At 60.1% G+C, this 57,671-nt stretch carries 45 protein-coding genes (1 of these 45 running past the window's edge); 21 read left to right on the forward strand and 24 right to left on the reverse strand.

Going from position 1 to position 57,671, the window contains the following annotated elements; all coding sequences use genetic code 11:
• The 5 genes from AC24GY_RS27345 to AC24GY_RS27365 form a co-directional block, all read right to left on the reverse strand.
• The coding region (locus AC24GY_RS27345) for a helix-turn-helix domain-containing protein (protein WP_487689509.1) at positions 1–439 on the reverse strand (439 nt) is incomplete at its 3' end.
• Between the two features lie 271 nt (positions 440–710).
• The gene (locus AC24GY_RS27350; RefSeq protein ID WP_487689512.1) at positions 711–3,560 is read right to left on the reverse strand and encodes a tetratricopeptide repeat protein; all 2,850 of its coding nucleotides are present in this window, start codon (positions 3,558–3,560) and stop codon (positions 711–713) included.
• A 121-nt stretch (positions 3,561–3,681) separates the two neighbouring features.
• Positions 3,682–4,710, reverse strand: coding sequence for a polyamine ABC transporter substrate-binding protein (locus AC24GY_RS27355; RefSeq protein ID WP_487689515.1), 1,029 nt, complete (start codon positions 4,708–4,710; stop codon positions 3,682–3,684).
• Between the two features lie 19 nt (positions 4,711–4,729).
• Positions 4,730–5,344, reverse strand: coding sequence for a DUF6580 family putative transport protein (locus AC24GY_RS27360; RefSeq protein ID WP_422320872.1), 615 nt, complete (start codon positions 5,342–5,344; stop codon positions 4,730–4,732).
• A gap of 616 nt (positions 5,345–5,960) precedes the next feature.
• The gene (locus AC24GY_RS27365) at positions 5,961–6,206 is read right to left on the reverse strand and encodes a glutaredoxin family protein (RefSeq protein ID WP_487689517.1); all 246 of its coding nucleotides are present in this window, start codon (positions 6,204–6,206) and stop codon (positions 5,961–5,963) included.
• 449 nt (positions 6,207–6,655) lie between these two features.
• Between AC24GY_RS27365 and AC24GY_RS27370 the strand changes: the two genes are divergently transcribed.
• From AC24GY_RS27370 to AC24GY_RS27380, 3 genes are all read left to right on the forward strand, one after another.
• Entirely contained in the window at positions 6,656–7,285 is a 630-nt protein-coding gene (locus tag AC24GY_RS27370) for an RNA recognition motif domain-containing protein (protein ID WP_487689520.1), read from the forward strand.
• A gap of 411 nt (positions 7,286–7,696) precedes the next feature.
• A complete protein-coding gene (locus tag AC24GY_RS27375; protein WP_487689523.1) occupies positions 7,697–8,554 on the forward strand; it encodes an LOG family protein in 858 nt (285 codons plus the stop codon).
• Between the two features lie 29 nt (positions 8,555–8,583).
• Positions 8,584–9,474, forward strand: a complete 891-nt coding sequence (locus tag AC24GY_RS27380) for an alpha/beta fold hydrolase (RefSeq protein ID WP_487689526.1) — start codon at positions 8,584–8,586, stop codon at positions 9,472–9,474.
• Between the two features lie 272 nt (positions 9,475–9,746).
• Here AC24GY_RS27380 and AC24GY_RS27385 read toward each other — a convergent pair whose 3' ends face one another.
• Together AC24GY_RS27385 and moeB are read right to left on the reverse strand one after the other, a co-directional pair.
• Positions 9,747–9,935: a hypothetical protein gene (locus tag AC24GY_RS27385; protein WP_487689529.1), complete on the reverse strand. Its 189-nt coding sequence runs from the start codon at positions 9,933–9,935 to the stop codon at positions 9,747–9,749.
• On the reverse strand, positions 9,935–11,074 hold the full coding sequence (moeB, locus tag AC24GY_RS27390) for a molybdopterin-synthase adenylyltransferase MoeB (protein WP_487689531.1): 1,140 nt from the start codon (positions 11,072–11,074) through the stop codon (positions 9,935–9,937). Before moeB ends, AC24GY_RS27385 begins: the two co-directional genes overlap by 1 nt.
• On the opposite strand from moeB, the gene AC24GY_RS27395 reads away from it, so the two are divergent.
• Together AC24GY_RS27395 and AC24GY_RS27400 are read left to right on the forward strand one after the other, a co-directional pair.
• Positions 11,073–11,435 carry a hypothetical protein gene (locus tag AC24GY_RS27395; RefSeq protein WP_487689534.1) on the forward strand — a complete coding sequence of 121 codons (363 nt, stop codon included), beginning with the start codon at positions 11,073–11,075 and terminating at the stop codon, positions 11,433–11,435. The genes moeB and AC24GY_RS27395 overlap by 2 nt on opposite strands.
• 72 nt (positions 11,436–11,507) lie before the next feature.
• Positions 11,508–12,308 (forward strand): TatD family hydrolase, encoded by an 801-nt coding sequence (locus AC24GY_RS27400; protein WP_487689537.1) that lies wholly within the window; start codon positions 11,508–11,510, stop codon positions 12,306–12,308.
• On the opposite strand, the gene AC24GY_RS27405 is transcribed toward AC24GY_RS27400, so the two are convergent.
• Positions 12,298–13,104 (reverse strand): FkbM family methyltransferase, encoded by an 807-nt coding sequence (locus AC24GY_RS27405; RefSeq protein ID WP_487689540.1) that lies wholly within the window; start codon positions 13,102–13,104, stop codon positions 12,298–12,300. The genes AC24GY_RS27400 and AC24GY_RS27405 overlap by 11 nt on opposite strands.
• Before the next feature lie 127 nt (positions 13,105–13,231).
• On the opposite strand from AC24GY_RS27405, the gene AC24GY_RS27410 reads away from it, so the two are divergent.
• The 5 genes from AC24GY_RS27410 to AC24GY_RS27430 all read left to right on the forward strand — a co-directional run bounded on the left by AC24GY_RS27410 (position 13,232) and on the right by AC24GY_RS27430 (position 17,887).
• Positions 13,232–14,050: an LpxI family protein gene (locus AC24GY_RS27410; RefSeq protein WP_487689543.1), complete on the forward strand. Its 819-nt coding sequence runs from the start codon at positions 13,232–13,234 to the stop codon at positions 14,048–14,050.
• A gap of 141 nt (positions 14,051–14,191) precedes the next feature.
• Positions 14,192–14,887, forward strand: coding sequence for a type II secretion system protein (locus AC24GY_RS27415; RefSeq protein WP_487689545.1), 696 nt, complete (start codon positions 14,192–14,194; stop codon positions 14,885–14,887).
• Positions 14,888–15,145: 258 nt separating this feature from the next.
• The gene (locus AC24GY_RS27420; RefSeq protein WP_487689548.1) at positions 15,146–15,958 is read left to right on the forward strand and encodes a type II secretion system protein; all 813 of its coding nucleotides are present in this window, start codon (positions 15,146–15,148) and stop codon (positions 15,956–15,958) included.
• A gap of 242 nt (positions 15,959–16,200) precedes the next feature.
• Complete coding sequence (locus AC24GY_RS27425; protein WP_487689551.1) at positions 16,201–17,064, forward strand: type II secretion system protein; 864 nt, start codon at positions 16,201–16,203, stop codon at positions 17,062–17,064.
• A 187-nt stretch (positions 17,065–17,251) separates the two neighbouring features.
• Complete coding sequence (locus tag AC24GY_RS27430; protein ID WP_487689554.1) at positions 17,252–17,887, forward strand: N-acetylmuramoyl-L-alanine amidase family protein; 636 nt, start codon at positions 17,252–17,254, stop codon at positions 17,885–17,887.
• A gap of 296 nt (positions 17,888–18,183) precedes the next feature.
• Here the strand turns inward: AC24GY_RS27430 and AC24GY_RS27435 are convergent, their stop codons facing one another.
• The 5 genes from AC24GY_RS27435 to AC24GY_RS27455 all read right to left on the reverse strand — a co-directional run bounded on the left by AC24GY_RS27435 (position 18,184) and on the right by AC24GY_RS27455 (position 26,033).
• Positions 18,184–20,211, reverse strand: a complete 2,028-nt coding sequence (locus AC24GY_RS27435) for a cytochrome c biogenesis protein (RefSeq protein WP_487689557.1) — start codon at positions 20,209–20,211, stop codon at positions 18,184–18,186.
• 28 nt (positions 20,212–20,239) lie between these two features.
• Positions 20,240–21,550, reverse strand: a complete 1,311-nt coding sequence (locus AC24GY_RS27440; protein WP_487689559.1) for a cytochrome c biogenesis ResB family protein — start codon at positions 21,548–21,550, stop codon at positions 20,240–20,242.
• Between the two features lie 73 nt (positions 21,551–21,623).
• On the reverse strand, positions 21,624–22,232 hold the full coding sequence (locus AC24GY_RS27445) for a hypothetical protein (protein ID WP_487689562.1): 609 nt from the start codon (positions 22,230–22,232) through the stop codon (positions 21,624–21,626).
• Between the two features lie 497 nt (positions 22,233–22,729).
• Positions 22,730–24,814 (reverse strand): leucine-rich repeat domain-containing protein, encoded by a 2,085-nt coding sequence (locus AC24GY_RS27450; RefSeq protein WP_487689565.1) that lies wholly within the window; start codon positions 24,812–24,814, stop codon positions 22,730–22,732.
• Between the two features lie 55 nt (positions 24,815–24,869).
• Complete coding sequence (locus tag AC24GY_RS27455) at positions 24,870–26,033, reverse strand: c-type cytochrome domain-containing protein (RefSeq protein ID WP_487689567.1); 1,164 nt, start codon at positions 26,031–26,033, stop codon at positions 24,870–24,872.
• 156 nt (positions 26,034–26,189) lie between these two features.
• On the opposite strand from AC24GY_RS27455, the gene AC24GY_RS27460 reads away from it, so the two are divergent.
• Complete coding sequence (locus AC24GY_RS27460) at positions 26,190–27,596, forward strand: cryptochrome/photolyase family protein (protein ID WP_487689570.1); 1,407 nt, start codon at positions 26,190–26,192, stop codon at positions 27,594–27,596.
• Between the two features lie 131 nt (positions 27,597–27,727).
• Entirely contained in the window at positions 27,728–28,798 is a 1,071-nt protein-coding gene (locus AC24GY_RS27465) for a virulence RhuM family protein (RefSeq protein ID WP_487689573.1), read from the forward strand.
• Between the two features lie 126 nt (positions 28,799–28,924).
• On the opposite strand, the gene AC24GY_RS27470 is transcribed toward AC24GY_RS27465, so the two are convergent.
• From AC24GY_RS27470 to purQ, 4 genes are all read right to left on the reverse strand, one after another.
• Positions 28,925–29,323: a DUF6979 family protein gene (locus AC24GY_RS27470; protein ID WP_487689577.1), complete on the reverse strand. Its 399-nt coding sequence runs from the start codon at positions 29,321–29,323 to the stop codon at positions 28,925–28,927.
• 10 nt (positions 29,324–29,333) lie between these two features.
• Positions 29,334–30,659 carry an ABC transporter permease gene (locus tag AC24GY_RS27475; RefSeq protein ID WP_487689580.1) on the reverse strand — a complete coding sequence of 442 codons (1,326 nt, stop codon included), beginning with the start codon at positions 30,657–30,659 and terminating at the stop codon, positions 29,334–29,336.
• Positions 30,660–30,724: 65 nt separating this feature from the next.
• A complete protein-coding gene (locus AC24GY_RS27480; protein ID WP_487689583.1) occupies positions 30,725–34,021 on the reverse strand; it encodes a spermidine synthase in 3,297 nt (1,098 codons plus the stop codon).
• Between the two features lie 125 nt (positions 34,022–34,146).
• Positions 34,147–34,857: a phosphoribosylformylglycinamidine synthase I gene (purQ, locus tag AC24GY_RS27485; protein ID WP_397385460.1), complete on the reverse strand. Its 711-nt coding sequence runs from the start codon at positions 34,855–34,857 to the stop codon at positions 34,147–34,149.
• 175 nt (positions 34,858–35,032) lie between these two features.
• Between purQ and AC24GY_RS27490 the strand changes: the two genes are divergently transcribed.
• On the forward strand, positions 35,033–35,476 hold the full coding sequence (locus AC24GY_RS27490) for a zinc-ribbon domain-containing protein (protein WP_487689587.1): 444 nt from the start codon (positions 35,033–35,035) through the stop codon (positions 35,474–35,476).
• A gap of 186 nt (positions 35,477–35,662) precedes the next feature.
• On the opposite strand, the gene AC24GY_RS27495 is transcribed toward AC24GY_RS27490, so the two are convergent.
• Together AC24GY_RS27495 and AC24GY_RS27500 are read right to left on the reverse strand one after the other, a co-directional pair.
• Positions 35,663–36,115, reverse strand: a complete 453-nt coding sequence (locus AC24GY_RS27495; protein WP_487689637.1) for a DUF1330 domain-containing protein — start codon at positions 36,113–36,115, stop codon at positions 35,663–35,665.
• A complete protein-coding gene (locus AC24GY_RS27500) occupies positions 36,115–36,741 on the reverse strand; it encodes a DUF2239 family protein (protein WP_487689590.1) in 627 nt (208 codons plus the stop codon). Before AC24GY_RS27500 ends, AC24GY_RS27495 begins: the two co-directional genes overlap by 1 nt.
• A 199-nt stretch (positions 36,742–36,940) precedes the next feature.
• Here AC24GY_RS27500 and AC24GY_RS27505 point away from each other — a divergent pair, with 199 nt between their 5' ends.
• Both AC24GY_RS27505 and dprA read left to right on the forward strand, forming a co-directional pair.
• A complete protein-coding gene (locus AC24GY_RS27505) occupies positions 36,941–37,453 on the forward strand; it encodes a hypothetical protein (RefSeq protein ID WP_422320261.1) in 513 nt (170 codons plus the stop codon).
• 13 nt (positions 37,454–37,466) lie between these two features.
• Complete coding sequence (gene dprA, locus AC24GY_RS27510; protein WP_422320262.1) at positions 37,467–38,567, forward strand: DNA-processing protein DprA; 1,101 nt, start codon at positions 37,467–37,469, stop codon at positions 38,565–38,567.
• A gap of 515 nt (positions 38,568–39,082) precedes the next feature.
• On the opposite strand, the gene AC24GY_RS27515 is transcribed toward dprA, so the two are convergent.
• The gene (locus AC24GY_RS27515) at positions 39,083–40,123 is read right to left on the reverse strand and encodes a class I SAM-dependent methyltransferase (RefSeq protein ID WP_487689594.1); all 1,041 of its coding nucleotides are present in this window, start codon (positions 40,121–40,123) and stop codon (positions 39,083–39,085) included.
• A gap of 106 nt (positions 40,124–40,229) precedes the next feature.
• Here AC24GY_RS27515 and AC24GY_RS27520 point away from each other — a divergent pair, with 106 nt between their 5' ends.
• The 5 genes from AC24GY_RS27520 (at position 40,230) to AC24GY_RS27540 (ending at position 46,232) form a co-directional block, all read left to right on the forward strand.
• Positions 40,230–42,647 (forward strand): spermidine synthase, encoded by a 2,418-nt coding sequence (locus AC24GY_RS27520; RefSeq protein WP_487689597.1) that lies wholly within the window; start codon positions 40,230–40,232, stop codon positions 42,645–42,647.
• A gap of 63 nt (positions 42,648–42,710) precedes the next feature.
• A complete protein-coding gene (locus tag AC24GY_RS27525) occupies positions 42,711–43,208 on the forward strand; it encodes a hypothetical protein (RefSeq protein WP_422320241.1) in 498 nt (165 codons plus the stop codon).
• 63 nt (positions 43,209–43,271) lie between these two features.
• Positions 43,272–44,867 carry a flippase activity-associated protein Agl23 gene (locus tag AC24GY_RS27530; RefSeq protein WP_487689599.1) on the forward strand — a complete coding sequence of 532 codons (1,596 nt, stop codon included), beginning with the start codon at positions 43,272–43,274 and terminating at the stop codon, positions 44,865–44,867.
• Positions 44,864–45,730, forward strand: coding sequence for an FAD:protein FMN transferase (locus AC24GY_RS27535; protein ID WP_487689602.1), 867 nt, complete (start codon positions 44,864–44,866; stop codon positions 45,728–45,730). The genes AC24GY_RS27530 and AC24GY_RS27535 overlap by 4 nt, the downstream gene beginning before the upstream one ends.
• Before the next feature lie 49 nt (positions 45,731–45,779).
• Positions 45,780–46,232, forward strand: coding sequence for a hypothetical protein (locus AC24GY_RS27540; protein WP_487689604.1), 453 nt, complete (start codon positions 45,780–45,782; stop codon positions 46,230–46,232).
• An 18-nt stretch (positions 46,233–46,250) separates the two neighbouring features.
• On the opposite strand, the gene AC24GY_RS27545 is transcribed toward AC24GY_RS27540, so the two are convergent.
• The 4 genes from AC24GY_RS27545 to AC24GY_RS27560 form a co-directional block, all read right to left on the reverse strand.
• Complete coding sequence (locus AC24GY_RS27545; protein WP_487689607.1) at positions 46,251–48,788, reverse strand: peptidase MA family metallohydrolase; 2,538 nt, start codon at positions 48,786–48,788, stop codon at positions 46,251–46,253.
• Between the two features lie 176 nt (positions 48,789–48,964).
• The gene (locus AC24GY_RS27550) at positions 48,965–51,406 is read right to left on the reverse strand and encodes a TIR domain-containing protein (protein ID WP_487689610.1); all 2,442 of its coding nucleotides are present in this window, start codon (positions 51,404–51,406) and stop codon (positions 48,965–48,967) included.
• A gap of 108 nt (positions 51,407–51,514) precedes the next feature.
• A complete protein-coding gene (locus AC24GY_RS27555; protein ID WP_487689612.1) occupies positions 51,515–52,810 on the reverse strand; it encodes a DUF1501 domain-containing protein in 1,296 nt (431 codons plus the stop codon).
• 20 nt (positions 52,811–52,830) lie between these two features.
• Positions 52,831–54,996: a DUF1549 domain-containing protein gene (locus AC24GY_RS27560; protein WP_487689615.1), complete on the reverse strand. Its 2,166-nt coding sequence runs from the start codon at positions 54,994–54,996 to the stop codon at positions 52,831–52,833.
• Positions 54,997–55,201: 205 nt separating this feature from the next.
• Between AC24GY_RS27560 and AC24GY_RS27565 the strand changes: the two genes are divergently transcribed.
• Positions 55,202–57,671: the 5' portion of a zinc-dependent metalloprotease gene (locus AC24GY_RS27565; protein ID WP_487689617.1), read on the forward strand. It continues 266 nt past the right edge of the window; only the first 2,470 of its 2,736 coding nucleotides appear in the window; it begins with the start codon at positions 55,202–55,204; its stop codon lies off the right edge, out of view.

Genomic DNA, 57,671 nt, shown 5'->3' on the forward strand with positions numbered 1-57,671 from the left:
TCATGTTCATGCCAAGCACACTAGGGCGGCTTGTCCTCAAGCCGCCATCGCGCGTCTCCTCGCCTTCATCCTGGAAATCCGCACCCGCATGCGCGGCAGCGCCAACCGTGCGGCCCTCGTGAACCGCAGGCTGCAGGTTCTCTTGGAGGTTCTGCTTTTTCTTGGTGCCTCTGCGCTTCGTCGCGGCGGGCTGGGGACAGCCCGCCCCGCCCTGCAGCCCTGTGCCGTCCACGTGAAAGCGCGCCCGCAGCGTGGCCTCCACCTCCGCCAGATCGTAGCGGACGGACTTGCCGATCCTGTAATGCCCCAGCACGCCGGAGCGGGTGAGGTTATCGATGATGCGAACGCAAAGGCCGTAATGAGCAGCCACCTGTTTTCGCGTGATCTTCCCCGCCGGAAGGCTGGAAGCCGATGAGTGTGTCGGTGATGAGTGATTCATGCCGACATTTTTAATTGGGCCAGGATTTCAGAAGTCAAAGCAATTGTTTCATTAAATTGCATGGCGGGTGATTTCATGGCTCACCGGGCTATATAAAAGCATGGTGTGGTATGCTGCGCAGCGTAGGAGAAACCGTTCTTTTTCACCGCAGAGACGGGGACGCCGCAGGGAAAGTTTCTGATACCGCCGAATGCATGAAAATGGCTGGTGACGCAGGCTTTGAAGGCGTGTGCGCCAATTCGATCACTCGAAAAACATGAGAGATAAAATACTACACCTCGCTAACCGCAGACTTCACTCGCTCTGCAATTTCCTCAACCGGCAGCTTCAATCCATTCAGAATGCGAATATAGTTGGCACCAAATGTTTTGGAACTCGGATGCCCCAGCCCCAAGCCGCGCACAGAGATTCTTAAGGCCCGGCGCAGCAGTGGCTCCGCCTCCGTCAGCCTGTCCGTGTCCTGAAGCAACTGCCCGAGATTATTTAGATCACGGGCAGTGGAGGGATGCTCCGCACCATGGCTGGTCTCGTCGATGTCTAAGGCCCGGCGCATCAGTAGTTCGGCCTCAGTCATCCGGTTCGTGTCATGGAGCAATAACGCAAGGTTATTGAGATCGATGGCGACCTTGGGATGCTTCATTCCATAGCTGTCCTCATCGATCTGCAGAGCCCGGCGCCAAAGTGGCTCGGCCTGCGTCAACTGCTTCGTGTCATAGAGCAAAGCCGCAAGATTGTTAAGGTCACGGGCGACCTCCGGATGCTCTGGACCATAGCTTGCTTCGTCCATTTCCAAAACTCGTCGCATCAGCGACTCAGCCTCCACCAGCCGGTTCGTAGCTTTTAACAACCCAGCGAGGTTGTTGAGAGAAACAGCGTAGTTAGACATCGGCTCCCCGCCTTTGTTCTCCAAGAGCATTACTACTCTTTCCATCAGCGGCTCGGCCTCTGCCACTCGGTTCGTATCCTGAAGAAGCCTCGCGAGATTGTTAAGCATAGCGGCCAGCTTGGCATTATCACGGCCAAAGCTAGCCTCATATATCTGCAAGGCTCGGCGCATCAGCGGCTCGGCATCCATCAACCGGTTCGTGGCCTGGAGTAACTGAGCGAGGTTGTTGAGGCGAATCGCGACATCGGGATGCTCCGGCCCAAAGGTAGCCTCATCAATCCGCAAGGCCCGGCGCATCAGTGGCTCCGACTGTGCATAGAGAGATTTGGTTTGAAGTAGAAGAGAAAGGCAGTTCAGCAGCCAAGTTAGTCTATATGAACCAAGTTCATCAGGTGCATGAAGGCAGAGAATCTGAGCATGAGGTTGGAGAGGAGTCCATTTCTTCCACGTTCGGACATCCTGCGGATTGCCAGGGTCGCCTATATCCATCAGCTGAATGCCCATGGCCAGAGCAGTAGTGCGTTCTTGAGCACTGGCCGTGAGGCGGGTGACCTCCTGAACCAAGCGGTGCACCTTAAAGCGAGGAGGATCATCTGTGTAGCGGGTGAGCAGGTTGAATTTGTCTGCCTGAGCGATGGCCTTCAGTGCGGCACGGTGGAGTGTTTTGACATCATCATCCGAATCCGGTTGGTCATCGAGCAGAGATTCAGGTATAGGCTCGGGCGCAAAATGGGAGAAGACAAGCAGCCAGAAGCGCGCATCATCATCAAGCTGGTCAAAGCTGGTCTTCCAGGTGATGAGGACGGGGCGCGGCACACTCTTATCCGGCCTCTCGTAAGGGATGATCAAGTCATTGGACCAGTTCAGCAACTCAGCGGCTTTATCTTTGTAGATGGTTAGGTACTCGGCAAACGTGCAGCACTGCTCATTGATATAACCGGCGGCCTGATGCAGCGCGAGAGGCAAGCCATCCATGAGTTCGGCCAGCGTGAGGACTTTCGCGGCATCATCAGCAGCTTTGCGTCGATGTTTGTCCGTGAGTTGTAGTAGCAGGTCGGCGGCATCGTCAGGACTCAGCACGGAGAGATCCAGAGAATCTACCTGCTGCGACCAATTGCGCAGGCGGGAGGTGATAAGGACATGACCTTTCCTTAATTGCTCAAAGTGCTCTCTGAGCGCCAGCGCGGCGGCTTCATCATCGACGTTATCAACGATGAGCAGCCAGCTGGAGTGCGAGGCAAGCCAGCGTAAAGCGATGCCTGCACGCGCTGCTTCGTCCGGCGGGAGATTGTCACTGAGTTGGAGTCCGCGCACATCGCATAGAGCCGCGAGGCTTGTTTGAAGTTTCTGCGGTGTGTCGCCGCTAACAAACAGCAGTGCTTTGTATTCGTCACGATGCCGGTCTGCATACTCCACCGCCACGTGGGTCTTGCCCAGGCCACCGAGTCCTTCTGTGACCGTGGCCGCAGGCCGCTGCGTGATGGCAGTGGTGTGAGTCTGCTTTAGAAGCGAAGTGCGCAGATCCTTCAGGAATTGCTCACGGCCCACAAATGTCTGGCCGATGTAGCCGCCGGGGAGATTGGAGGGAGGCGGTTCTTCACTCGCGCTTTGATGGCCGAGTTCTTTTTCCAAAACGGCCGCAGCAGCCGATAAGCAGCTTTGATCCGGCAGCTCGGGCATTTGCTTCAACAAGTCCGCAAGGTCCCAGCATTCGATAGCGGGTCCTGCCGCTGGCTGCACAAAGCTCCTCGGTATGGCAGGCTTCTCTGGCAGGAGGAAGAACAGAATGAGCTGGTCAAACTCTTTGCCGAGCTGATGACGGACGGCTTTCTCAGCCGTCTCGGTGATCTTGCTCGCGGCATCCTGATTGGTGATCTGCATCGCGATGCGGCGCGAACGATCACCCAGATCTGCTGCGGGAAAGTTCGGCTGATCGGCATTGAGATTGACCAAATCCCAGCCAAAGAGCGCATTGAAGAAACGTGCCATGACCGATTCCAGCCAATGATTGGCGTCGTTTTGGCTTGCCCGGGTGCGCGTCTTTAATTGAGCGGCGAGCACATTCAGCTGATCACTGATCTTTTGTGCCAGATGCTGATGTGGAAACGGCATGGGGATGTTTTTAGGAAAAGAAGCGGACACAGCCGTGCTCACTCCATCCAAGCAAACCGCGAAGCTTTGGCGAGAAGTATTCTTCGGAGCGCGGACTTCAGTCCGCAGCAGGTCGCCGTGCATGGAGGGTGGTGGTTAGGCGGCGTGTGGCAAGCACGGTGATGCTGGGCTTGGAGAGGCCGCGTGGGGATGCGGAGTGCAGGGTGCTGGCGGAGTGCTGCGGACTGAAGTCCGCGCCCCTCATCTACCGCGCCGCTTTCACCTGGTCCCACACTTTGGTGTACTTCGCGAGGTCGGGGCCGAGGTCTTCGATGACTTCGCATCTGGCCTGGAGTTCGGCGGGGATGGTGACGGCGGGGTTCTTGAGGAACTCGGGGCTGACTTTGGCCATGGCGGGTTTGTTGGGGCAGTAGTAGCCCATCCATTCCATGTTTTCGGCGGCGATGGCGGGGTCGAGGACGAAGTTGATGAAGGCGTGGGCGAGGGCGGGCTGCTTCGCGGTTTTGGGGATGACCATTTCATCGCAGCCGAGGGTGACGCCTTCGCGGGGGATGAGGATCTCGACCTTGGGGTTTTCCATCTGCACCTGGAAGAGGTCGCCGCTGTAGCCATGGACGAGGAGGAACTCGGCGGAGTCGATGCCGCTCTTGTAGCCTTCGTTGTCAAAGCGGGCGATGTTCTTCTTCCAGCGGATGAGGACCTCCCGCGCAGCGGCGAGCTGGGCTTCATCGCGCGTATTGATGCTGTGGCCGAGGGACTTCAGGGCGGCGCCGATGCTCTCGCGCATGTCGTCCAGCAGCGTCATGCGTCCGGCCAGGGCGGCGCGGTCAAACAGGGCCCAGGTGGCTTCGGCGGGCGCGCCTTTGATTTTGTCCGCACGCACGGCGATGCAGGCATAGGCCAGGGTGTAGGGCACGCTGTGCGCCATGGTCTGGTCCTTCACCTTCGCCAGCACGGCGGGGTCGATGTTTGGCAGGTTGGGGATGAGCTTGTGATCCAGATCCGCCAGCATGCCCTGCGCGTGCATCACCTGGATCATGTAGGCGGTGGGAAATACCAGATCATACCCAGCAGCGCCCGCCTTGAACTTGGCGAACATGCTTTCGTTCGAGTCGAAGGTGTCGATGACGACCTTGCAGCCGTGCTGCTTCTCAAACTTCTGCACCACCTCCGGGCTGATGTAGTCCGCCCAGGTGTAGAGGTGCAGCGTCTCCGCCGCCTGCGCGGAGAGCGCGATGCAAACCCAAGTGAAGAGCCATGCGATGCGCTTCATGGCCGTGGGAGGGCGGGGCTCAGGCGGCCAGAGGCTGGCGCAGCGGGATGCGCTGCTGCTGGCGGAAGGCGGCCTCGGTGTTGAACGCGGCGAGGAGCAGGAGGCTGAAGCCGAGATCGCTCACGAGGGAATTGCGCAGGAAGAACCAGGTGGGCAGATGTCCGGGCTCGCCGGTGGTCACGGCCTGCAGCCAGCCTGCGAGATCGCGTGAGTAGGCGGAGACGGGATTGCTGAGCCAGGAAACGGTGTTGGTGAAGAAGTAGAAGACCAGCGAGCAGCCCACCACGCCCAGCAGGCTGCCGAGCATGCCCATCTGCCCGCGCCAGAGGCTGGCCAGCAGCGCGGCGGCGGCAAAGCAGCCATACACGACCAGCGCCTCCCAGTGCAGCACCTGGGCACCCGTGGCGGTGAAATCGATGGCCACAAGCAGCAGCGGGATGAGGATGAAGGGCACCCGTTTGGAAAAGACGAGCGTGCCGGTGAAGGCCAGCGCCATCCACGGCGTGAAGTTTTCCAGCACTTCAAGAGTGACGTAGCCTTTGAGCTTGGCCCAGCGAAACGCAGCGGCGGCGACGATCAAGGCGAGCGGCAGCAGGAACGCACGGGAGGCGGGGCGGGAATCAGGGGAAGACATGGCGGCAAGATGCAGGTTCTGGCGCTTCTGGCAAGGAGCGGGTGAATGTGGAAGGCCGAAAACCGAATGACTCAAGCATGCCGAAGGCCTGAGCCTGTCAAGACTCGCGCAACGAAGCGGCATCACTCGTAGTGTGCACATTCCGGAGGTTTGGAACTTCGACAATCAAAAATCGATTGCTCGACAATCGTCAATCCTCCGGCCTCAGGGGGGCATGGCCGTGCGCGATTGAGGATTGATGAACAAGGATTGTTGATTTTTGAAGTGCCTATCCCACCTCCCCCGCTATACCACGCCCTTCTTCTTCAAAAACGGCACCAGTTCATCCACGCCGAAGTCCGCCAGCACCTCGCCGTTCTGGCAAGGAGCGGGTGAATGTGGAATGAGTAAATCCGAATGACTCAAGAATGACGCAGCCCAAGGGCCGGCTGATACTCGCGCAACGAAGCGGCATCACTCGTCGTGTGCGCCTGCCGGAGGTTTGGAACTTCGACAATCTAAAATCGATTGCTCGACAATCGTCAATCCTCCGGCCTCAGGGCGTCCAGGCCGTGCGCGATTGAAGATTTATGAGCAGGGATTGCTGATTTTTGAAGTGTATATCCCACCTCCCCCGCTAAACCGCTCCCTTTTTACGGAGAAACGGCACCAGCTCATCCACGCCGAAGTCGGCCAGCACCTCGCCGTCCCAGTCCATGGTGGGGGCTTTGCTCTGGCCGCTGAGGTCGATCATGGCCTGCAAGGCTTCGCGATTGCCGGAAACGACGACGGCTTCGTAGTCAATGCGCTTGGCATCAAGGTATTCCGTGACTTCTTCGCACCAGGGGCAGCCCGTTTTGAGATAAACGATGGGTTTGATCATGGGGCCATGATGGGGTGAAAGCCCGGCAGGGGCAAGCAATGCGTACGTGATTCTCGGTTGACCACCTCCGTGCCCTGATTACAGTCCGCCCGCTGTTTTCAGAGCCTTCATTGAGTGCTCCGAAGCCCGTCCCTTTGAACGTCAACTCCCCATGCGCTATCTTCGACCCCCGACAGCGCAGCAGGAAGCGTTCCAGCGGATGGAACGCCCGAAAGGAATCTCCAGCGTGCTGCAAGAGTGCGCGGAAATGACTTTAGGGCAGGCAGGGCCAGTGCGGCCCAGCTTTGAAAACCGCAGCAGCCCGTGGTGGTGCTGTGGCAGGCCGCGTGTGCGGTCCGCCGCGTGCCGCGGACCCGTGAAAGAGGCAAGCCGCCCGTTCCCGCCCGCCGCCCCTATCAGCACCCCGGCCCTGCATGAACACGCAACCCACCCCTACGTAAACTCAACTCATGTCCGATTATCCAAACCGCAATGGCGGAGGCAGCTCCTCCGGCAATGGCAACGGCCCTCGTCGCAACCGCAATCGCAACCGCCCACGTGGTCCCCGGCCTGAAGGCCCCCGCCCCACCCGTGAAGGTGGCCGCGAAAGCCGCAATGCCCCTCCTTCCTTCTTCCAGAAGATCCTGGGCTTCTTCGGCCTCGGCAAGTCCAAGCCCAAGAGCCGCCCCCAGGCGGATCGCAGCAGCACCGACCCGCGCTCCACGAATGACAATCCCCGCCCGCAGCGCGAGCCCCGCGTGCGCCGTGAGGCCCCTCCTGCCGTGAACCCGGCGGACATCACCACGGACCGCCTCTACGTCGGCAATCTGTCTTATGACGCCACCGAGAGCGATCTCTTTGAACTCTTCAACGGCGTCGGCGCTGTGAAGAACGCCGAAGTCGTGGTGAACAGCCGCACCCAGCGCTCCAAGGGCTTTGCCTTTGTGACCATGGGCAGCGTGGAAGAAGCACGCCGCGCCGTGGCGGAACTCAGCGGCAAGGACTTCATGGGCCGCCCGCTGCAGCTCAGTGGTGCCAAGCCAAACAACCGCGGCGAAGACTCCGACGCTCCTTCCCGCGAAGAAGCGCAGGCCGCCTGATAAGAGAGGCCGCATCCCTCGTTTTCATTGCGCCCGCAGGTTCTCACACGGAGCCTGCGGGCTTTTTCTTGGCAGCCGAGTGTGAGGGAGTTTCCTGAAACTCATTTCCCGTTTGGACAACCTGGGGAAGTTCGGTTTGCCGCAAAGGGGCAAAGGGGCAAAGGGGCAAAGGGGCAAAGGGGCAAAGGGGCAGAGGGGCAGAGGTGGCAGAGATTCAATCTCTCCTCTGCTCCCTCTGCCTCTCCGCCCCTCTGCGGCAGAATCGAAGGTGCCCATGGCTTTCCACCCCATGCCAGAGAGCAGCACCACAGGCGTTTCGCTTACTGGAAATCAGTTTAGGAATTCTTTAAATAATCCACATCGTGGTGAACAAAAGCACCGCATTTGCATTCCAAGTTTATCAAACCAACCATGCCAGCTCCAACCCTTCTCGACCGGGAACCCGAACCCGGAACGGTGGCGACCAGCGCTCCTGCGCCAGCGCCCGTCACGCAAGTCACCCCCGCCCAGATCCACGCCGATGAGCAGTTCTGCAGCCAGCTGGAGGACCGCGCGCTCCTCAGCGGCCCAAACCGCCGTCTGCGGGATCTGCAGCTGCTCTACAGCGTGGCGAAGGACTTCATCATTGGCTTCCGCTCGCTGCATTTCGTGGGCCCGTGCATCACCGTCTTCGGTTCCGCACGTTTTGATGAAAAGCACCGCTACTACCAGCTGGCGCGGGACATGGGCGCGGCCATCGCGAAGATGGGCTTCACCGTTCTGACCGGCGGCGGGCCCGGGATCATGGAAGCCGCCAATCGTGGCGCAAAAGATGCTGGAGGACGCAGCGTCGGCTGCAACATCCGCCTGCCTTTTGAACAAAGCCACAATCCTTACCTCGACCGCTGGGTGACCATGGAGCATTTCTTCGTGCGCAAGACGCTGCTCATCAAGTACAGCTACGGCTTCATCATCATGCCCGGCGGATTTGGCACCATGGACGAGATGTTTGAGGCGCTCACGCTCATCCAAACGCGGAAGCTCAAGAGCTTCCCCATCGTGATCATGGGCAGCGATTTCTGGCCGGAGATGCGCCAGTTCATGGACCACATGCTGAAAGGCGCCACCATCAGCGCGGAAGATCTCGACCTCATCAAATGGACCGACTCCGTGGATGAAGCCGTGGCCCATTTGCAGGACAAGGCCGTCACGCAGTTCGGCCTGCGCCGCTACCGTGTGCCGCGCAGCAGTCCGCTGCTGGGTGAAAAGGCGCTTGAAGGCGCGAATTGAAACAGCACACTCCGCCCCCGCTCTCCCGCATGTCAGACCATACCTTCACCCTCTCCAACGGCCTCAAGCTGGGCTATTGCGAGTACGGTGATCCACGCGGCGAGGTGGCCTTCTACTTCCACGGCTGGCCCTCCTCGCGCGTGCAGGGCTCGCTCTTCCATGAGCATGCCAAAAAGCACGGCATGCGGCTCATCTGCCCGGACCGCCCCGGCATCGGCCTGTCGGATTTCCAGCAGCGCCGCGCTTTGCTCGACTGGCCGGACACGCTGGAACAACTGGCCGCGCATGTGGGTGCGGACAACTACCACGTCCTCGGCTGGTCCGGCGGCGGCCCGTACGTCCTCGTCACCGCGCTGAAGCTGAACCGCCGCCTGCTCTCCGCCTCCATCATCTGCGGTGCGCCCCCGCTGAAGTTTCTGGGAGACCGGCAGATGTTCTGGCTCTACCGCTTCATGATCCAGCTGCGGCATTATTTTCCCACCATCCTCGGGCTCGTCCTGCGCGTGGGCGGCCTGGCTGCCAGGGGCAGTCCCCACAAGGCCCCGCTGCGCTGGCTCATGAAACTGCTGGGTCAGGAAGACCGCCGCGTGCTGCTGCTGCCCGGCATCTACGATGTGGTGCGGGATGCCACGCTCGGCGCGCTGGATCGCGGCCCGCGCAGCGTCATCGCCGATGCGGACATCTACCTCAGCGAATGGGGCTTCGAAGTCAGCCAGATCAATTTCCCCATCCGCTTCTGGCATGGCAAGCAGGACCGCAACATCGCCTGGACCTACACCCAGCAGATCGCCCAGCTCATCCCGCAGGCCGAGACGCACTGGTCTGAAATCGATGGCCACTACTCCCTGCCCATCACCCATGCGGAGCAGATCATCGTGGCGGCATTGCAGAAGGAAGTGCCGGTGGTGAGCAGGGTGTAGCACCAATGCGTTCGTATCGCAGCCGTTCCATATGGACTGCGGTCGCGGAGTGAGGAACGAACGCAGCTACCGCTTTCGCCGGACTCGGTGACGCACGCATGAAAGAAGATGTCCGACTGCGGCAGCCGGTGATCCTTCGCAGGCCGGTCAGCACATGCGCACCACGAGACGCTCGAAAGCGGCAGCTACGCGTGCCGCACTCCAAATTCGCGCTGGACGGTCAGACTCCCCATTGGAACTTCGGCCGCCAAGATCCCTTCGCGCCTTCGCTCCTACCTCGGCAGCAGAATCGGAATCCCGTTATCAATCACAAAGATCCGCGTGCCATCCAGCGTCGCCAGCGCGGCCTCCACCCTGCTGGCGGCGCATTCCTCCGGCGTCGCGCGGCGCAGGGGCTGGTGCGTGTCCGGGCAGCGCAGCAGGGGCAGAAAATCATTGAGCCATTGGGTTTCGTTTTGCATCAGTATTCAGCCATGGAGGGGTCAATTTCACGCGCCCAGGCGATGATGCCGCCGGAGATGTTCCAGACGTTTTCAAAGCCCTGATCGCGCAGGAGGCTGACGGCGCGCGCGCTGCGGCCGCCGCTCTTGCAGTGAACGAGGATGCGCCTGTCGCGCGGCAGCTCGGCGGTGCGGGTGCCGAGTTCGCCCAGGGGAATGAGCACCGCGCCTGAAATGCGTGAGATGCTTTGCTCGTGCGGCTCGCGCACATCCAGCAGGAAATGATTGTCTCCGGCTTCGCGGAGTTCTTTGAGTTCGTGAACGGTCATGGTGGGAACATCTGGAGGGGCGGAGGCGGTGATGCCGCAGAAGCCCTGGTAGTCGATGGGTTCGGTGATGGTCGGATTCTCGCCGCACACGGGGCAGCCCGGGTCCCGGCGCAGGGTCAGCGTGCGGAAGCGCATGCTCAGGGTGTCCACATGCATCAGTTTTCCAAGGAGCGGCTGGCCGATGCCGGTGATGAGCTTGATGGCCTCCAGCGCCTGCAGGGTGCCGATGAGCCCCGGCAGCACGCCGAGCACGCCGCCTTCCGCACAGGAGGGCACCATGCCCGGAGGCGGGGGCTGCGGGCACATGCAGCGGTAGCAGGGCGCACCGAGATGCGGGGCAAACACGCCCACCTGCCCGTCAAAGCGCAGGATGCTGCCATACACATTCGGCTTTCGCAGCCACACGGCCACATCGTTGCTGAGGTAGCGCGTGGGGAAATTGTCCGTGCCATCGATGATGACATCGTAGTCCGCCGCGATCTTCATGGCATTCGCCGCAGTGAAAAGCTCCGGGTAAACCTGGATGTCCACATGCGGATTGATGTCGGCCAGCCGGTCGCGCGCGGCGTCCAGCTTCTTGCGCCCCAGGTCCTTCTGCCCGAAGAGAATCTGCCGCTGCAGGTTGGTGATCTCCACCACATCCGGGTCCACCAGGCCGAGTCCGCCGATGCCTGCCGCCGCCAGATACATGGTGATGGGCGAGCCCAGGCCCCCTGCCCCGATGCAGAGCACGCGTGCCGCCTTCAGCTTGCGCTGGCCCTCGATCCCGAATTCGGGGATCGCCAAATGCCGCGCGTAGCGGCTCAGTTCGTCAGGGGTGAGGTCGGGCATGAGTCTCCCACCATGGCATGCAGAATCGACAGCGCAACGATCCAGCGGTTGCGATGGGGCATGGGGCGACTACATTCTCAACATGCCTGATTGGACACCCCCAACCCAAGTCAATCTGGTCGATCTGGGCTTCATGGACTCGCGTTCGAAGCTCATCGACCTCGCCGCCTTTCTCGACCGCGTGCAGCGTGCCGGGCAGGAAGGCGACTTCCGCGTGCAGGCCCTGAAAAACGCCATCGCCCTGCTCTCCCAGGACCAGCCCCAGCGCGCGCGCGATGTGCTGCTGAGTTTCAGCGATCCGAGTGTGGAACCCGTGGAGAAAGCGGCAATGCAGGGCGCGATTGGCGCGTATAAGAAGTGAGGGTTGTCGTTGCTGGCAGTCGTTTGTGATTGCCGCCCAACAACCGGAAACCATCGCCAACCACCGCCCCCCATGAATTACATCGAGCCCCACGGCCACATGGTCAGCCGCACCACGGATGACTATGAGCGCATGGCCATCGCCGGCTGCCAGGCGATCTGCGAGCCCGCGTTCTGGGCCGGCTACGACCGCGCCAGCGCCGAAGGCTTCTACGACTACTTCCGCCAGATCACCGAGTATGAGCCGAAGCGTGCCGCGAAGTTTGGCATCCAGCATTACTCCTGGCTGTGCATCAATCCGAAGGAAGCCGAGGACATCAAACTGGCGGACGACGTCATCGCGCTGATCCCGCAGTTCATCGACAAACCCGGCGTGCTCGGCATTGGCGAGATCGGCCTGAACAAGAACAGCCGCAACGAGCTCAAAATCTTCGAGCAGCACGTGCAGGTGGCGCAGGACTACGATGCGCTGGTGCTCATCCACACGCCCCACCTTGAAGACAAGCTCAAGGGCACGCGCCTGATCGTCGAGGCGCTGAAAAACTTCCCCAAGATCAAGCCCGAGCGCGTGATCATCGACCACGTCGAAGAGCACACCATCGACCACGTTTTGGATCACGGCTTCTGGGCCGGCATCACGCTGTATCCTGAAAGCAAATGCACCCCGAACCGCGCCATCGACATGCTGGAGCAGCGCCACGCCGAACAAATCTGGATGAACAGCGCCTGCGACTGGGGCATCAGCGATCCCCTCGCCGTGCCCAAGACCATGCAGGCGATGCGCCAGCGCGGGTGGACGACTGAGATGATTCAGAGAGTGGCGTGGGACAACCCGCGCAAGTTCATGGGGCAGTGTGAGAAGTTTAAGCTGTGACGCGCCAGACGTAGAGGTTTTCGCCAATCCATTGCTCCAACGGCAGCGTGGCGACGGAGGAGAATAAGGCGCGGCTGCAGCCGGGCTTGTAGCGGTCGTGCAGTTCGATGACGATGGCGTCGATGTTTTCAATCCACGCGGCGCTGGACTCAAAGACCTCCTTCTCCGCGCCCTCCACATCCATCTTGAGCAGGTCCACCCGGCCCTGAGGGAAATGCTTGAGCAGTGATGTCATGGAAAGGGCGACCACCTGGCACTGGCCGCAGGCTGACTGCGATGATTCCTCCACGCGCATGGCCCAGGAGCCGATGCCCGGATCCGTGAGGGTGATCTTCCCATCGTGACTCCACACGGCGGCCTGGATGATCTCCACGCCCGGCAGCGCCCCGAGGTGGCGCTGCATCATGGCGAAATTGGCCGGGTCAGGTTCGACGGCGACGATTTGGGCCTCTGGAAACTGGGTGCGAAAGTAGAGTGAGGCCAGTCCGGTATTGGCCCCGAGATCCAGGATGGTGCCGGGGCGGGCATCGAATGGCAGGCGATACTCGTGGTCGATGAAGATTTTTTTGTAGACCTCGATGTCCGTGCCGCCCGCACGGAGGATCACAGGAGCCTTCAATGCAGGAACCTGGACCGAGATTTCAAACTGCTGCCGCAGCACACTGATACGCAGCCAGACCATGAGACCCCGCACAAAGCCCAGCACCTGCACGTGGAGAAACAGCTCCCGGATTCGAGCCTTGAGCAAGGACAAGCCGACGGGCTGATTGGGTGGATTGACCGGAGATGGCGTCATACGAGCACGGGCAAAAGAGAGAGAAAGGACGCAAAGGACAAGACCAAACTGCGAGCGGGAGTCCTTTCCGTCCTTCTTTCGCGATTGCGCTCCCTGGAGCCCCCGCCATAGCGTAGGCGCTGTCCGTATGACCGCCCCGAACCTCGACACCATCGCCCTCATTGCTGGAAACGGCATTTATCCGGAAACCTTCGTGGCTGCGGCGCGGAAGGCCGGGGTGAAGAAGCTGGTGGCGGCGGCGTTTACGAATGAGACGAAGCCGGAGCTGGCAGGCATGGTGGATGCCATTGAGTGGTTCCGCGTGGGGCAGCTGGGCAAGATGATCTCCTTCTTCAAAAAGCAGGGCGTGACGCAGACGGTGATGGTGGGGCAGATCGCGCCGAAGAACCTGTTCGATCTGCGCCCGGACTTCCGCACGCTGATCATGATGGCGAAGCTGAAGCAGCGAAACGCGGAGACGCTGTTTGGCGGCATCGCCAATGAACTGGCGAAGGACGGCATCACGCTGCTACCTGCGACGACTTTTCTCGAAGACCTCATGCCCGGCCCCGGTCATGTGGCGGGACCGCAGATCAAGAAGCGGCGGCAGGAGGATGCGGAGTACGGCTTCAAGATCGCCAAGGAAAGCAGCCGGCTGGACATCGGCCAGACGGTGGTGGTGAAGAACGGCACGGTGCTGGCGGTGGAGGCCTTTGAAGGCACGAACGAGGCCGTCAAGCGCGGCGGTGCCCTGGGCCGTGGCGGCGCCACGATGGTGAAGGTCTCGAAGCCCAATCAGGACATGCGCTTTGATGTGCCCGTGGTGGGACCGGAGACGATCCGCACCGCGGCGGCTGCCGGAGTGGACTTGATCGCCGTGGAGGCGGGCATGACCCTGCTCCTCGGACGGGAGGAAGTTTTCAAGCTCTGCCAGGAGCTCAAAGTGACTCTTCTGGCCCTGGCGTGAGTTTTACCTACGTCTAACGCCATGCGATGAACGGCACAATTCTTGTCTCGTATTTCAACTGCGTTTAAGTCTAAGTGGGGTGAATAGCGGAATATTCCGTTTTTCAAATCACATCATCCCACCCATCAACTTACACATCCCATGAAAACGAAACGCAACCACGCCTTCACTCTGATCGAGCTGTTGGTGGTGATCACGATCACCGCCATTCTCGCGAGCCTGGCCTTGCCCGCCTTCACCACCATGGCCCAGACTCAGGAGAATCAGATGAAAGGGGTCAACAACTGCAAGCAGATCATCATCGCGCTGAAGCTGTTCGCCAAAGACAACGGCAGCCAGTATCCGGACTCCGTGGCCAACCCGCTGACGGGAAGCATGGCACAGAACGCCAATGACGCCTTCCGCTTCATGATCCAGGAACAGATCGTGACCGATGAGCGCATCTTTGGCTGCCCCGTCGGCTACAATCCGGACAACAACATCTGCAAAGCCCCCAGCTATGGCAATGCCCTGATGCCCGGTGAAAACCACTGGGCGCTGACGTCCGGCCAGACGGACACCACGGTGGGCAGCATGCCCCTCGTGTTTGAAAACCCCGCCACGAACAGCTGGCCTCCGGTTTGGAATGCCGACGTCGCAGGCCAGATCCAACCCGGCCGCACCTGGCCGGGTGGCCAGATCATCATCGGTCGCAACGACGGCAGCGTCGCTGTCGAAACTCTGGCTGGCGACCAAGGCAAGGTCGGCCCCAAAATCTTGGCCGATGGCAACGACCTCTTCACCCAAGCTTCTCAAGGCATCCCCCAGCGCGTCCTGCAGGTGGTTTATAAAAAGTAGGCGACCCATCAATTAAACTGCAGACAATCGACGCCGTCGGATGCCCCGCATCCGGCGGCTTTTTTGTGCTTTTGTCCCGGGCCAGTTCATCTACAGCGGCTCAGGCCTGGATTTCCCTACGCCTGCCGCCACGTCAGGGACGGCTAAATTCTTGTCTCGTATTTCAGCCCTCGTTTGGGTCTAATTGGGGTGGATAGCGGAATATTCCGTTATTCACATAACATAATAAAACAAACGATAGGTAAACATACGCATACAATGAAAACGAAACGAAACCACGCCTTCACTCTGATCGAGTTGTTGGTGGTGATCACAATCATCGCGATTCTCGCGGGATTGGCGGTGCCCACCTACAACCTCATCCAGAGGATGGCTAATCAGACACGAGGCGTCAACAACGCCAGACAGATCATCCTCGCGATGAAACTGTTCTCAAAGGACCACAACAGCCAGTATCCCGACTCAGTGGCCAATCCGCTGACCGGGAGCCTCGCACAGAACGCCAATGACGCGTTCCGGTACATGATCCAGGAAAAGATCGTGTCGGATGAGCGCATCTTCGGCTGCCCCGCCGGTTTCACTCCGGATGGCAACATCGGTCAACGCCCCAACTGCGGCAATGCCTTGATGCCCGGTGAAAACCACTGGGCCATGACGGCCGGACAGACGGACACTGCGGAGGGCAACATGCCCCTCGTGTATGAAAACACCGCCTCCCTCAGCTGGCCTCCGCTTTGGAATGCGGATGCCGCAGGTCAGATCGCACCCGGTCGCGCCTGGTCGGGTGGCAAGATCATCATTGGCCGCAATGATGGCAGCGTCGCGGTGGAAGCTCTGGCGGGTCAAAAAGGCATGGTGGGCCCCCAGATCATGACTGGTGGCATGAACCTGTTTACCCAGGCTTCCGAAGGCATGCCGCAGCGCATATTGCCGGTGGTTTTTGGCAACGCTGTCATTAACGACCCCATAGGGCCCCTCAGAGAGATCCCACCTCCCACCGTGAATGGCGCACCTCCGCCTCTTGCTGGTGTGCAAGGAGCCCCCGCCAGCCTGCCTCCTACGGGACTGTGATCGGTCATAAAATCTAGAGACATACCACGCCGCCGGATGCACGCCATCCGGCGGCTTTTTTGTGCCTGGGCATGCAGGCAATCCCCTGCCCTTGTGTAGCACTTGGGATGACTTTGCCCCCGTGCCTCGAAAGGTGACATTTTTTTCTCGCATTTCAGCCCCCACTTGGGTCTAATCCTTGGGTGCCGAATTAATTCCGGTGTCCTAATAACATCATACCCAACCCAAAACATACCCACATAATGAAAACGAAACGAAACCAAGCCTTCACTCTGATCGAGCTGTTGGTGGTGATCACGATCATCGCGATTCTCGCGAGTTTGGCCGTGCCCGCCTTCACGATGGTCCAGACCCAAGGCAATCAGATGAAAGGCGTCAACAACTGCAAGCAGGTCATCCTTGCTCTGAAGCAGTTTTCCAAAGACAACAACAGCCAGTATCCTGACTCCGTGGCCAACCCGCTGACAGGCAGCATGGCCCAAAGCGCCAATGACGCCTACCGTTACATGATCCAGGAACAGATCGTGACGGATGAGCGCATCTTCGGCTGCCCTGCCGGCTACAACCCGGACAACAACATCGGCCAGGCCCCCAACTACGGCAATGCGCTGATGCCAGGTGAAAACCACTGGGCCATGACCGGCAACCAGACGGACACCACCGTGGGCAACATGCCCATCGTCTTTGAAAACCCAGTCTCCATCAGCTGGCCGCCCCTTTGGAATGCCGACGTGGCAGGTCAGGTCGTTCCAGGCCGCACCTGGCCTGGTGGCAAGATCATCATCGGTCGCAACGACGGCAGCGTGGCCGTTGAAGCTCTGGCAGGCAAGAGAGGTTCCGTCGGCCCTAAAATCATGGCTGGCGGCCTCAACCTCTTCACCCAGGCCTCACAGGGCATCCCGCAGCGCATTCTGCAGGTGGTCTATGGCAACAACAGCATGAACACCAATTCCGGCATTGGCGGACAGGGACAGCTGCCCGGCGGCCTTCCTCCTGGCGGCCTTGGCGCTCCCGCTCCCCTCCCTGGTGGAATGCCCGGCGGTGCTCCTCCGGCTCCGCTTGGTGCTCCTGGCGCCCCTGGTGGCCTGCCACCTTCCGGACTGTAATCAGTCATCAGCCTCAATAAGATCTACACCGCCGGATGTGCTCCATCCGGCGGTTTTTTTCTGCCTTGTTCCGAAGGTTTGCAGGCAAACCACTTGACCCTTTCCCTGCATCTTCGATTACTATACCCAAGATGAGCTTGCAGGCTTGTTCATGCGAAACCTGCCTCGCTCTCACCTCCCGAATCACATGCCGACTTTCCCCACCCCTCGCCATGCTTTGAACCGCCTGCTCACAGGCCCTTGCTGGGTTGCGCTGACGGTTTTGATGCTGCTGAGCAAGGCTCACGCTTTTGACACCGTCATCCTTGATCCCGGCCATGGTGCTCATGACCGCGGTGCGGCCATCGGCTATGTTTATGAAAAGCACCTGGCGCTGGACACCGCGCGCCGCGTGGAGCAGCTCCTCAAAAAAGAAGGCCTGAAGGTCATCATGTCCCGCAGCCGTGACGTCTTCATCCCCCTGCAGGACCGCTCCGCTCTCGGCAACAGCCGGGGCAAATCCATCTTCGTCAGCATCCATTACAACTACAACCGCGGTGGCAGCGGCGCCGGTGCGGAGACCTACTACCACTTCTCCTCCAGCTACATGCTCGCGGCCTACATCCAGGCCTACCTTGTGCAGCGCAGCAGCATGCTTAATCGCGGCGTGAAGAACGCCAACTTCCACGTTATCCGTGCCACCAATAAGAACCCGGCCGTGCTCGTCGAATGCGGCTTCGTCAGCAACTCCACCGAACGCGCCCGCATGCTGACCGGTGAGTTTCGCGCCAGGATCGCCGAAGGCATCGCCCAGGGCATCATCGCGTTCAGGAAGTCCAAGTAAGGGACGCTCCTTCGAAAGTGACGGTTGGCGTTGTTGGCAGTCGTTTGCAATAGTTGCCAAGCCTGCGCTGAACCATCACCCACTTCCCACGGCGTAAGCCTGCAACGGCGACTCTGCTTTTGCTAAGCTTAGTAAGCTCTTCGTCGTGAGCCCGCCGTCCAGATTGCGAAAGCGGCGGCGCGCCCAGGCTTGCCGCACGCACTCCAAGACGCTGTCGCACCCGCTTGAACGCTGGTGTTTTACGACTCTCAGAACGAAAAGCCGCCACGCTAGGTGGCGACCTCACAGTGCCACTCTCAGTGCGCCGGGGACTTTGCCAGCTTCACGTCTTCAACGTTCTCCACCTTGGTCGTCTTGACCCGGCGCTCGCTGAGCGACAGATACACGCCGTAGCCCATCAGCAGCAGCTGGCTGAGCCAGTAGCCGTAGATCTTTGGCCAGATGCCGTCCGTGAAGCCGTAGGCATGCAGGCCGACGCCGAGTTGGTTCACGCCGAACCACGAGAAGATCACGATGCAGCCGAGGATGAGATTGCAGCAGTGCAGGCCGATCTCGCGGATGTAACCGCCGAGGCGCGCATGCAGAATGACGAGGCACATCAGCACGATCATGAGCGCGCCGTTCTCCTTCGGATCCCAGCCCCAGAAGCGGCCCCAGCTGTAGTTCGCCCAGATGCCGCCGAGGACGGTGCCCACCAGCGAGAGGAACAAGCCGGTGGCGATGAAACCGTAGGCGACGCGGGTCAGCAGGCGCGAGTCCCCTTCCCCGGTTTTAAACACGCCAAAGAGGCGCTGGATGAAATAGATCATCGAAATCAAGGCGGCGACCATGCAGGCGGCGTAGCCGAGATTGATCATCGGCACATGGGTTGAGAGCCAGAAGTTCGTGATCAGCACGGCCTGAAGCTGCTGCAGGGTGTCGGTGGCTTCGGAGGCCTCAAACTGGATGGAGAGGAACATGCAGGCCGTGCCGCCGATGGCCGTCACGAGCAGTCCCAGCCCGCGTTTCGTGATCCACTCCGCAATCAAGCCGAGCAAGGCGCAGGAGGCACCGATGAAGAGAATCGTTTCATACAAGGTGGTGATCGGCGGGCGCTGCATGATGATGCAGCGGATCACCACACCCGTCACCGCCAGGGCTGTGGCAGCACCCAGCAGCAGCCATGCACAGAGCCGGGCCCCTTTTTCAAAGCGTGACCCCGGTGAAACCCAGGTGAATGCCACGGCGATGAATCCCACGAGGAAAATCCACTGCGAATAGAAGAAGTAGTCTGCCCGCATGGCGTGACGTTCCAAGGCAATGGACTGCCCTTCCCCGCGTACTTTGGCGGCATCTTGAATTTTGGTCAGCAGCGCCTTGGAGGCGGCCTTGAACTTCGCCGCATCTGGCAGGGCCAGGTAAACCTCTTCATACTGCGCCAGCCAGGCAAGCTGATCCGTCGGCACGTCTTTGTCGCTGTTGATCGCGCCGAAGATCATCTCGCCGGGACCGTTCCAGACATTGTTGGCTCCAGGGGCTGGCGGGAAGATGCGGAGCTGCTGCTCAGCATTGCCGCTCATCATGGCACCCAGAGCACCCTGTGCAAAAGCCCTGAACCATGGGAGCTGCATCGGCGGTCCGTTGTTGGTCCGAATGGCTGCAATCAGGGTGTTGATACTCTTCGAGAGGCGAACTGGCAGGGTCACTCCGGCAGGCAGTCCTTCCGGCTTTTCACCCAGGGGCTCACGGATGAAGTCGAAATGCCCCATGATCATTTCATAGTCGAGGAAGTTGGCAGCGAGCTGCACAATCATGCGCTGTTCGGGCGTCTGCTTCCGGGAGGGAATCACGCGATACTCGCCCATCTTTTTCATCATGACCTGCCGTGCGGGCTCGATCTCAGCGTAGGTGTACTGGTCGCGCTTGGCCTTGGCCGTGAGGCCGAGCTCGGTGATGGCGGAAGAGTTGTCCACCTTGAACAGCGGCACCGTCCTGCCGATGTCCGGGCGGAACCAGCTCATCAGCATCCATTCCACGGAGCTGAGCTTCACCGGCTTGTCGCCTTCTTTGGTGATCGGTTTCTGCGTCGCGGGATCCACGAGCGGCTTGCCATCCATCTCACCGCTGTCCGTCAGCCAGATGCTGCGGCGGGCCCGAAAGCGCAGCAGGCGATAGCTGGCGACGTTTTCGAGGGGCTTGATGCGGCCAGATTCCTGCACCGGGATGGATGCGAAGGTTTCCACGACCTCCTTGTCGCGGAACAGATCGAGCGGCGGAAGTTCAGCAGCGGCGGCAAAGCCGCTGAGCGAGAACAGCGCGAGGAGGGCGGAACGAAGAGTTTTCATGCAGAGAAATACGTGGGCCGGAGGGCGGTTAGAGCAGCTTCCACATCGCGAGGGCGAAGGCGGCATTGAAGGCGGCGATGAGACTGAGGGAGAAAGCCCAGGGGTTCACCTTGATGAAACGAGCCAGCATCATGAGGAAGTGCAGCAGCAGGCCTTCTGCCACGATGATGCAGGAGATGAGCGGCCAGTGATCCGCAGGATTTTCGACGATCATGAAGCCGGAGCTTTTCACGCCGGTGCCTTCCTGCTCGCCCGAGCTGAAGGTGCTCTGGAACACGGCATAGCCTTCGCTGCGCACGGGCTCGTTCATGGTGATGTAACGCTTCTCCTCATGGTCGCCGCTGATTTTGGTGACCTTGCTGCTGAAGCGCCGCGCACGCTCGGTGCCGGGGTGTTTTTCCTCCTCGGTCTGGTCCAGACGCACGGCGAAGGGCAGCTTGTAGGTGCGGTGCACCAGTGAGATGAGGTACTTGTCCGCACCGACGGTGACGGTCCAGGGCGCGGCGGCAAACTCCCACAGGATGCCCGTCTGTTTTTCGTCGCCCTTTTTGATCTTCGCGATGGCAACGCAGGCGCTGCCAAGCTGCTCGTCCGCCATCGCGGCACCGGTTTCATCCAACTGAGGCAGCTCCTGAATGAAGTAGCCGTCCACGGCATCCGCACGGCTGCCCTCGGCATCGCGCTTGGGCTGGGCGTTCTTCCTCCAGCTGGTGATCATGAGATCAAACGGCAGGCTCTCGCTGGTGAAGGTGCGCCCCTTGCCATCGGTCAGATCACGATACTTCGATTCGTCGATCACCAGCACGCTGCGTTTGGCCTTGGGATCCGTCTGCACTTTTTCGATCTCGATCACCCGGTCATGGAAGCTGAGGAACTCGTCCGCCGTCTGGCCTTCACGCAGGTTCATGTTGCCCTCCTTGGCGAAGTGATGCGTCACCGCACCAGCGGCGATCATGAACAGGATGGCGAAGTGGGAAATGATGACGCCGATGGTCTTGGGCGACTTGCGAATGCGCATGATGCCGCCGCAGAGCAGATTCACGAAGAGGATCGCCATGAGTGTGTAACCGCCGGGCACGATGTAGAGCGGCAGGGACACATTGCCGATGTCCCAGTAGGCATTGAAGGCGAGTGCGCGCCAGCAGGCACCGATGTCGATGCGGTCAATGAACGCGGACTCAAAGTAGCGCGCCTGACTGGCGACGAGGCCGTGCTCCGCCTGCTCCAGCGTGCCGAGAAAGGTGAGCACCAGCAGCATGACCAGCACCGAGGTGGCAAGGCCGAAGCTGGAAAGAAACGCGAAGACTTTCGCGGGAAGAGATTTGGATGAGTCGGACACGACGGAGGTGCGGGGGCTGGGGAATGACGAAATCAAAAACAAGGAACGACGAGCGCAGGCGCTTCAGCCGTCACTATTCTTGCTTGGGCAGGTTCGGTTTGATCGACAGGCAGAAGGCATCAAAGGCGGCGGTGTTTTGCTCCACGAGCGCCTTGGGTCCGGTGAGCTTGACGAAGATGGTGGCCTGATCGGCGGAATGAATGAGGCCGAGCATGCGGTAGCCGGTTTTGGCCGCCTCAGCACCGAAGCCTTTGAAGTCGCCATCGAAGGCCACAAACGTTGCGTCACGGTTGAAGAAGGGTTTCTTCGGCAGCTTGGCGATCTCATCCGCCGTGTAGGGCGTCTGCCCCATCTGCGTGCGCCAGCGGTTCACATTGGCCTCCAGACCACCTGCGGGTCCGGGCATGAGGGAGATGTAGCATTCACCTTCCTGATTCGGGCCAAATCTCAGGTCAAGCAGACGCATGCCCATGGGGTCTGGCGTGGCGGATTCCTTCCAGCCTTCAGGCAGGGTCCAGGTGAGCAGTTCGCGGAAATTGGGCCGCTGCTGGGGCTGCTCTTTCGCATCATCATAGAAGCGTGTGGAGCTGGGGATGTCCGAATGCGGCTTCGGGGCATGGCTGGAAATGTCACGCGTTTCGGTGATGGCTTCACGCTCCTGCAAACGATCGCAGGAAGTCATGAAAAGACTGCACGCGAGCAGCGCGCAGGATGGGTGGAGGGATGTCATCGTCAGGGAACGCATGAGGGGGCGGAATGATTAGCAGCATCCTTCGTGATTGCCACGAAGATGCGCAGGAACGCGGAGATAAACAGCCAGGGATGAATGATGCTTGATGGAAGGTGTTGCTCGCAGATTTGTGAGCCTTAGTTCATACGAACCGTGAGTGAGTCTGGGAACCTGCTGCCGCGCGCCAAGTGTCGTGGAGTGCGGTCGCGCAGATGCACGGCGCAAGCCTGCATCGACGACACCGCTTTCGCGGAGTGAATCACGATCTTCGTCTTGAGCGTACCGTCCGGCATGCGAAAGCGGCGTCGCGCCGAGGCTTGCCGCACGCACTCCAAGACGCTTCGCGCACGCGCAGGCCCGGGCGTTATCGAGACGCTGCAGGAACAGCGCAGAGCCGAGGGCGCACGCGGAGTGCTGCGGAATCAATTCCGCGCTCCATGAAACGCAGCTCACGCGCCCTTGTGGTCGGTGTGGCAGGCTTTGCAGTTCACTGCGGCCTTGTAGGCGGCGGCTCCGGCAACGTCTTTTGCCTGCACCTTTTTCACCGCACCGATGAGTGCCTGACATTTGGTGACCCATGCGGCCTTGTCACCTTTCGGCGGTGTGGCGGCGCACATGTCTTGATAGGCTTTGAGCAGTGTGGCCAGCTCCGCATCGGTGGCGGTCGTGCCCACCTTTTTGCAGAGGGCGGCATCGCCTTTGTGGAACTGCTTCATGACTGTCTTGATGACGTCACTGCCTGCCGCAGGTGTGGCAGGAGCAGCGGCGGGTTTCGCAGGAGTGGCTGGAGGCGTGGCAGGTGCGGCAGCGGGCTTTGCGGGTGCAGCGGCGGGTTTCGCCGGGGCGGCGGCGGGTTTCGCGGGTGGTGCGGGCGGCGCTGGAGGAGGAGCGGTGAGTTTGGCGATCTCTGCCGCCGAGAGGCCGACGTTCACCTTGAGGCCCGGCACCTGGCCTTCGAGCGCCTTGGCTCCGGCCTGCGTCACTCCCGTTTCCCACACAAACAACTTCTTCAACCCCTTGGCGGAAGCCAGCTTGGCGATGCCGCCATCCGTGGTCTTGGTGCCGTAGATGTTCAGGTATTCGAGGTTGGGCAGCGCACCGAGTTTGGCGATCCCCGCATCGGTGATCTTGGTGTTCTCAAGGTGCAGGCGCTCGAGGTTGGTCATCTTCGCCAGTGTTTCCATGGCGGCATCGGTGACCTGGCTTCGGGAGAGATCGACCCAGAGAATCTGCGTGGCGATGGGGGCCAGCAGCGCGAGTTCCTTGTCGCCAAATTTGTCAGCGGCATTGATCACGCCAAGACGAAGCTGCTCGGTGTCCTGCGCCAGCGGCATGAGCGAGGCGTTGAGGGCCTGCATCTTGGCAGAAATCTCCGCCACCTGCTTCTTCTCCGCATCGGTGAGCGGCTTGGCCTTGGGCTTGGTCACCTTGGCCACGGTCTCGGTTTTTGGCAGGCCTTTGGCAAGCAGCACGGCCAGCGCGCCTTCGACATCCGCCGGAGCTTTCAAAGAAGCCACGGTGGCGGTTTCGGAGGCACCGGTTTCAATCCACCACTTGAGCACGGCGATCTCTTCCTTCGTGAGCTGCGGCTCATCGCTCGGCGGCATGTGGTCGTCGTCATCCTTCGGCAGATTGGCGCGGACCAGCAGGAGGCTGTCCTTGGTGTTCTTGGCGATCACGGTCGTCGCGCCATCGCTGCCGCCTTTCAAAATGGCGGCGTAGTCGTGAAGCTGAAGCTTGCCCTTCTTCTTTTCCACACCGTGGCAGGCGGTGCACTTCGCGCTCATGATGGAAGCGACGACGTCCTTATAAAGCACGGCCTTCGCGGCGATGGCGGGGTCCAGCTTGCCACCCGCAGCAGGTGCGGCGGCAGGCGCAGCGGCGGGTTTGGCGGCGGCAGGTGCCGGTGTGGCAGCGGGCTTGGCAGGTGCAGCGGCCGGTGCGGCAGCCGCGACCACGGCGGTGGGCTTGGCATCATCCTCGGCGGTCCAGCCAGTGTTGATGTGGGCCTTGGGCAGCTTCGCTTTCAAAGCGGCCACGCCGGCCTTGGTCACACCGCTCTGCCAGAGGTAGATGGCCTTGAGCTTGCCGAGTCCGGCGAGTTTGGCGAGGCCTGCATCCGTGACCTTGGTGTTGTAGAGGTTGATGTATTCGAGCTCCGCGAGGCCCTTGAGCTGATCGATCCCGGCATCGCTGATGGCTGTGCCTTCGAGGTGCAGCTCCTTGAGGTTCTTCATGCCGGCCAGGGCCTTGAGACCGCCGTCCGTCACCTTGCTGCGCGCGATGTCGAGCGATGCGATTTTGTCGGCGATTGGCACCAGCGGTTCGAGCCCGGCATCCCCGAACTCCTTGGCCACATTGAGCGCGGTGAAACGGAAGGTCTTCGCGTCAGCGGCGACGGGCATCAATGAAGCACCGGTGGCGTTCACTTTCTGCATCGCAGCGGCGACAGCGGGATCTGCGGCGGCTTTGTCATCGGCGGCATGCGCGGTGAAGGCCAGAGCCAGGGCGAAGAGGAGGGAGGTTGGTTTCATGAATGAGACAGATTTTCGGCAGAAATGGTACAGGCAACAAAAGGCGTGAATTGGACTAGCCTTTCAGAATTCCATCAACAGTGGCCTGAAGCTCGGCAGGGAATTTCGCCTCTTTGACCGTCTGGGTGCCGCTGGCCCCCTGCTCCACCCACCATTTCAGGAGCACGATCTCCTCCGGAGTGAGCTGGTCCTTGCCTTCAGGCGGCATGTGTTCGTCATCGCTGTCAGGCAGCAGGATGCGCACGATGCTGAGGCTGTCCTTCAGATTGCCAGCCACGAAATTCTTGCCGTTCTCGCCGCCTTTGATGGCCATCTCGTAGGTGTCCATGCGCAGGTCGCCCTTCGACTTCTCCTCGCTGTGGCACTTGTTGCACTTCGCGGTGAGGACCGGGAGAATGACGTGCTGGAAGACGAGCTTTTCATCGCCGCCAGGAGGGGGCGTTGGAGGCGTGGGGGCAGGCGACGGAGGCGTGGTGCCTTTGTCCATCACCACGGGTTTGTCCTCGGGCTTCACTTCTGCAGGGGGCGCGGGAGTGACGGGTGGCGTGGAATCGACCGGAGGCGTGGCTTTTCCCGCCTTGGTTTTTTCCACAAAACCCAGCAGGAACTTCTCGGTGGCCACCATGGGGACTTTGAACCAATCGGGCGCATTCTCGATGAGGAATTTGTTCCCGTGGCTGATATTGCCACCGAAGTGCGCGCCGAGGCCCATGATGCCAAAGCTGACGAAGTAAACCGCACGGTAGGCGTTCAGCAGTTCCATGCTGCCACGGGCCATTCCTATGAGGCGCACCACCAGAGAGATCAAAACACCTGCTGTGCCAAGCAGCCCCATCGTCTGATGCAGGCTGAAATTACCGCCCACATACCCGCCTTCGCGTGACAGCATGATGCCGGCAAACACCGCCAAAATCGCACCCGCCGAGCCGAGCACCAGCATCAGCAGGGAGGCTTCGCCAAATTTCTGCTCGCCACGCCGGGTGGAGCAGATCAGTTCGAAGAGGCACAGCAGCGCCAGTATCCCCACCGGCAGATGCAGAAAGATGGGGTGGAAGCGGCCGATGAAAAGCACGGTGCTGGAGGCGTCCCCCTTGGGCGCATCATACAGCGGCGGGAAGATCAGCAGACCGACCACATACACCACGATGAGGAGTATCGTGGCAATCCAGGCGGCGGTTAAAGATTTCGGTTCGTCGGTCTCAGGCGAATTCGAAGACATGGGATCAAGTTCAGGGTTGGGGGAATGATATGGCGCTTTTAGTAACGGCAGCTCAGTGAAATATTCATCATGAACCTGATGGCGGATGCTGCAAACATTCACATCACCCTTTGTCCGATCCTGACCGTATCTTGTGCCGCTCTCCCCTTTTTTTACATGCCCCGCACTGTACTCCACTGGTTTCGCCGCGATCTCCGCCTCACTGACAACACCGCCCTGCACCACGCCGCCCAGGCCGCTGACCAGGTCATTCCAGTTTACATTCTCAGCGATTGGAAAGAGAAACACGGCTGGACCGGCCCGAATCGCCAGCAGTTCCTCTGCGGCTGTCTTGAGTCCCTGTCCAAAAATCTGACCACCCTCGGCAGCCGGCTCATCCTGCGCAGCGGCAGCGCCGATGCCGAGCTGGAGCGCCTCATCCGCGAGACCCACGCCGAAGCCGTGTATTTCAATCGCGACTACGACATCTTCGGTCGCGCCATGGAGGCGAAAGTCCAGGCGCTCTGCGCACGCCTCGGCATCGAGTGCCACTCCTACCAGGACAGCGTTCTCCATGAACCCGAAGCCGTCCTCACCGGCGGTGGGCAGCCCTACCGCGTTTACACGCCCTATTCCAAGAACTGGCTCAATCTGCCCAAGACCGCACCGCAGGGCCGCATCACCTCACTCGGCCCTCCGGCGGACGCCGCCCTCAGCAGCCTGCCGCCCCCCACGCTCGCGCATTGGGACCTGCCCCCCTGCACCGCCCAGCCCCCCGCCCCGGGTGAACGCGCCGCACGTGATCGCCTGAAGCTCTTCATCGAGTCCGGCATCCTCAACGGCTACGGCGCGCAGCGCAACATCCCCGCCGGACAGACCACGTCCCTGCTCAGCCAGGATCTGCGCTTTGGCCTCCTCAGCATCCGCGAGATCTACCAGCGCTGCCTGGCCAGCACCACCGCCGCGCAGCCCTCCGTCCAGACCTACGTCAAAGAACTCGCGTGGCGTGAATTCTACGTCGCCATCCTCTGGCATTACCCACACGTCTTTGAGCAGGAATTCGCCCCCGACTGGCAGGGTCTCCCCTGGCCCGGCAGCAAGGCTGATTTCCAGCGATGGGCCACCGGCACCACCGGCTTCCCCATCGTGGATGCCGGCATGCACCAGCTCCTGCACACCGGCCTCATGCACAACCGCCTCCGCATGATCACCGCCATGTTCCTCACCAAGGATCTGCACTGCGACTGGCGCCTCGGCGAAGCCTTCTTCATGCAGCAGCTCGTGGATGGCGACAACGCCAGCAACAACGGCGGCTGGCAATGGTCCGCCGGCACCGGCGCTGATGCCGCCCCCTACTTCCGCATCCAGAATCCCTGGCTGCAAAGCGTCCGCTTTGATCCCGACGGCACCTACATCAAACAGTGGGTTCCCGAGCTCAAAAACGTCCCCGCCGAACTCCTCCACAAGCCCCCCGCCCCCGGCCTCCCCCTGGCCAAAGGCTACCCCCTTCCCATGGTCGATCACCACGAAGAACGCGACCACTGCCTCGCCATCTTCGCGAAGCACAAGGCGGAGCGGGTGTGAGGGAACCGTCATTTCCTGCACAGTAAATTCTTGCCACGGATTTCCCCCACGCTTTCATCGGCAGAATCCCCACATGGCACGAAAAGCAACCCTTCGGAGTCTCCAGAGAGTTCACGACCCGAGATGAAACCATGAGCAAAAACAAACCCACTCCCGGCGGTCGTTCCAAAAAGAACGCCGCCGTCTCGCTGGTGCGCTCCTCGGCGGCGGAATACCTCACCTTTGTAGCTGCCAGCGGCAACTCGGAAGCCAGCATCGAAATGCGTTATGAAGATGAAAACATCTGGTTGACGCAGAAGATGATGGCAGGGCTTTACGATGTCTCTGTCCCTGCCATCAACCAGCACCTGAAGCGCATTTTCAGTGACAACGAACTGGAAGAATCTTCAGTTGTTAAGCAATACTTAACAACTGCCGCCGACGGCAAGGGCTACCAGACAAAGCACTACAGCCTGCATGCAATCATCGCCGTTGGCTTTAAGATTGAAAACGAGCGCGCCGTTCAGTTCCGCAAGTGGGCCAACCAGATCGTCAAGGACTACACGATCCAAGGCTGGACCATGGATGCTGAACGTCTCAAGCATGGCGGCAACCTGACGGATGAGTTCTTCGAGCGCCAGCTCGAAAAGATTCGGGAAATCCGCCTGAGCGAGCGCAAGTTCTACCAGAAGATCACCGACATCTATGCCACCGCGCTGGATTACGACCCTTCCGCAACGGCAACGAAGCGCTTCTTTGCAGCAGTTCAAAACAAAATGCACTACGCCGTGCACGGTCAGACGGCGGCTGAATTGATTGTGGACCGCGCGAACCACACGCAAGAACACATGGGGCTGACCAACTGGGAAGGCGCCCCTAAAGGGAAAATCCATCGATACGATGTTTCCATTGCGAAGAACTACCTCTCGGAGTTCGAACTGGGGCAGATGCAGCGCATTGTCTCGGCCTATCTCGACATGGCCGAAATGCATGCCCTGCGAAAAATGCCAATGACCATGGAGGACTGGGAAAAGCGCTTGAGTGGATTCTTGCAACTTTGGGATCGGGAAATCCTGCAGGATGCAGGAAAAGTGACAGCGGAACTGGCAAAGACCCACGCTGAAAGTGAGTTTGATAAATACCGCATCGTGCAAGACCGGCTGTTCGAGTCGGACTTTGACCAGTTGATCAAGAACCTGCCCGAGAACTACAGCGAACCATGAGCCTCAACGAATCCATGTCGAAGACGCCTCCCTCGAATGGTTCCTTCTTCGCCAAAGTTGCGAGAGCCCGCACCTGCAATAAGAGGCGGAGGCGGTAAGCATTGCATCTCAGCCGCGACCACTTGTTCAATCAGGCTGTGTAATCAATTTCGCATTCCAAAGCGCTACAACTACATCCATCTGCTGGTTGTGGCGTTTGTTTTCATCATCGCCACCGCGCATGACTTCACCCCATAGTGCCGCGACATCATTTGCTAAATGTGGATTAGAACGAAGCAATCTCACGGCTTGAACCGCGTGGTTCTTGTTGAGCTTGGACTTCGTGTAATTGCCCGAAGTCACATCAATCACCCAGCCTTCTTCGCAGAGTCCTAGAAAAGCCCCCTTGGGACATCCTTTTTTTCGCCCCTCTAATGTTGGCACACATATCTCGGCAGCCATTTTCCACGCTGCCGAGGGATTACCCGCCGCTTTGTTGTAATACAGCTTCACAGCTTGTAGCGCTGTTTTTGCATAGGTTGTCATAATCCCCCCTCTAATTATGCCTCAGCGCCTCCACCGGATTCATCATGGCGGCGCGTCTGGCGGGATAAATCCCAAAGGCGATGCCGGTGAGGACGGAGATGGAGAAGGCGAGGATGGGTGACCACATCTTGATGACGGTGGTGACGCCGGCGAATTTGGTCACGGCGAGCGGGATGCTGAGGCCGAGGGCCACGCCGAGGACGCCGCCGACACCCGCGAGCAGGACGGTCTCGATGAGGAACTGCACGACGATGTCGTTCTGCCGTGCGCCGAGGGCGCGGCGGATGCCGATCTCGCGGGTGCGCTCAGTGACGCTGGCGAGCATGATGTTCATGATGCCGATGCCGCCGACGAGGAGTGAAATCGCGGCGATGCTGCCGAGCACGATGCTGAAGATCTGCTTGGTGCGCTCCGCCTGCTTGAGCAGCTCCACGGGGACGATGATGCGCCAGTCTTCCTTTTTGTGATTGCTGGTCATGAGATGGCGGATGGCCTCGGCGCGGCTTTCCACCATGTTCACGTCATCGACGCGCATCACGGCCTCATGAAACTGCACCTTCTCGGCCTCAAAGCTGCCGGTGCGGAAGCGGTAGAAGACCTCGCCGTATTGATCCATCAGGGTGGTGAAAGGAATCATGATCTGCGCCTGAGCCTGGGCCGAATGATCACCACCGGAAGCATCCGTGCCAACGGCGGCGCCTTCATCCTGAATGATGCCGATGACCTTGTAGTAAAACCCTTTCACACGCACGGATTTGCCCACGGGAGTGGAGAGCTGGAAGAGGCGCGCGGCGACGGATTCATTGATGACACAGACAGCCAGGTTGTCCTTCATTTCCATGTCATTGAAAAAGCGCCCCTGCAGGATGCGGCGGTTGCGCATCTCGGGATAGACGGGCAGTACGCCCATAACGTGGCCGTCCACGCTGCGGTCCAGATTCCAGATGTTTTCCGAAATGTAGCGGCTGGGGACGACGATGCGGATGCCGGGCACGGTCTGGCGGATCTGCTCGATGTCGCGCAGGGTGATGCCGTATTCGCTGATCATGCTGCGCGACTCCCCGCTGGAGCCCTGCCCATCGGGTGGTTTGACGCTGTGCAGGATGATGTTCTGGCTGCCCAGCTTGCGGATCTGCTCCTGCGCCTCGTGGCTTGCGCCTTCGCCAATGGCAAGCATGGCCACCACGGAGGCCACGCCAAACACCACGCCGAGCGCCGTCAGGAAAGAGCGCAGCTTGTGCAGCCAGATGGTCTTGATGCCCAGCGAGAGGGTGCGCCACAGGTGCTGGGGCGAGGCGAGAAGACGGAGTACAGGATGCGAGGCGAGAAATGACATTCAGGGGGACAGATTCATACGGTCGCAACCGCATGAAATTGCCACGATCTCACGCTCGCAGAAAATCACTCGCCAGCCTGGGCCCCGATCACCATCGGCTGCACCGGCGCGAGAGCAGGCACGGGCCGCTTCACCTGGACGACAAACGGAGGGGCTTCACCGCCGATGATGCCGCCTTGATCCAGGAAGCGGTTCATGTCTGTCATGGCCGTTTCCAAGCGTGGGTCATTCGCCTGCATGAAGGCGCTGACGCGCAGGGCCAGCGCGCGGCCATGCCAGGGATAGGGCAGGCCCAAGCTGTCAATCGCGGCGAGCTGCTGCGGCACTTTCAGGTGCATGGCCATCTCACAGCGCATTCCCAGCATGACGGTACGTGCGACATGCACGGGATAGTCTCGGCGCAGCTTGTCAAAGATGACAAGGAAGCGCGGATCCTGCACCACGGCTTTGGAGCGGGCGAGTTCGCCGAGGAGGGTCACCGCCTCACCCACCAGGGGAATGCGGCACCATGGCGAGGTCATGAGGCTGTCGAGCCCCTGTTCAATGTGGACAAGCACCTCGGCCGGCTGCTTCCGCACGTGACTGGCGATGGCCTTCAAAAAGTGGGCGTCCGCTGCGGAGAGCGTTTTAATGGCATCAATGGCTGCAAACGCATCTGGCGCCCCGGTGTGCGCCTTGGCAAAGGCCTGAAGGATGCGGTCTGCCAGCACGGGTGCGGCGGGCATGGGGGCGGCCAGGTAGCCGGCGTAATTCTGCTTCCAGAACATCTTCAAAGAATCCACACGTCCACGAACCTCCGCAGGTGTATCAGCGGAAAGCACCTCGGCGGAGGCGGACTCCCACAAACGGCCCGGCGTGTGCACACGCTCTGCAAGGTAGCGCGGCATGTCGATGGCCGCATCGACCTTGGGCAGATAGCAGCCTGCACGCGTGGCGGCTCGAACGAGATCATACGAGCAGTTCGTTTGCTTGGCCACACTGCGGGCAAAGCTGAACTCCAGGCCGTTCATGTCATCGGTGTTCACCGCTTTGGAGGAAGCCGCCAGTGCTGTGCAGTAGTCGCTGTTGGCCAGGCATCCGGTCAGGAAACCTTCAGCGTTGTCCGTTTTCCAAAAGCGCCGCAGCGCCTCGGCCATCGGCTCCAGTTTGACTCGCTTGCGCAGGGATTCGAGCTGCCAGGGCGCCTCGTCATTTGTGCAGATCAGCAGCATGTCCACGCTCTGCGTGGCCCAGACCTCGACTTTCGGGAAGACCTTCCGCAGCGTGCTGATGACGGTGGTGATGGTGCCGGGCTCGGCTTCGTAACCCTGCAGCCACTGGCAGAAGATGCCGTTGCGCGTCAGGCGCTGGCTGGCGTTCTCGTAGAACTCGCGTGTGTAGAGATTGGCCACGCCTGCCCGGCAGGGATTGGAGGGCTCGGAAACGATGAGATCGTAATTCTCTCCTTTGGTCAGGAGAAACTCCCGTGCATCTCCAGTGATGTTGTTGATGCGCGGGTTCTGCATCGCGTTGCGGCTCACGGGATCGAAAAACTTTGCGACCTTGCGGATTTCCTCTTCGAGTTCGAGGACATCCACGCGCAGCATGCCGGGAACATCCGCCAGCCAGCCTGCGGTGGTGCCCGTGCCGAGCCCCACGACGCAGGCGTTCTGCGGATTCGGATGCAAAATAGCCCCCGTGATGCCGAGCATGACCTGCGTGGCGGCATCGCCCACGGCGGAGCCATCACTCTTGCCATTGGTCAAAAACGAATACTGCATGCCGCCGACGACAGCGACGCTCGTCTCCCGGCCATCGTAAGCCTGCACCAGCGAACGACGCGCATTGCGCTGCCAGGTTTCCAGACCGAGCGCCGAGCGGTACTCCTCCCGTGAGACACGGCCGTAGCCGATGGGCGTGTGCATCCACACCGCCGTGGGCCCTATGGTGCCAAAGGCGAAAAATCCGCAGACAAAGAGCGCCGCGAGCGCCATGCGGCCATTCCAAGTGAAGCGGTCGGCAAAGCTGCCAGCAGCCCCTTCCCGGCGGCGCAGCTGCAGCCACAGCGATGCGGCGGACATGGCAGCCACCAGCAGCGCGGCGAGCAGCCAGCAACCTTTCAGCCCGAGCAGCGGCACCAGCAGGAAACCGCCGAGCAACGATCCGGTGATGGAGCCGAAGGTGTTCCAGAGATAGGCACGCCCAAGCTGCTGCCCCACCCCCGCATTGCCACGGCCAAGCAAGGACACGAGCAGCGGAAACTGGATGCCGCTGAGCAGCGAAGGCAGGAACGCCAGCGTGCCCATGACGACCGCCCAGCCCATGGCCATTTCACCGAGGCCAACTCCGCGCAGGCTGTCATTCAAAATCAGCGCCAGATGCGCGATGCGATCCCCCAGCGCGAAGGGCAGCAAAATGGCCAGCGCCTGCAGGGCTGAGACGATGGTGAAGCCTGCGATGCTTGGCTCCGCTTTTTTCAAAATCAGCGCATACAGCAGCCCGCCGATGCCCATGCCAGCGAGCACCACGCACAGCACAAGACCAAACCCATAGACCGAGCCACCGAGCAGCGGCGTGGAGATGCGGTACCACACCAGCTCGGCCACGAAAAAGGTGAAGCCGCTCATGAAGGCGGCAGCCAGCACAAAGGCAGCCGGTGCTTTTGCACCCACTTTTTCCTCAGGCAGTGTTTCGTCCACCGGTGCAGGTTGCCGTGGCTCTTTTTCCTGTACCATCGAGATGGCACCCGCAGCGAGGGCGATGCCGAGATTCGCAAGAACAGCGATGGTCAGCGCCCCTTTGTTTCCCAGCGTGGGCAGCAGCCAGAAAGTGCTCAGGAGCGCCCCGCTCACCGCCCCGGCGATGTTGATGCCGTAGAAAAAAGCGGTGGTCGAACGTCGCGGATCGTCATCGCGCTGGGCAAACTTCATCGCCGCTGGCAAGGTGCCCCCCATCAGGAAGCACGGCACGCCCAGCACCAGTGCGGTCATGAGCAGTTGCAGGCAGGTCGCCGGAGCGAGGCCCATTCCTGCGGTGCCTCCCGTCTTCAAATACAGCGAACGTGCCAGACCAAGCAGCGTGGGAGAAGCCACCGCCGCGATGGCGATGCCCACCTCAAGCCTGGCATAAAACCGAAACGGCCGCCCCACGCGCTCCACCCAGGAGCCGAACAGTTTGCCGCCAAATCCCAGTCCCCCCATGAATACCGCCATGACAGCAGCAGCTGCCGGGGCTGCCCCGCCAAACACGAGCCGGAACTCACGCAGCCACACCGTCTGATACACCAGCGAACAAAAGCCGGAGAGCATGAGAATCAGGGCCAGAGCCAGCTGAGTCGTGCGAGCACTGGAATGTGAAGAGGTCGGCAAGGAGTCTGATTTCATGAATCTAAGTAATTAATATGTATTTTATATAAATACCATATTATTACAAACGAAAACATTCACATCAGAACACATTAACCATAAATACTGGACATAAATCCAGTCGATTCCCTAGCCCAAAGGGCTTAGTTCAGCGCCTCACGGGCCGACTGGAACAGGTAATGTCCCCAGCCGTACTGGGTGTCGCCGTTCCAATCTGGATCGTAATGCTGGCTCTTGAAAATGAAGCGTTCCGGGTGCGGCATCAGGCCAAACACACGGCCCGTGTCATCCTGTAGACCGGCAATGGCATTCGTGGAGCCGTTCACATTGGTCGCGTAAAGCAGCGCGGCATGGCCGGACTTCACATAGCCGGCGGCGGCATCGCCTTCGGTGACGAGACGGCCTTCCGCATGGGCCACGGGCAGTTCGAAATTCTCAGGCAGCTTGCTCAGATACGGGCTGGCCTTGCCCTTGGTCTTTTTCAGGCCCACCCAGCGGCAGATGAACTTGCCGCTGGTGTTGTGGATCAGGCTGCCTTTCGGCAGAAGGTCGAGCTGGGTCAAAATTTGGAAGCCATTGCAGATGCCCAGAGCATAGCCGCCCTTGTCCACGAAGGTTTTCAACTGGTCGCCGAGCTTCGATTTCGTGATGAGCTGGGCGATGCGGCCGGACATCACGTAGTCACCGTAGCTGAAGCCGCCGGAGAACACGATCATCTGCGCCTTGTCGAGAGAGCTTGCTTCCAGCAAGGCCACTGGCAGCACCTCCGCTGTAAAACCCGCCGCCTCCAAAGCACGAGCGGTTTCGGCATCGCAATTGGTTCCAGGAAATTTGAGAAGAAGGGCGTGGGGCATGGTTGATCTACCCCGCATCTAGGCGAAGCCGCCGCGGGATGCAACCAGACATCCATGAGCGCCAAATTTCGCTCCCTCCCAACAGGGTCCCAGCCTTTCAGGATCTGACCACTGAGTGCGAATACGGCTCCAATATGGAATCGAGGCCCATGGAATTCACCATACCATCCCCCTCGTGCACCTCGCCCAAACTTCGTCCCACGACTCGGGTTGGCTGATCATTCCGGTGATTGCCATCGTCATTTTCTGCCATTGGCTGGCCATGGGGGCGCACAAGTCCTCCATCCGGACAGAGGTCTACAAGCTGAAGGCGAAGCTCATCAGCATCCAATGGCTGCCCTTCCATGGCGGCGGGGATAGGAACGACACGTTTTACGAAGTGACCCTGGTGCTCCCCTCAGGCAAACGCGTGAGCGCCATCTGCAAATGCAACATCTGGCATGGGGTCTATTGGAAAAGCACCCCGTGGTCGGAAGAACTGCTTCGCGAACCTGTGCCTGAGACCAAATTTGATCCTGCACATTCCATGCGAGTCGTCGCGGATTGTTCCCGCTGCGGCTACGGCATTCGGCAAGGCTGGGTGGCCTGTCCGAATTGCGGCACTGAATTGGGAGCCTGAAACTCCGGTGTGAACCAGAACAGACCGCTGCAACAACGGCTATCTATTGTGGGCTGGAGCTTTACTTCATGTCAGGCAGTCGCCGTGCCGATGCTGTTTCACGCACCTAATTTAGCAGATTCAATGTATCGCAACCCATTAGACGCCAGTTAGTTAACTGACATGTATTTAAATAATGCCTGGCATTTAGTTGATGCTGCCGTCAAAGCTGCTGATCTGACTCAGGGGCAGCAGGCGGGAGTCCTCAACGGCAGCGGTCCGGTGGCCGAGGCCGGCCATGCAGTCTGGATTTTCCGCGAAAGACAGGAACGCCTCCGCACTGCTCTGGCGCACCAGCATGACCAGATCCCACCTCTCATGCTCAGGGCCGATGAGCAACGAGCCACCCGCACCGAGGAACATGAGATCTCCCCCACTTTGGCGCAGAAAAGGCAGGGTGTGGCTAATGTAGCGGTCAAAAGCCTCCGCACCACGGATGGGGCTGTCGGGGGCCAGCTCAGGAGCAGCGGAGTAGTCGGCTGTTTCACGAAAGCGCAGCAGGTTCAGCATGATGACCTCGCCTTGCATGCCTCTCCTGACGAACTCACGACCCGACTGCTGCGTCGGCGCGAGATAAGGTCCGGATGCCGGGGCGGCCATCATGGCTCTGATCCTCCCTGTTTAGCTTGGGCAAGCCGCAGCACATGGTCGCCTACGTCCCGGGGCCAGGGGGCGAGGAGGGTTTTCAGCTTCATCACATCATTGGCAAAGAGCGCGCGTGAAGCCTCCTCAAAGCCTGGAAGATCGCCGCCAAGGGTGACCATGAACTGGTAGGCGCGTTCGAGAGCTCTTCGCACCTGGTCTTTTTCGCTGCTCTGGCGCCGGGCTTCCTCGACCAGTTTTCTCAGAGCCACGGATGCACCGCCGGGTTGCGTATCCAGCCACTCCCAATGCCGAGGGAGCAGCGTGATCTCTCGCGGCACCACCCCCAGCTTGGGCCGCCCCCGCCCCCGGGGTGTTGCAGGCTCCAGTGCGGGTGCTTCAGCGGCTGGTTGCTCATAAGATGGGAAGAGCGCAGTCAGGCGGGCGCAGACCTCCTCGTCCGTCCCCCGGGTGTCCACTTCGACGGTGCGCCCCGTAGCATTGTCAAAGATCAGGATCGGCCCAGGTGAGCCACTTTCGAGCGCATTCTTGAGCGCCAGAGCGTTCGTGCGCAATGCCCCCTCTGCTATGCGTCGGTGGCCATCAAAGGTGGTGAATGAGTGATTGAGGAATGGTTCGGTCATATGGGTCACCATTAATATTACCCGGATAAAAATCAAAAGTTATTTTTATCCGGGTATAAATAACCCAACCCGATCTTTTCTTACCTTCCTGCTTTTTGCCAAGGATCCTCCACAAGCGATAAGGTTGAGGCAGGAATGGCCTGTTTGGGGTGCTTTGCCCGGTTGCACACGCCGGGGCATGAGTTAGTTTTCGCCAGTTATGTTTAAAGACCTCCTATCCCCCCAGAACACTTTCATCTACGGCGTCGTGCTCTGCGGTATTTTTCTTGTACAGTCCCTCTGGGGCCACTGGAAGACCAAGCGCGAACTCAAACGCTACAAAAACATGCTCAGCGACAAGCTGGACTTGGATTCCAAGCAGAGCCAGGACATCAACAAGGAGCGCGCCGCGCTGAAGCAGGAAAACGAAAACCTGCGCATGCAGATCGCCCGCCTCAACGAACGCCCTGACAACAAGATGCAGCGCGAGCTGGAAATCCTGGCCCGCGCCGAGAAGCAGATGGTCATCAGCGCCCCCGGCTTCGCCCCGGCATGGGAGATGGCCAAATCGGCAGCTCTGGGCCAGCTTGAAAACGAGGAGAAGGGCCAGTCCTTTCCTTCGAAGATCTTCCGCAAACTGATTGGTTCCGGCTCCGCGCAAACGAACGTCGCCCTGCCCGAATCCGCCGCTGCTGCCGCGAAAAACGGCGAAGCCACCGCCTCTGCCGCCTGAGCCTGAGCGTGCAATGACCCGCACCGAGGCCTGGCTTGTACTGAACCTGCTCCCACAGGTGGGTCCTGTGCGTGTGCGCAAACTGCTGCAGCACTTCGGCAGCCCTGAGCGCATTCTCAGCGCCAAGAGCAGCGACATCCTCCAGATCGAAGGTTTCGGTCTCAATCAAGCAGAGAACATCGCCGGATGGGAAACCCAGGTCGATCTCGAAGGCGAGCTCAAAAAGGTCAAGGAGCGCGATCTCACCCTGCTCACGCAAGAAGATGAACTCTATCCGCCGCTGCTGCGCGAAATCTACAATCCGCCGCTCGTCCTCACCGTCTGGGGTGAACTCACCAAGCGGGATCACAACGCCCTCGGCGTCGTGGGCAGCCGCCATGCCACGCACTACGGTCTGAGCACCACCAAGAAGCTCAGCTTCCAAATCGCCTATGCGGGTTATACCGTGGTGAGCGGACTCGCCCGTGGCATCGACACGGCAGCGCATGAAGCCGCACTCGCAGCCAAAGGCCGCACGGTCGCCGTCATCGGCTCCGGCATCGGCAAATTGTACCCGCCGGAAAACATGGCACTGGCCGAGCGCATCGCGCAAAACGGGGCGGTGATCAGCGAGTATCCGGTGGACCGCGTGGCCGACAAACAAACCTTTCCCTACCGCAACCGCATCGTCGCAGGCTGGACCTGCGGCTTGATCGTCGTGGAGGCCCCGCTGCGCAGCGGTTCCCTCATCACCGCACAGCAGGCCACCGAGCAGGGCCGCACCGTGTATGCCGTGCCCGGCCCCATCGACAAGCCGACCTCCGCCGGTTGCAACCGCCTCATTCAACAAGGGGCCAAGCTCATCATGGATGGTGCCGATGTGCTGGATGATTTGATGACCCTCTTCCCCACCGCGCCCAAAGCGCCGAAGGTCGAAGAGTCCCGCCCCGTCGTCACGCTGACGCTGGAAGAGGAGATCCTCTACAAAGCCATCAGCACTGACGAAGCCCACATCAACGACATCACCACCACCTCCGGCCTGACCACCGCCACGGTTTCAGCGACGCTGATGCGGCTGGAGATGAAGCGGATGATCCGGGCGCTGCCGGGAAGACGGTATGTGAGGCTGGTGTGAGGGTAAGCCTGCGCCCGTCATTTTGTCATCCCGGCTGCTCCATTTTCCACAAAGAGTCTGGCAAGGAATCACCGATGTCTGGCTCCGGCTTCACCCCAACCTGCTTATGTCAGCTCGGAGGTCCGCGAAACGCAGCCTGCATTCCAAGCATGCCCAAAACTCAGCGCGGCCTCCCTATGGGATGGCTGTGACATGGCTGCCAGGTTCACTGGGTTCAAAATGGGTTCAAAACGGATTTTGAACCCATTGGGTTCATGGGTTCATGGGTTCATACCCTATATATAGGGTATGAACCCATGAACCCAAAACCCACCCTCCAACGGGTGCCCCTGAACCTGACCCTGAACCTGACCCTGACCCTGAACCCAACGGTGAACCTGAATGAACCCAAAGCCCGCCGCAGCCATGGCCTCCAAACCCGGGATTCAAGCTGCCCACCTCCTGCCAGATGCTGGTATGATGGAAGGGAGCCCGGAAGTAACGGGGACCGAGTTACGCGGTCGCACTTTTAAAAATCAGCGTTTCTCCCAAAGAAGGGCCAGGAATAGCGGGAACTCCTTGCGGGCGCGGTTTTCGGCGGCGGCGCGGGGACCGGGCTGGCTTTCTTTGTGGGAGTACCATTCTTCGATGCCGGCGAGACGCAGGCCGGCGCTGAAGCCGGTGCCGGTGAGGGTTTGCAGGCTGCGGTGGAAGGAGGTGGTGGTCTCGCTGTCCGGCCTGCCGGGGTGCATGATGATGGGGATGCTCAGGGTGCTGCTGTAGGCATCAATGCGGCGGTACTGAATCTTGGCGGCTTCATCATTGCCCCAACTCGTCTGACGAGGGATGCGGAAGGCGGGATGATTGACGACCCAGAGCATGCGGCCACCGGGCTTGAGCACTTTGGCGGCGGCGGCACTGACGACATCGAGGTGCTCCATGTTTTGCACGCAAAGGATGGCGGAGGCGGCATCGAACTCGCCGAGGTCCTCGATCTGCGCGGCATCACGCGCGAGGTAGCGCACCGGCGGCTTCACGGGATAGGTGCGCGCTTTTTGGATGAGCGTGGGAGCGGCATCCACTCCGGTGACCTGGCAGCCTTCCTGGGCGAGTGCGCGTGAAAAGACGCCCTGACCGCAGCCGAGGTCAAGCACGCGCTCACCGCGCTTGGGTGCCAGCAGATGGAGCGCACCGGGAATGACGACGGCCTGATAGAGCTCTGAGCCGCGCTCGCCAATAATGCCGTCGTACCAGTCAGCAGACTTTTCCCATGAGGTGCCGTGCGCGTGGCCGCCCTGAGCACGATTGCTCTTCTCAAGTTTGCGCTGGGCACGATTGCCCTGCGGACGTTTGAATGGCTCACGATTGCCTTGCGGACGTTTGAATGGCTCACGATTGCCTTGCGGACGATTGCCGTATTCGCGGTTTCCTTGCGGACGGTTGCTTTGCTCACCATTCCCCTGCGAACGACTGCCTTGCTCGCGGCTTCCCTGCTGGCGGTCATCTTGTTCGCGACTGCCCGGCTCACGGAGCGGTGAGGGACGAGGACGAAAGGGACGGCGGGGCGGCTGCGGCATGTGGCATGATGTCGCGATAGGCGTGAATTGCCAGCGGCTCTGCACAATGTCCTTACTTTTATCTTCCCACAAACAGCGTGATATGCCAGCCTCACGCCCTTTCTCCATGCCCGCCTCCCCTTCCCGTGCCGTCCCCGGTATCATCCTCGCGGCACTGAGCCTGTTGAGCGCCTTTCTGCTGTTTCAGGTGCAGCCGATCATCAGCAAATTCATCCTGCCGTGGTTCGGTGGCAGCCCGGGGGTGTGGACGACGTGCATGCTGTTTTTCCAGGTGGTGCTGTTTGCCGGTTATGCCTATGCGCACACGCTGACGCTGCTGCCACGGCGCTGGCAGGGTGTTGTACATGGCGTGCTGCTGGGCATGGCAATCGCCATGCTGCCCATCGCTCCGAATGAGATGTGGAAGCCGACGGGAACTGAAGACCCCGCTCTGCGCATTTTACTGCTTCTTTTTGTCAGCGTGGGCCTGCCCTACTTCGTGCTCTCCAGCACGAGCCCGCTGGTGCAGGTGTGGTTCACTCGCACCACAAATGGCGCCAGTCCGTGGCGGCTGTATGCGCTCTCCAACATCGGCTCCCTCGCTGCATTGCTGAGCTACCCTTTGTTCTTCGAAGTCCACTGGGATGTCTTGGAACAGACCACGCTGTGGGCGGTGGGCTTCGGCGCCTTTGTGGTGCTCTCCCTGGCTGGCATCTGGCTGGACCGCAATCACGCCATCGAGGCAGAAGCCAAACCCACGGTGGTGATTGACACGGCCGCCGATCACCCCGGCTGGCTGAAGAGAGTCCAGTGGGTGCTGCTGCCCGCACTGGCCAGCTGTGTGCTGCTTTCCGCAACGAATCACGTCTGCCAGGACGTGGCGGTGATCCCCTTTCTGTGGGTCGTGCCGCTGAGCCTCTACCTGCTCACCTTCATCATCTGCTTTGAGCATGAGCGCTGGTATGCACGCATCTGCGCGCTGTGGGCGCTGCTGGCGCTGCCCGTTTTGTTTCTCACCTGCACGGAAAGCCGCCTTCAAGGCCAGTCATTCTGGATCGATTTCGAACTGATGATGCACAACCACGTGGAGCCGATCCTCAACCGGCTGACGGGGCAGAAGTTCCACCTGGCCAGCATCGACCTCACGCCGAATTTCATCTGGGAGCTGGGCTGGTCCTTCAGCGCCATGTTCATCGCCTGCATGCTCTGCCATGGCGAACTCACGCGCCTGAAACCCGCCCCGCGCCGGCTCACGGAATTTTATCTCCTCATGTCCTTCGGCGGCGCGCTGGGCGGATTGTTCGTGAGCCTGGGTGCACCTCACCTCTTCACCTCCTTTGCGGAGTGGCCGATCAGCCTCATCGTGGTGGCTGCACTGGCCTGCTACATTTTGCTGCGCTCGGTGCTGAGAGTTAAACATGTGTGGGAGTGGCTGCTGGCCCTGATCATCACGTCCGTGACCTGCGGGGTGGCCTGGATGCTGATTCATCACGGCATTCTCACTCAGGCGGAGGTGCAGAAGCAGCTGAAGATCGACCTCATGCCACCGCCCGAGGTGATCTACGGCACGCTGGCGGGCATCGGCCTTTGTCTGGCCGTGCTCGTCTTCCGCATCATCCGGCGTGGCTTCATGCGGCCTGCGCTGATCTCCATCACCATGCTCGGCATGCTCTTCACCTTCGTCCTGCTCATGATGACCGACCTCGGCTTCAAGAATGACGAAAAGGTGGAACGTGTGCGCAATTTCTACGGCATGCTCTCCGTCTCGGAGGATGAATACCAAAGCGGGGGCGAGACCTTGAAATACCGCCAGCTCACCAACGGGGGCATCATTCACGGCATGCAGAATCTCGCTGCGTCGATCCGTGAGCAACCCACGACCTACTATGGCCACCAGACCGGCATCGGCAAGGCGCTCGACAGCCTCAAAGACCGCCCGGACGCGCGCGTCGGCGTGGTGGGCATGGGCGCAGGCACCGTCTCCTGCTACGCCAAAAGCGGGCAGACCTTCCGTTTCTATGACATCAATCCCGATGTGGTGCGCATCGCGGAAAAATGGTTCTTCTACCTCGAGGATGCCAGAAAACGCGGGGCCAAGGTGGAGATCGTCGTTTCAGATGCGCGTCTGGCGCTCGACCGCGAGCCCTCGCAGCAGTTTGATGTGCTGCTGCTCGACGCCTTCAGCGGAGACTCCGTGCCGGTGCACCTGCTGACCCAGGAGGCCTTCACCATCTACGACCGCCACATGAAGCCGGACGGCATCATCGCCGTGCACATCACCAACACTTATCTCGTACTGGCGCCGGTGATCGAAAAGATCGCCGCTGCAGTCGGCTTCAAAACCGTACGCATCGCCACCGAGGCCGATGGCGACCATGACTCCACCGATTACATCCTTGTGACCCGCAACGAGGCCTTTCTCAAGGCCACGCCCGCAGAACTGCTGGGCAATGAGACCGAACTGAAGCAGGACGTCCGGCTCTGGACCGACCGGTATCACAATCTGCTGCGCATTTTGGACATCCCGCAGAACACCAAGGAATAGGGTCCCGGGACCAAGAGTGAATTTGCGAACGTCCGCGAACGCGCCAAACTTAGGCGATTCGCCATGCTTCCACTCGATCCAGTCCCCACGCCGCAGCAGCTGTTCCGCTGGTTCGACAGCGGCCAAATCACACGGGAGGAATTCCGCACCGCCATGGCGGTGCATACCGGTGAGATCATTCAGGAGATGGAGCAGGCGCATGCCAATCCTCTTGTGGCCAAGTTCAATGAACTCATGAACCGCCGGGAGGCCTGGAAGTGGTCGCGCAAACACGGCGAGATGGTGATGCGTGAGATCCTCTGCGCCCTGATGGATGAGGAGCGTTTTTCACCAGCGCGCTGGCTGTGGAACGCTGCGCATCCGCACATTCCCCTGCACTGCTTCTTCCGCACGCGCGGCACCCCTGTGCTGCGCTTTCTCGAATTGTCCGTGCATCCGCAATACGTCACCGTGGTCGTGGAACACGGCGGCAGCGAAACCCTGTCCCCCACTCAGGAGCGCTTTCACCTGCGCCGCACCCGTCAGCAAAGTCTCCAGGTCGAACGCCGGGAACTCATCTAATTCTTCTGCCATTGCTTTGCGGTGCCCGGCGCGCATCCTGCTTTCGTCATCCGTCATTTTCCAATGCCCCCTCCTCAGAAAAAATCTCTCGGCCGCATAGGCCTGACGATCTTTGCCCTAGTCTCTCTTTTCCTTGGCGCTTATTACCGCTTCCCCACCCTTGGCGAGCGCCCCATGCACACCGACGAGGCCATCCTCGCGATGAAGTCCGACGAGTTCCAAGCCACCGGCCATTTCAAATACGACCCGAAAGATTTCCACGGCCCGGGGCTGCACTACATCACACGCATCTGGTCCAAACTGGCCGGCTGGGGCGACTCCTCCACCTGGACCGAAGCCCAGCTGCGCACCGTGCCCGTGGTCTGCGGACTGCTGCTCCTGCTGACCACGCTGCTGCTGCGCAATGCAATCGGCCGGCTTGCCACCGGGTTCGCGATGCTGCTCATCGCCATCTCGCCGATGGAGGTCTATTACTCGCGCTACTTCATCATGGAGGTGCCGCTGGTGCTGTTCATCACGCTCAGCATCGCCGCGCTCTGGCACTACTCCCAGGGAGGTGGGCGCTGGTGGTTGTTGCTGGCGGGCTTCGCCATCGGCATGCAGCACGCCACCAAGGAAACCTTCGCCATCAACATCGTCGCCGGGCTCGTCGGATTCGCCGTCACCAAAGTGATGGTCGGCGACTTCGCCCCCCGGCGCAGCGGCTATGACATCGGTGCCAGCAAACGCCGCGCTGCCTCCCCCTGGCTGTGGGTCATCATCGCCGCCATCCTGACCAGCATCACGATCTACTCCGGCGGCTTCAAAGACTGGCTGGCCGTGAAGGACAGCGCACTGACCTACCTGAACTACTTTGAGCGCGCCGGAGGCAGCGGCCATGAGAAGCCCTGGCACTACTACCTCACGCTCATCTTCTGGCGCAAAGACGGCCTTGTGTGGAGCGAGGCCATGATCGGCGGCCTCGGCATCGTCGGCATGCTGTATGCATTTTTGGGAAACCACATGAAGCAGCCCGCACGGCAGGCCTTTCTCGTGTTCCTCTCCGTTTACACCCTGGTCCTTTTCTCCATCTATTCCTTCCTCGCGTACAAGACCCCTTGGTCCATCCTCAGCGCCCAGCATGCGCTGACGTTGCTGGCCGGAGTGGGTGCCGCCGCCATTGCGGGCGCGCTCACCGGGAAATTCTCGCGGCTCGTTTTCAAGATCGCCTTCGGCCTCGGTCTGTACCATCTCCTGTCGCAGACCAACCACGCCATTCACCTCTACGCCGCCGATTCGCGCAATCCCTACGTCTATTCTCACACCTCCACCAATCTCCTGCGGCTGCTGCCCCAGGTGCGGGAACTGCAGAAGACCGCACCGGATGATGCCTTCAATGTTCTCGTCATCAATCGCGATGCAGGCTGGCCGCTGCCCTGGTACTGGCGCGACATCAAAAGCGTTCATTACACCAACACGATCCCCGAAACCATTGACGCACGCGTCATCATCGCTGAACCCGAGATGCAGGCCGCGCTGGAGGCGAAATTCGCCGGCAAAACGTACACCAAGCCGGATCTCTTCGGCCTTCGCCCCGGTGTGATGCTGAACCTTTGGATTGAACAATCCCTCTGGGACCGACACAGCCTGCGCAAGCAGCAGGAAGCCGCCAAACCGTGAGCTCTCCCACCCCGCAGCACCATCGCTTCACCTGCAATGCGATGGCCACCACCTTCGACGTCATCATCAATCATGAGGATGCCGATGAAACCTACGCGGCCCAGGCCTCCCAGGCGGTGTTTCAAGAAATCGCCCGGCTCGAAGATGAGCTGAGCCGCTTCCGCGCCACCAGCGACATCTACCGCCTCGGGCAGCTCAGAGCAGGAGAGAGCATCCGCGTCGGCATGGCTGCGTGGGATTGCCTCTCACTGGCAAAGGCCATGCATCAGGAAACAGCGGGAGCCTTCGACATCACCATCGGTCCGCTCATGAATCTCTTCATCACATCCGAAGGCGAGCCACGACAGGTCAGCAAAGACGTGCTGGAGCAGGCGCGCCAGATCATCGGCAGCCACCGCTTCGACCTTGATGAAGAAACCATGAGCGTCACCGTGCATGCCACTGGCATGATCTTCGACCTCGGTGCCATGGGCAAAGGCTACGCACTCGATCAAGCTGCCGACGTGCTGCAGGACTGGAAGATCACCAACTTCGTCCTCAATGCCGGAGACAGCACCATCCTAGCCATCGGTGCCCCGAGTGGGAAGGAAGCGTGGTCCATCACCCTCGGAGGCGGTGAAAAACGAACCGCTCTTCTCAATCGCGCCGTCAGTGGTTCCGGCTTTGCCGTCAAAGGCGCGCACATCATGAACCCACGCGTGTTTGCCCCTGTTCCCCTCAAGAACCGCCGCACCTACGCCCTCGCTCCCACCGCCGCTTTGTCAGATGCGCTCTCGACGGGGTTCATGGTGATGGAGCAGGAGGAGATCAATGCGCTGTGCGCCCGCTATGAGGGTGTGGAGGCGCTGGAGTTGGAAATGTAACCGACCCAAAACCGAGCCCCCTCCAGTCCAAACTCCTCTCTTCACAACCATGCACCGAATCGCGTTCATTGTCCTTCTCACCGCCGTTCTAGCCTCGTGCTCCAGCAAAAAAGAACCTGCGCTTTCCAAAGAGGAGAAGGCACATTTGCTCGGCCCAAACTCCAGCGTCTCCATGCGCTGGCACAAAGTGGAAGGACCTGACTTCCGCGTTTTCCACGGCATCCCCAAATCGCCAGCAGAGGGTGAGATCGGTTTTTACATTGGCGGGCATCCGTCTTTTGCGCCGCTGGCCGGCAGCACGCGACATGCCGGTAAAATCGGCACTCACAAAGTCATATGGCATCGCAAGACCAAGCCCGATGGCTCGATCTACCAGACGACCCTTTTTGCCTTGGACGAGTACTACAAGATCCATGCCTGGGTTCTTGGGAAAAACCCATCCGAGCTGGATTCACTGACACGTGAACTCGGCACCCTGCGCCTTTTTTCACAGTCCAGGTAGAAGCCACTCACTCCGTGATCACTTCCACTCCGCCAAGAGAGCCAGCCCTTCCCGATTCCTCGGAGCCAGCGCCAGCGAATCCAGCAGGTGGCGTTTCGCCTTTGTGGCATCGGATGCGCGTAGCAATTCAGCCAGTTTGAAATGAGTCTGTGCACCGCCACTGGGATCGAGCACGAGCACGCGCTCAAAAGCGGCAATCGCCTCCGGCGTTTCGTTCAGGGCGGCACAGGCATCTGCCAGCGCCCTTTGCGGTGTCACGAGAAAGGGATTCAAGGCCATCGAGCGCAGAGCATTGGCTTTCACTTCCGGCCAGCGCTTGGCTGGCACATCAAGTTCGATCAGGCGCAGGAAGGAGCTTTGCGCGCTGGATGATTTCGCCGCGATCTGCCGCAGCACGGCAACTTCCTCATCCGTGCGCTTCAACTGACGCAGCGCCTGCACCTTCAGTGCGTAGCCGCTGTCGGCATCGTAGTTGTCAGGCAGCAGTTCGATGATCTTGTCAGCCAGCGGCAGCACCTCGGCCCATTTCTTGGCCTCCATCATTGACGCAGCCTCCTTGTGCAGAGCCCAGAGATTGGTGGGGTGCTTTTTGAGAAATTCGGTGAATGAACCTGCATCGAAGGGATTCAGCTCCTCGGCCTTCGGTTCCTCCCAATCGGCGTTGGCTCCAAAGCTTTTGGCCTTGGCGGTGATGTACTGGGCGAACTGCTTCTCGACTTCTTCAATGTCCCCCACGTTCGCGGCGATCGCATCGTTGATCCGCTTGCCGGCGGCGAGCTGCTGCAGAATGCCCTGGAACTTGTCTTTGCCGAATTTCTCCAGCAGAAACTCCACCGCCTGGCTGGACTCATAGTAGGCAAACATCAGATGATCCTGGGTCTTGGGCGCCATGAAAGCGCCGCTGAGACGCGTCAGTGGCGTCAGCGTTTCCTCGTCGAGCACCATCTCGCGAAACTTGTCGTTCATCCACATGCCCCAGGCGGGATCGCGCTGCCGCTCCTCGTGAACGCTGATGCCTTCGCTCAACCAGCGAGGCATGCGGTTCTTGGTGACGGTGAGCGTGATCACATGGCAGAACTCATGCCACAGCGTGCTCTCCCAGTTGTTGCGACCATGAGCCAGACTGCCGGGGCTGTTCATCGTCACCACGGTACCGAAACACACGCCCAGCATCCCCTGCCCGCCCAGTGCTCCGAAGGTGCGGATGGCGAAATCCTGCTGTGCACCGAAGAACTCCACCAGCACGGGCCGCTTCAAGTCCATGCCGTATTTCGCGCCCAGCACCGTCTTCGCATCGCGCAGCAGCGCCAGCGCACGCGCACCATAGATGGGCCAGTCGCGCTTGGGCATTTTCAAGATGAAGTCCTCGAAGGTCTGCGTGGTGTAGCCGTTCATCTCCTTCTCCAGCAGCGCCAGATTGTGCGCCTGGATGTTGTAGCCATCTTCCTTGCGGATCAGCTCCGCGAGCTTCCATGCCTCTTCTTCATCTCCGAGGCGGAGCAGATCATGGCAGAGCTGCATCTTGGCCGGCAGATACTTCGGATCAAACTCCAGCGCCTGACGCTGACGGGCCGCACTTTCGGCAAACCGATAGGCCCGCGACAAACAGCGCCCGATGGTGTGATCGACCTCGGGATTTTTTTCCCATCGTTCCAAAGCATGCGCCCGCGCCTCCTCCATCTTGCCGGCATCTGCCATGAACAGATAGGCCACGACGGCCCGCAGCGACCACGCCACAGGATTCTGCCCATCTTGATCCAGCACCTGCTGAATGGCGGCCTCGGCCTCGATGAACTTTTCTCCGCCAATGAGCTGTTCCGCCCGTAGCAGGTGCGCGGCTGCCAGATGGGGATTCAATTCGAGCGCCTTCTTCAAGCTCTCCGTCGCCTTCTCGCGATCACCCGATTGAAAGGCACGGGCGAGCCCCAGCCGCAGATCGGCCGTCTCACCATGCGCCTTCAATCCCGCACGAAACACATCCGCCGCGCGCTGCGCATCATCCTTGTCGAGCGCGAGATTTCCCTCGGCCAGATATGCCGCTTCCAATTTCGCATCCTTGCCCTGCGCCAGTTTGAAATATTGAGCGATCACCTTCTGCGCATCGGCCCCGAGCATCACGGCCGCCCGGCCAAGCACCACCGACTCCATGGCCGTGCGATCCTTCGCTGCCTTCGACTTCGCCGCTTCATTGATCCCCTTCAAAGACTCCGCCATCACATCTGCCCGGCCCAGCATCTGTGCCAGATCATGGCGCAGCAGCAGGATTTCAAAGTGCCCCGGATACAGCACCAGCGCCTTCCCGGTTTCCTCCATCGCCTGCTCGATGTGTCCCATTTCACGCAACGCCTTGAACCGCAGAATCCGCCAGTCCGGCGCCTTCAGCCCCTTCTCCGCCGCCGCTTCGCCGATGCGAGCCACGAGTTCGTAGTCGCCGCGTGCGAGCAGTTCCCCCACCGGCCCCAGATTGCGCTCCTCAAAGATTTTTTCGAGATCGATCTGCTGGGCATTCGAGATCGAGATGCCCAGTAGGAGCAGAAGGAAGGAAAGCAGGCGCATGGATTCAAATCGTGTCCGAACATCCGATTCTCGCATGAGTTGTGGCGGATTGAAAATTCGCATTTCAGCTCAGTACCTTCTTAAACACCAAAAGGTCAGCTGCAAAAAATTAGATTTTTCAGCGGTTGACCTTCACTTACGATGTCAGGCGGGCCATTTCGAACATTACACACGCCCTATAGACGCAGCTCGTTGGCTCCATGAAGATCGCATTCGGCTAAGATGGCTTGCGTTCTCTCACAATCAGGGGACCTAAGACGCATGTAAATGCTCAAAGCCCGTTCTGCATAAGGCTTTGCTTCGCCAAATCTTGATTGCCGCACTAAGCTCGCAGCCAACCGACGGCAGTTGTTTGCGATGAGAGACTGCCGCCCAAAAATAGTGCCCATGTCCATCGCTGCGCGCGCCATTGATTCAGCCTCCTTCCATTTGCCCTGCAAAAGCAAAATATCTGCACGGCGCCCTGTGAGGTTTGCGATGTAGTATTTGCTCCCGCTTCTGCGCGCCACGTCCAACGCTTCCGCTGAATATCGATCTGCACCCAATTCATCTCCAGACTTTAGTGATACTATTGCCAGACAATTCAGACACTCTGCAACCTGGCCGTTGGATGCCGACAATTTGGCTGCAAAAATGAGTGCAGCCTTGTAACACTCAATTGCTTTCGAAAAGTTCGATCGAAGCATGTGTGCGTGTCCTTGGAGTCGAAGCGCCATGGCTCGTTTTCGGGGATTAGGAATGGTCGAGGGCCAGTATTTATCAACTCGTTCGGCACAGGCCGACAGCTTGTCCTCATCGCGCATAAGGCTGTGAGCCCACCCTTCCCAAAAGGCCCTCCGCCCAGCACTGTCAAAATCAGCTGCATTAACAGCGCACATCTCTGCATTCTGGCAAAGCCTGACCATCTCATCCCAGCGGCCTGTGAATTCGAGAAAGTTGTCGAGCCCGTTACAAATCTCTTGGAGCCTGATATTCGGACCATCTATAAAGAGGCGAAGCGCTGGTGAAATAGATGCCCATTCTCGTTCGAGTTTTTCGAAGGGAGCATGCCGCGTGTAGCCATGCTCATTGATTAAGGCAAACGCGCGGTGTTCAAGGCGCTCCCCCACACGCTTCACCAACTCAGCCCGCGCATCGTGAATGAACACGGCGATCATAGGAATGAGGGCGTAATTTTCTTCGCCTTCCTGGGGGACGACGATGGAGCGGTTGGTGAGGAGCTTGAGGGCGCGGCGGGTGGTGGGTTCATCGACGCCGCTGATCTCGGCGATGGCGCTGAACGAGATGGGTTCGATGGGATAGCTCAGAGTGGCGACAATGCGCTCTTCATCGGTCGTGAAGCGGGCGAGGAGATCGCCAAAGATGAACTCGAGGGGATCATTGCCCTGCGGGCAGCTGCGCAGGTGAGCGAGGGCGTCTGCAATGGTGGTGCAGTAGCCGCTGCCGACCTGCCAGGCAGTCCAGGTGAGGAGCAGGGTGTTGCCGCCGGTCTCGGTGATGAGGCGAAGTCGGTCGGACTCGGGGGCGGCGTCGAGCGCGGGGTTGTCGCGGGCGATGTCGGCGAGGGTCTGGAGGGCTGCGGTTTGGTCGAGTTGCTGGAGTTTAAGCCTTCTGCCGGTGGCGGTGAGGAGGGAGCGGCTGGTGAGGAGGGCTTTACAGGTGCGTGGGAGGTGGCCGAGGAAGGCGAAGAGGCTGCGCTGGTCGGCCTCGGAGAGGGTTTCGAGGTTGTCGAGGACAAGGAGGGTGCGGGTGCCAGTGAGAGCGTCGATGAGGAGGCGCGGACGCTCGTCGGCAGCGGCCTGGGTGATCTCAGGCTTCTGAAGCCTTCGGGCGGTAGCGTCGATCATTTGCGTGAAGCCGCTGATAGCGAAGGTGCTTTCGTCGTGCGGACCATGGGGATCCATAGCGGTCTTCTTGGCAGAGAGAAAGATGATGTCGTCGAAGTGTCCGGGCGCGGCCAGCTCTGCAGCGCGGATGGCGAGGGTGGTCTTGCCCATGCCGCCGTGGCCATTAATGAGCACGCCCCAGCCAGTGGCGTCGGGCTGGAGATTGTGAAGGAGGTTGGCGAGCTCCTTGTCGCGTCCGAAGAAGCGCTGAATGGCGGGAAGGTTATTTCTCGGTAGTCCTGGAAACACTGGAGCGGGCACGCGTGTGGCCGAAGACTCGCAGGAAGAAGGGAAAGAGGGCTTGCTGGTCGGCTCGGTAGGCTTGATGCCATGAAGCAGAGCCGCGAGACATTCGTCTTCGGCCTTGCAGACGAAGTCGATGTAATTGCGGGTTTTGTGCAGGTCGTTGAGTTCGGTCTGGGCGATGCGAACGGGGACAAGCAATGCTTTGGAGCCACTTGGGTCCTTGGAGTAGAACACATTCCATTCGGCCTGTCCATTCTCGGACGCCAAGTAGGCCGGGGATAAAACCGCGATCATACGCTGGCATTGCTGCAGAGCCTTCTGCATTTCTACGACCCACGAATTGCCCGCATTGAAGTGCCATTTCTGAAATCGAAAGCTGTAGCCATGCGCCCTCAAGTGATAGGCAATCCATTCAGCCCAAGCTTCATCTTTGCTTGTGTAGCTGATGAAGAAATCATAGGTGGATGGCTGAGCGGCAGGCTCCATGCACAGCCATTGTGCGACGAAGCGCCAAAAGTGCGAGAAAAAAGAGAACGCCCTATTCCATGCAACCTCCGAATGCACGAAGCATGCGTGGTTAGGCGATTTCCACACCTACCCAAACAAGCTCGTGATCGGCTGGCCCTTGTCGGTCACTGTGAAGGGACGCTTGGTGCTGGAATACAGCACGAGGTCCAGCGGCAGGCCGAGGGCGTAGGCGATGGTGGCGTTGAAGTCGGGGACGCTGACTTTGTTTTCGGTGACTTCGATGCCTTTGTCCGTCTTGCCATAGACCTGACCACCGGCGATGCCGCCGCCCCAGAGGACGGAGCTGAAGGCTTTCGGGTAGTGGTCGCGGCCTTCGTTCTGATTGATCTTCGGGGTGCGGCCGAATTCGGAGGTGAGGACGACGAGGGTGTCATCCAGCAGACCACGGCGTTCGAGATCGGTGAGCAGCGTGCCCAGCGCCTGATCGAGATCACCACAACGTTCAGGGAGGCGGGCACCAATGTCCTGATGCATGTCCCAGCCGCCGAGGTTCACTTCCACAAAGCGCACACCGTGCTCAACCAGGCGACGTGCGAGGAGGCAGCCCTGCGCGAAGTTTCCATCACCGTATTCGGCATGAGTTTCCGGGGATTCCTTGCTGAGGTCGAAGGCGTCGAGGTCCTCGCTCTTCATGACCTTGATGGCGTCCTTGTAGACGTCCGCGTAGGCTTTGACGTTCTTGTAGTTGTAGGCCTGCTGAAATCCTTGATCGAGCTTGGCGGAGAGGCCGAGGCGGTAGTCGAAATCGCCCTCACTCAGCGTGCTGGGACGATGGCTGTTTTGCAGACCGCGCGCTGGATCATTGAGGATCAGCGGCTGGCATGCGGCCTCGAAGAAACCACCGCCGGGGTGCTTGCTGTCGCTGGTGATGATGACGGAGCCGGGGAGATCCACATTGCCCTTGCCTTGAAATTTCTGCATCCAAGCTCCCATGGTGGGATGCCGTGTGGCACCGCGCATGGTGTAGCTGGTGTGCTGGAAGTAATTGCCCTGCGCATGGGCACCCTGCGTGGAGGAGAGAGAATTGATGATGGCTCCGCGATGCATCATCTTCGCGGTGTGCGGCAGCAGTTCGCCGATCTGCACGCCGTCCGCGCTGGTGGGGATGGTCTTGGTGCCGCCCATGGTGTCCGCACCCGGCACGCAGCCAAAGGTGTCCAAATGCGTCATGCCGCCGGACATGTAGAGATAGATGACTCGCTTGGCCGTGGCGGCCTGCTTGGCCTTGCTGGAGCCTTCAAACGCAGCATAGCCGCGTGGCGCCAGGGCGCTCATCATGGAAACGCCGAGGCAGGTCTTGGCGATGTTTTTGGCAAAGTCACGGCGGGTGACATCGTCACAGGAATGGAGGAGGGCTTTCATGAGGATGATGCGTGAGAGAATTATTGGACGAAGAGGAACTGCGAGCCGGTGATGAGCGCGTGGGTGACATCCGCGACGGCCTTGTCGCCGCGCTCTTTGATGACGCCATTGAGAATGGCCTGCTCATTGGCCGTGGGAGCGCGGCTCAGGAGCGCCTGATAGAGAGTCGCGATTTTATCTGAAGGCGATCCAGCCTTGGCGATGGCCTGGTTCAATTTGGAAGCCGGATTGTTGATCACATCAGCAGCGGGTCCATTGAGCAGGGTGAGAGCCTGCGGCACGGAGGCATCGTCGCTGGCGTTCTGGATGAGTTCGCGATCACTCTGGCCAAAGGTGCGCAGGAAAGTGCCGGGGCGTGCGGGGCTGGGCTGCTCCGAAGCGCGGGAGGTGAGGCCCATGCCATCCTTGCCGCTGCTGTTGCGCTGGTAGGCTTTGAGGAATTCCTTGCGCTGCTCCTTGGTCATGGATGCGAGCGTCTTCGGATCAATCTGCGGGCGCTTGCCCTGCGCGGGTTTTTCGGGCCGGTAGCCCTGGCGCAGATCGTCTGCGCGATCTTTGCCGAGCAAGGCGACAAGGATGTCTTTCTCAGAGGCTCTGCGCAGAGTGGCGGCCTCTTTAGCGAGCGCTTTGGCCTCTGCCGTAACATCAATTCCCTTTGCCTTGTCAGCTTCGAGCTTGGCTTTCATGGCGTCGATCTGCTTCTGGTTGGCATCCATTTTGGCGCGGCCCTCCTTGGCGATCTGCACCAGGCCTTCAGCCCCCTTGGATTTGACCGTGCCGAGGAAGGTGGAGAGATCATCGAGATACTGATGCAGACGGGCGTTCTCGTCATCAACGGTGTCATCCACGTTGCCCTTCGAGAGCGTGACAAAGGAGTCCCAGATCTGCTCCGCGCTCATGCGGCGCAGGATCGGGCCGGTGAAGTGGTAGGTCTCGCCAAGTGGCACCTCATGCGTGGTGGCGGCGCGCTGGTAGGTGTCGGTATTGTAGAGCACCCGCAGGAAGGATTTGAGCGAGTATTGCTTCTCGATCATCAACTGGCCGAGGTAGTCCATCAGCGCCGGATTGCTGGCGACGGTGCTGTCGGTCATTTCATCCACGGGCTCGATCAAGCCCACGCCGAAGGCTTTCTTCCACATGCGGTTGGCGATCACGGTGGTGAAGCGCGGATTCTCCGGGCTGGTCATCCAGTCGGCGAAAGCTTGCAACTGGGTCTCACCGGGTTTGACCACGGCATCCTTGCCAAACATGGTCTTGGCTTCGACCTTTGCACCGGGCTTGGCATCAGGGTACTTGTAGTCAGCGGGCAGGCTGGGGAGCTTGCCTTCCTGCCACTCGGCGCTGGTGTAGCGCAGCGGCTTCATCACGTCCTGCATGGCGCGTTTGACCTGCTGCATGTCTTCCCTGCTGATCTTGGATTCCTCGGCTTTTTTCTCCGCCTGCATTTTAGCCCGGTAGGCTTTTTTCTCCGCACCGCTCATGGCCTGCAGGGCTTTCTTGTCCAGCTCCATGCCTTTGCCGGCGGGGCTCTTGAAATCCACGCCCCGGCTTTTCGTGTCCATGCCGTAGGTGAAGGCGGCCATGTGGTAGTAGTCCATCTGGGACCACTTGTCGAAGGGGTGGTTGTGACACTGAGCGCAGACGATGCTGGTGCCCAGAAAGACCTGCACGGTGTAGGCCAGATGGTCGAGCTTGTTTTCATCCCGCTGCCAGAAACCGATGCTGCCGCTGTCCCACACACCGCCGTCGGTGGTGAGGAGGTTTTTCACGAACTTGTCATACGGCACGTTGGCTTTGACCTGCTGCTTGAGCCATTCTTCGTAGGCCTCGGCGGTGATGCGCCCCTTCACGTTGTCCGTCAGACGCAGCACATCGGCCCAGTAATTGAACATGTGGCTGGTGTAGCCGTCGGAGGCCAGCAGGGTGTCGATGAGCTTGGCGCGCTTCTGCGGGTCTTTGGAGTTGGTGTAGGCCTGAGCTTCTTCCAGAGTGGGGATGCGCCCGGCGATGTCGAGGTAGAGCCTGCGCACGAGCACCTCGTCACTGGCGGGCGGGTTCGGCTTGAGGCCGGCTTTCTCCCAGTCCTGGCTGAGGAGTTGATCTATCTTCTGGCTTTCCGGCAGAGGCGCGGCTTGCAGCGTGGCAGAGGTCAGCAGGCATGCGAAGAGGAGACGGAGGGCTTTCATGAAGGGGCGGAGGGGGTTCCAGCCGCGAAAACGCAGGACCTGCACTCATCTTACCAATAAATGTGCACCAAGTGGAATGAGTGCCTAGATGCCCTGCCGACCGCCACGTCGGCCTGTCTGCCACAATTTTATACAATGATCTGGCCACTGGCACGTTGTGTCAGGTATTGTCGCCTTTCCGTCCCACCACCACCCTGCTTTCGCCATGTCTCGCCGCCTTCTGATCGCATGCTCCGTCCTCGTGTTTCCTCTGTCCAGCCTGCCTGCGGCTCCTGAGGGCAAACCCGAGCCCAAACCGGCTCCTGCAAAGCCAGAGCCCGGCAAACCGGAGCCCAAGCCGGAACCTAAACCCGAGCCAAAGCCCGAACCCAAACCGGAGCCCACGAAGCCAGAGCCTGCCAAACCCGCGCCTGCGCCAACGCCACCCGCGCCGTCCAATCCCCCCGCCACTCCGGCTCCCACTCAGCCTGCACGTCCTCAGCAAACCGTCTCCCTGACCAAGAGCGACGACAACAAGCCCAAGCGCAAAACCGTCGCTGAATTCACCAAGGGCTTCAAACGCGTCGACGGCCTCTTCCGAGTCTATCTGGATGCAGAGCGTGGCAACCCCTGGCTGTTTGTGGCGAAGAATCAGGTCGGCCCTGAGTTCATCTACTTCAACCACAGCGTGGACGGCCCCGTGGCTTCCGGCCACAACCGCGGCCGTTACGGCGACTCGCTGGTCTTCACGATCCACAAGGTCTTTGACCGCATCGAACTCGTCGAGCAAAACACCAAGCTCTTCTTCGATCCGCAAAGCGCCCTGGCCAAAGCCCAGGCGGCCAACACCACCAGCGCCGTCTTGAGCACTGAAATCATCATGGCCGAGGACGAGGAAGGCTATCTCATTTCCTGCACCAACCTGTTCCTGCGCGAAAACCTCACCCAGGTGAAGTTCAGCAACATGGGCGGGGACAAAGCTGTGCTGGGCAAGCTCTCGGAGTCCAAGTCCAAGATCCTGCGCGTCAACGGCTACCCCAAAAACACCGCCATCACGGCGGAGTATGTGTTTGAAAACCCCAGCCCCACCTGGGAAACCGCCGCCGATGTGGCCAATCCGCGCTACATCACTGTCAAGGTGCAGCACACGCTCATCGCCATGCCCGAGAGCGACTACAAGCCCCGCCTCGATGACCCGCGCATCGGCTACTTCACCCATCAGATCACGGACATGACGAGCACGGACGTGGCGCCGTATCGTGACGTCATCCACCGCTGGCGGCTGGTGAAGCAAAAGCCTGGCACCGCGCTGAGCGAGCCCGTGCAGCCGATCGTGTTCTGGATCGAGAACACCACGCCCGTTGAATTCCGCGACACCATCCGCACCGCCGTGCTGAAGTGGAATGAGGCCTTCGAAACCGCCGGATTCAAAGACGCCGTCGTCGTCAAGCAGCAGCCCGATGATGCGAAGTGGAATGCGGATGACATCGAGCACAACGTGCTGCGCTGGACCAGCAGCGTGGCTCCGCCCTTCGGCGGCTACGGCCCCAGCTTTGCCAATCCGCGCACGGGTGAGATCCTCGGTGCGGACATCATGCTGGAGTACAGCTTCATCACCAAGCGCCTGCTCACCAAGAAGCTCTTTGCCGATCTGGGCACGGAAGCCGAAGCAGCAGGCCAGACGAAAGCTTTCAACCCGCACGCCTGCGAGGCCTGCGGCTCCGCACGCAACGGCCTGCTGTTTGGCCAGACCATGCTGCGCCTGCAAAAAAGCGACCGCGTGGAGATGGACCGCCTTATCAAAGAATCGCTCTACTACCTCTGCCTGCATGAGGTCGGGCACACGCTCGGCCTGAACCACAATTTCCGTGGCAGCCAGCTTCACAGCCTCAAGGACATCCATAACGCGGAGCTCACGGAAAAGACCGGCCTCACCGGCTCCGTCATGGACTACCCGCCCATCAACATCGCCCCCAAAGGCGTAAAGCAGGGCCAGTACTTCACCACCAAGCCCGGCCCCTATGACCATTGGGTGATCAATTACGGCTACAGCGAGTCTTTGGAAGATCCCGTTGAAGAAGCGAAGCGCCTTGAATCCATCGCCGCGCTCTCACACAAGCCGGAGCTGGCCTTTGCCAACGATGCCGACGACATGCGCTCTCCTGGCAAGGCCATTGATCCACGCGCCATGCTTTTTGACATGAGCAGCGATGCCATCAGCTACGGCGAGCAGCGCTGTGAAATCGTCCGCGTTGAACTCGCCAACATCCTCAAAGATGTCTCGGATCCCGGCAAGAGCTGGCAGGAAGTCGCGCAGGCTTTTGCCTCCCTGACCAAAGAAGCCAGCGGCTCGCTCAATGCCATCTCACGTTACGTCGGTGGTGTCTATGTGGAGCGTGCCGTGCAGGGGCAGGCCCCCGGAGCTGTGCCGTTCAAGCCCGTGGAAGCGGACAAACAGCGCCAGGCCCTTGCTGTGCTGGCGAAGTACGCCTTTGCGCCGGATGCGCTCGCCGCGCCGCCTGAACTCTACGCCCACCTCCAGCTGCAGCGCCGTGGCTTTGACCATCGTGACGAAGGTGAAGACCCCAAGCTCCATGAGCGCGTCTTCAATATCCAGCGCACCTTGCTCGACCAGCTCCTGCATTCCCGCACGCTGGAGCGCATCGAAGACTCCGCACTCTACGGCAACCAGCTCG

This window comes from Prosthecobacter sp. Pr1 (assembly GCF_057652315.1).

Bases quoted from the DNA above. Each gene is read 5' to 3' on its own strand.
- AC24GY_RS27350 (WP_487689512.1), bottom strand. From the start codon at position 3,560: ATGCACGGCGACCTGCTGCGGACTGAAGTCCGCGCTCCGAAGAATACT.
- AC24GY_RS27355 (WP_487689515.1), bottom strand. From the start codon at position 4,710: ATGAAGCGCATCGCATGGCTCTTCACTTGGGTTTGCATCGCGCTCTCC.
- AC24GY_RS27360 (WP_422320872.1), bottom strand. From the start codon at position 5,344: ATGTCTTCCCCTGATTCCCGCCCCGCCTCCCGTGCGTTCCTGCTGCCG.
- AC24GY_RS27365 (WP_487689517.1), bottom strand. From the start codon at position 6,206: ATGATCAAACCCATCGTTTATCTCAAAACGGGCTGCCCCTGGTGCGAA.
- AC24GY_RS27370 (WP_487689520.1), top strand. From the start codon at position 6,656: ATGTCCGATTATCCAAACCGCAATGGCGGAGGCAGCTCCTCCGGCAAT.
- AC24GY_RS27375 (WP_487689523.1), top strand. From the start codon at position 7,697: ATGCCAGCTCCAACCCTTCTCGACCGGGAACCCGAACCCGGAACGGTG.
- AC24GY_RS27380 (WP_487689526.1), top strand. From the start codon at position 8,584: ATGTCAGACCATACCTTCACCCTCTCCAACGGCCTCAAGCTGGGCTAT.
- AC24GY_RS27385 (WP_487689529.1), bottom strand. From the start codon at position 9,935: ATGCAAAACGAAACCCAATGGCTCAATGATTTTCTGCCCCTGCTGCGC.
- AC24GY_RS27395 (WP_487689534.1), top strand. From the start codon at position 11,073: ATGAGTCTCCCACCATGGCATGCAGAATCGACAGCGCAACGATCCAGC.
- moeB (WP_487689531.1), bottom strand. From the start codon at position 11,074: ATGCCCGACCTCACCCCTGACGAACTGAGCCGCTACGCGCGGCATTTG.
- AC24GY_RS27400 (WP_487689537.1), top strand. From the start codon at position 11,508: ATGAATTACATCGAGCCCCACGGCCACATGGTCAGCCGCACCACGGAT.
- AC24GY_RS27405 (WP_487689540.1), bottom strand. From the start codon at position 13,104: ATGACGCCATCTCCGGTCAATCCACCCAATCAGCCCGTCGGCTTGTCC.
- AC24GY_RS27410 (WP_487689543.1), top strand. From the start codon at position 13,232: ATGACCGCCCCGAACCTCGACACCATCGCCCTCATTGCTGGAAACGGC.
- AC24GY_RS27415 (WP_487689545.1), top strand. From the start codon at position 14,192: ATGAAAACGAAACGCAACCACGCCTTCACTCTGATCGAGCTGTTGGTG.
- AC24GY_RS27420 (WP_487689548.1), top strand. From the start codon at position 15,146: ATGAAAACGAAACGAAACCACGCCTTCACTCTGATCGAGTTGTTGGTG.
- AC24GY_RS27425 (WP_487689551.1), top strand. From the start codon at position 16,201: ATGAAAACGAAACGAAACCAAGCCTTCACTCTGATCGAGCTGTTGGTG.
- AC24GY_RS27430 (WP_487689554.1), top strand. From the start codon at position 17,252: ATGCCGACTTTCCCCACCCCTCGCCATGCTTTGAACCGCCTGCTCACA.
- AC24GY_RS27435 (WP_487689557.1), bottom strand. From the start codon at position 20,211: ATGAAAACTCTTCGTTCCGCCCTCCTCGCGCTGTTCTCGCTCAGCGGC.
- AC24GY_RS27445 (WP_487689562.1), bottom strand. From the start codon at position 22,232: ATGACTTCCTGCGATCGTTTGCAGGAGCGTGAAGCCATCACCGAAACG.
- AC24GY_RS27450 (WP_487689565.1), bottom strand. From the start codon at position 24,814: ATGAAACCAACCTCCCTCCTCTTCGCCCTGGCTCTGGCCTTCACCGCG.
- AC24GY_RS27455 (WP_487689567.1), bottom strand. From the start codon at position 26,033: ATGTCTTCGAATTCGCCTGAGACCGACGAACCGAAATCTTTAACCGCC.
- AC24GY_RS27460 (WP_487689570.1), top strand. From the start codon at position 26,190: ATGCCCCGCACTGTACTCCACTGGTTTCGCCGCGATCTCCGCCTCACT.
- AC24GY_RS27465 (WP_487689573.1), top strand. From the start codon at position 27,728: ATGAGCAAAAACAAACCCACTCCCGGCGGTCGTTCCAAAAAGAACGCC.
- AC24GY_RS27470 (WP_487689577.1), bottom strand. From the start codon at position 29,323: ATGACAACCTATGCAAAAACAGCGCTACAAGCTGTGAAGCTGTATTAC.
- AC24GY_RS27475 (WP_487689580.1), bottom strand. From the start codon at position 30,659: ATGTCATTTCTCGCCTCGCATCCTGTACTCCGTCTTCTCGCCTCGCCC.
- AC24GY_RS27480 (WP_487689583.1), bottom strand. From the start codon at position 34,021: ATGAAATCAGACTCCTTGCCGACCTCTTCACATTCCAGTGCTCGCACG.
- purQ (WP_397385460.1), bottom strand. From the start codon at position 34,857: ATGCCCCACGCCCTTCTTCTCAAATTTCCTGGAACCAATTGCGATGCC.
- AC24GY_RS27495 (WP_487689637.1), bottom strand. From the start codon at position 36,115: ATGGCCGCCCCGGCATCCGGACCTTATCTCGCGCCGACGCAGCAGTCG.
- AC24GY_RS27500 (WP_487689590.1), bottom strand. From the start codon at position 36,741: ATGACCGAACCATTCCTCAATCACTCATTCACCACCTTTGATGGCCAC.
- AC24GY_RS27505 (WP_422320261.1), top strand. From the start codon at position 36,941: ATGTTTAAAGACCTCCTATCCCCCCAGAACACTTTCATCTACGGCGTC.
- dprA (WP_422320262.1), top strand. From the start codon at position 37,467: ATGACCCGCACCGAGGCCTGGCTTGTACTGAACCTGCTCCCACAGGTG.
- AC24GY_RS27515 (WP_487689594.1), bottom strand. From the start codon at position 40,123: ATGCCGCAGCCGCCCCGCCGTCCCTTTCGTCCTCGTCCCTCACCGCTC.
- AC24GY_RS27520 (WP_487689597.1), top strand. From the start codon at position 40,230: ATGCCCGCCTCCCCTTCCCGTGCCGTCCCCGGTATCATCCTCGCGGCA.
- AC24GY_RS27525 (WP_422320241.1), top strand. From the start codon at position 42,711: ATGCTTCCACTCGATCCAGTCCCCACGCCGCAGCAGCTGTTCCGCTGG.
- AC24GY_RS27530 (WP_487689599.1), top strand. From the start codon at position 43,272: ATGCCCCCTCCTCAGAAAAAATCTCTCGGCCGCATAGGCCTGACGATC.
- AC24GY_RS27540 (WP_487689604.1), top strand. From the start codon at position 45,780: ATGCACCGAATCGCGTTCATTGTCCTTCTCACCGCCGTTCTAGCCTCG.
- AC24GY_RS27545 (WP_487689607.1), bottom strand. From the start codon at position 48,788: ATGCGCCTGCTTTCCTTCCTTCTGCTCCTACTGGGCATCTCGATCTCG.
- AC24GY_RS27550 (WP_487689610.1), bottom strand. From the start codon at position 51,406: ATGGAGCCTGCCGCTCAGCCATCCACCTATGATTTCTTCATCAGCTAC.
- AC24GY_RS27555 (WP_487689612.1), bottom strand. From the start codon at position 52,810: ATGAAAGCCCTCCTCCATTCCTGTGACGATGTCACCCGCCGTGACTTT.
- AC24GY_RS27560 (WP_487689615.1), bottom strand. From the start codon at position 54,996: ATGAAAGCCCTCCGTCTCCTCTTCGCATGCCTGCTGACCTCTGCCACG.